This window comes from Pseudomonas sp. VD-NE ins, from assembly GCF_031882575.1.
Classification (GTDB): Bacteria; Pseudomonadota; Gammaproteobacteria; order Pseudomonadales; family Pseudomonadaceae; genus Aquipseudomonas; species Aquipseudomonas fluorescens_BZ.
Map to the genome: position 1 here is coordinate 5,902,592 of NZ_CP134772.1, position 56,065 is coordinate 5,958,656.

General features: G+C 55.3%; 59 protein-coding genes, 6 tRNA genes and 3 rRNA genes (1 of these 68 only partly in view). 9 read left to right on the plus strand and 59 right to left on the minus strand.

The genetic code is table 11. The features are described 5' to 3' along the window. Positions 1-64: 64 nt before the first annotated feature. Complete coding sequence (locus tag RMV17_RS26330) at positions 65-1,066, minus strand: GlxA family transcriptional regulator (RefSeq protein WP_311883704.1); 1,002 nt, start codon at positions 1,064-1,066, stop codon at positions 65-67. A gap of 101 nt (positions 1,067-1,167) precedes the next feature. Between RMV17_RS26330 and RMV17_RS26335 the strand changes: the two genes are divergently transcribed. From RMV17_RS26335 to RMV17_RS26365, 7 genes are all read left to right on the plus strand, one after another. Continuing rightward, positions 1,168-1,722 (plus strand): cysteine hydrolase family protein, encoded by a 555-nt coding sequence (locus RMV17_RS26335; protein WP_311883706.1) that lies wholly within the window; start codon positions 1,168-1,170, stop codon positions 1,720-1,722. Positions 1,723-1,867: 145 nt separating this feature from the next. Then, positions 1,868-2,536 carry a YjfI family protein gene (locus RMV17_RS26340; protein ID WP_034155941.1) on the plus strand — a complete coding sequence of 223 codons (669 nt, stop codon included), beginning with the start codon at positions 1,868-1,870 and terminating at the stop codon, positions 2,534-2,536. Positions 2,537-2,553: 17 nt separating this feature from the next. Then, a complete protein-coding gene (locus RMV17_RS26345) occupies positions 2,554-3,252 on the plus strand; it encodes a PspA/IM30 family protein (protein ID WP_016983574.1) in 699 nt (232 codons plus the stop codon). A gap of 211 nt (positions 3,253-3,463) precedes the next feature. After that, complete coding sequence (locus tag RMV17_RS26350; RefSeq protein ID WP_034155940.1) at positions 3,464-4,114, plus strand: DUF2491 family protein; 651 nt, start codon at positions 3,464-3,466, stop codon at positions 4,112-4,114. A gap of 15 nt (positions 4,115-4,129) precedes the next feature. Continuing rightward, positions 4,130-4,555: a DUF350 domain-containing protein gene (locus tag RMV17_RS26355; RefSeq protein WP_016983572.1), complete on the plus strand. Its 426-nt coding sequence runs from the start codon at positions 4,130-4,132 to the stop codon at positions 4,553-4,555. 17 nt (positions 4,556-4,572) lie between these two features. Beyond that, positions 4,573-5,274, plus strand: coding sequence for a DUF1190 domain-containing protein (locus RMV17_RS26360; protein WP_311883710.1), 702 nt, complete (start codon positions 4,573-4,575; stop codon positions 5,272-5,274). Positions 5,275-5,276: 2 nt separating this feature from the next. Then, positions 5,277-6,434: a glutathionylspermidine synthase family protein gene (locus RMV17_RS26365; RefSeq protein ID WP_311883711.1), complete on the plus strand. Its 1,158-nt coding sequence runs from the start codon at positions 5,277-5,279 to the stop codon at positions 6,432-6,434. Positions 6,435-6,632: 198 nt separating this feature from the next. Here the strand turns inward: RMV17_RS26365 and RMV17_RS26370 are convergent, their stop codons facing one another. Then, positions 6,633-7,160: a single-stranded DNA-binding protein gene (locus RMV17_RS26370; protein ID WP_127929967.1), complete on the minus strand. Its 528-nt coding sequence runs from the start codon at positions 7,158-7,160 to the stop codon at positions 6,633-6,635. Between the two features lie 9 nt (positions 7,161-7,169). Further along, on the minus strand, positions 7,170-8,567 hold the full coding sequence (locus tag RMV17_RS26375) for an MFS transporter (RefSeq protein WP_034155935.1): 1,398 nt from the start codon (positions 8,565-8,567) through the stop codon (positions 7,170-7,172). A gap of 191 nt (positions 8,568-8,758) precedes the next feature. On the opposite strand from RMV17_RS26375, the gene uvrA reads away from it, so the two are divergent. Continuing rightward, on the plus strand, positions 8,759-11,593 hold the full coding sequence (gene uvrA / locus RMV17_RS26380) for an excinuclease ABC subunit UvrA (RefSeq protein WP_093434409.1): 2,835 nt from the start codon (positions 8,759-8,761) through the stop codon (positions 11,591-11,593). Between the two features lie 66 nt (positions 11,594-11,659). On the opposite strand, the gene bfr is transcribed toward uvrA, so the two are convergent. The 56 genes from bfr to tyrS all read right to left on the minus strand — a co-directional run bounded on the left by bfr (position 11,660) and on the right by tyrS (position 55,287). Next, positions 11,660-12,127 (minus strand): bacterioferritin, encoded by a 468-nt coding sequence (bfr, locus tag RMV17_RS26385; RefSeq protein ID WP_007918444.1) that lies wholly within the window; start codon positions 12,125-12,127, stop codon positions 11,660-11,662. A gap of 149 nt (positions 12,128-12,276) precedes the next feature. Beyond that, the gene (locus tag RMV17_RS26390) at positions 12,277-13,731 is read right to left on the minus strand and encodes a catalase (RefSeq protein WP_311883716.1); all 1,455 of its coding nucleotides are present in this window, start codon (positions 13,729-13,731) and stop codon (positions 12,277-12,279) included. A gap of 239 nt (positions 13,732-13,970) precedes the next feature. Continuing rightward, on the minus strand, positions 13,971-14,357 hold the full coding sequence (gene rplQ, locus RMV17_RS26395) for a 50S ribosomal protein L17 (protein WP_003176402.1): 387 nt from the start codon (positions 14,355-14,357) through the stop codon (positions 13,971-13,973). 42 nt (positions 14,358-14,399) lie between these two features. Next, complete coding sequence (locus tag RMV17_RS26400; protein ID WP_003186012.1) at positions 14,400-15,401, minus strand: DNA-directed RNA polymerase subunit alpha; 1,002 nt, start codon at positions 15,399-15,401, stop codon at positions 14,400-14,402. A gap of 22 nt (positions 15,402-15,423) precedes the next feature. Then, positions 15,424-16,044 (minus strand): 30S ribosomal protein S4, encoded by a 621-nt coding sequence (gene rpsD / locus RMV17_RS26405; protein ID WP_003176404.1) that lies wholly within the window; start codon positions 16,042-16,044, stop codon positions 15,424-15,426. Positions 16,045-16,062: 18 nt separating this feature from the next. Then, positions 16,063-16,452 carry a 30S ribosomal protein S11 gene (gene rpsK / locus RMV17_RS26410; RefSeq protein ID WP_002555466.1) on the minus strand — a complete coding sequence of 130 codons (390 nt, stop codon included), beginning with the start codon at positions 16,450-16,452 and terminating at the stop codon, positions 16,063-16,065. A gap of 30 nt (positions 16,453-16,482) precedes the next feature. After that, entirely contained in the window at positions 16,483-16,839 is a 357-nt protein-coding gene (gene rpsM, locus RMV17_RS26415; protein ID WP_009045849.1) for a 30S ribosomal protein S13, read from the minus strand. Positions 16,840-16,969: 130 nt separating this feature from the next. Beyond that, positions 16,970-17,086, minus strand: coding sequence for a 50S ribosomal protein L36 (gene rpmJ / locus RMV17_RS26420; RefSeq protein ID WP_002555468.1), 117 nt, complete (start codon positions 17,084-17,086; stop codon positions 16,970-16,972). Positions 17,087-17,113: 27 nt separating this feature from the next. After that, positions 17,114-18,442, minus strand: a complete 1,329-nt coding sequence (secY, locus tag RMV17_RS26425) for a preprotein translocase subunit SecY (RefSeq protein ID WP_003228718.1) — start codon at positions 18,440-18,442, stop codon at positions 17,114-17,116. After that, entirely contained in the window at positions 18,443-18,880 is a 438-nt protein-coding gene (gene rplO / locus RMV17_RS26430; RefSeq protein WP_003228720.1) for a 50S ribosomal protein L15, read from the minus strand. It lies immediately after the preceding gene. A gap of 3 nt (positions 18,881-18,883) precedes the next feature. Then, positions 18,884-19,060: a 50S ribosomal protein L30 gene (gene rpmD / locus RMV17_RS26435; protein ID WP_003176408.1), complete on the minus strand. Its 177-nt coding sequence runs from the start codon at positions 19,058-19,060 to the stop codon at positions 18,884-18,886. Between the two features lie 2 nt (positions 19,061-19,062). Then, positions 19,063-19,563 (minus strand): 30S ribosomal protein S5, encoded by a 501-nt coding sequence (gene rpsE / locus RMV17_RS26440; RefSeq protein WP_003186035.1) that lies wholly within the window; start codon positions 19,561-19,563, stop codon positions 19,063-19,065. A 3-nt stretch (positions 19,564-19,566) separates the two neighbouring features. Continuing rightward, positions 19,567-19,917, minus strand: coding sequence for a 50S ribosomal protein L18 (gene rplR, locus RMV17_RS26445; RefSeq protein ID WP_003186037.1), 351 nt, complete (start codon positions 19,915-19,917; stop codon positions 19,567-19,569). 10 nt (positions 19,918-19,927) lie between these two features. After that, positions 19,928-20,461 (minus strand): 50S ribosomal protein L6, encoded by a 534-nt coding sequence (gene rplF, locus RMV17_RS26450; protein ID WP_003176412.1) that lies wholly within the window; start codon positions 20,459-20,461, stop codon positions 19,928-19,930. Between the two features lie 12 nt (positions 20,462-20,473). After that, positions 20,474-20,866 (minus strand): 30S ribosomal protein S8, encoded by a 393-nt coding sequence (rpsH, locus tag RMV17_RS26455; RefSeq protein WP_007918458.1) that lies wholly within the window; start codon positions 20,864-20,866, stop codon positions 20,474-20,476. Positions 20,867-21,075: 209 nt separating this feature from the next. Next, positions 21,076-21,381, minus strand: coding sequence for a 30S ribosomal protein S14 (gene rpsN / locus RMV17_RS26460; protein WP_003228726.1), 306 nt, complete (start codon positions 21,379-21,381; stop codon positions 21,076-21,078). Between the two features lie 13 nt (positions 21,382-21,394). Beyond that, positions 21,395-21,934 carry a 50S ribosomal protein L5 gene (gene rplE / locus RMV17_RS26465; protein ID WP_003176415.1) on the minus strand — a complete coding sequence of 180 codons (540 nt, stop codon included), beginning with the start codon at positions 21,932-21,934 and terminating at the stop codon, positions 21,395-21,397. A 20-nt stretch (positions 21,935-21,954) separates the two neighbouring features. Beyond that, the gene (gene rplX / locus RMV17_RS26470; protein WP_008081905.1) at positions 21,955-22,269 is read right to left on the minus strand and encodes a 50S ribosomal protein L24; all 315 of its coding nucleotides are present in this window, start codon (positions 22,267-22,269) and stop codon (positions 21,955-21,957) included. Positions 22,270-22,280: 11 nt separating this feature from the next. After that, positions 22,281-22,649 carry a 50S ribosomal protein L14 gene (gene rplN / locus RMV17_RS26475; RefSeq protein ID WP_002555479.1) on the minus strand — a complete coding sequence of 123 codons (369 nt, stop codon included), beginning with the start codon at positions 22,647-22,649 and terminating at the stop codon, positions 22,281-22,283. Positions 22,650-22,672: 23 nt separating this feature from the next. Beyond that, a complete protein-coding gene (rpsQ, locus tag RMV17_RS26480) occupies positions 22,673-22,939 on the minus strand; it encodes a 30S ribosomal protein S17 (RefSeq protein WP_003194644.1) in 267 nt (88 codons plus the stop codon). A gap of 2 nt (positions 22,940-22,941) precedes the next feature. Continuing rightward, complete coding sequence (gene rpmC, locus RMV17_RS26485; protein WP_002555481.1) at positions 22,942-23,133, minus strand: 50S ribosomal protein L29; 192 nt, start codon at positions 23,131-23,133, stop codon at positions 22,942-22,944. Then, positions 23,133-23,546 carry a 50S ribosomal protein L16 gene (gene rplP / locus RMV17_RS26490; RefSeq protein ID WP_007896757.1) on the minus strand — a complete coding sequence of 138 codons (414 nt, stop codon included), beginning with the start codon at positions 23,544-23,546 and terminating at the stop codon, positions 23,133-23,135. The genes rpmC and rplP overlap by 1 nt, the downstream gene beginning before the upstream one ends. A 12-nt stretch (positions 23,547-23,558) precedes the next feature. Then, complete coding sequence (gene rpsC, locus RMV17_RS26495) at positions 23,559-24,245, minus strand: 30S ribosomal protein S3 (RefSeq protein ID WP_003176422.1); 687 nt, start codon at positions 24,243-24,245, stop codon at positions 23,559-23,561. Between the two features lie 13 nt (positions 24,246-24,258). Beyond that, complete coding sequence (rplV, locus tag RMV17_RS26500) at positions 24,259-24,591, minus strand: 50S ribosomal protein L22 (protein WP_003103908.1); 333 nt, start codon at positions 24,589-24,591, stop codon at positions 24,259-24,261. An 11-nt stretch (positions 24,592-24,602) separates the two neighbouring features. After that, positions 24,603-24,878: a 30S ribosomal protein S19 gene (rpsS, locus tag RMV17_RS26505; protein WP_011336172.1), complete on the minus strand. Its 276-nt coding sequence runs from the start codon at positions 24,876-24,878 to the stop codon at positions 24,603-24,605. Positions 24,879-24,894: 16 nt separating this feature from the next. Next, positions 24,895-25,719, minus strand: a complete 825-nt coding sequence (gene rplB, locus RMV17_RS26510; RefSeq protein WP_003228734.1) for a 50S ribosomal protein L2 — start codon at positions 25,717-25,719, stop codon at positions 24,895-24,897. Positions 25,720-25,733: 14 nt separating this feature from the next. Beyond that, positions 25,734-26,033, minus strand: a complete 300-nt coding sequence (gene rplW / locus RMV17_RS26515; RefSeq protein WP_002555488.1) for a 50S ribosomal protein L23 — start codon at positions 26,031-26,033, stop codon at positions 25,734-25,736. Beyond that, on the minus strand, positions 26,030-26,632 hold the full coding sequence (gene rplD, locus RMV17_RS26520) for a 50S ribosomal protein L4 (RefSeq protein ID WP_007918468.1): 603 nt from the start codon (positions 26,630-26,632) through the stop codon (positions 26,030-26,032). The genes rplW and rplD overlap by 4 nt, the downstream gene beginning before the upstream one ends. Before the next feature lie 12 nt (positions 26,633-26,644). After that, positions 26,645-27,280, minus strand: a complete 636-nt coding sequence (gene rplC / locus RMV17_RS26525) for a 50S ribosomal protein L3 (RefSeq protein WP_003228738.1) — start codon at positions 27,278-27,280, stop codon at positions 26,645-26,647. 80 nt (positions 27,281-27,360) lie between these two features. Then, on the minus strand, positions 27,361-27,672 hold the full coding sequence (rpsJ, locus tag RMV17_RS26530) for a 30S ribosomal protein S10 (protein ID WP_003186070.1): 312 nt from the start codon (positions 27,670-27,672) through the stop codon (positions 27,361-27,363). A gap of 157 nt (positions 27,673-27,829) precedes the next feature. Further along, positions 27,830-29,023, minus strand: coding sequence for an elongation factor Tu (gene tuf / locus RMV17_RS26535; protein ID WP_064361246.1), 1,194 nt, complete (start codon positions 29,021-29,023; stop codon positions 27,830-27,832). Between the two features lie 31 nt (positions 29,024-29,054). Then, complete coding sequence (fusA, locus tag RMV17_RS26540; RefSeq protein ID WP_016984188.1) at positions 29,055-31,160, minus strand: elongation factor G; 2,106 nt, start codon at positions 31,158-31,160, stop codon at positions 29,055-29,057. A 30-nt stretch (positions 31,161-31,190) separates the two neighbouring features. Next, entirely contained in the window at positions 31,191-31,664 is a 474-nt protein-coding gene (gene rpsG, locus RMV17_RS26545; protein ID WP_007916467.1) for a 30S ribosomal protein S7, read from the minus strand. Positions 31,665-31,771: 107 nt separating this feature from the next. Beyond that, positions 31,772-32,143 (minus strand): 30S ribosomal protein S12, encoded by a 372-nt coding sequence (gene rpsL, locus RMV17_RS26550; protein ID WP_003186084.1) that lies wholly within the window; start codon positions 32,141-32,143, stop codon positions 31,772-31,774. Positions 32,144-32,358: 215 nt separating this feature from the next. After that, the gene (rpoC, locus tag RMV17_RS26555) at positions 32,359-36,558 is read right to left on the minus strand and encodes a DNA-directed RNA polymerase subunit beta' (protein ID WP_034156498.1); all 4,200 of its coding nucleotides are present in this window, start codon (positions 36,556-36,558) and stop codon (positions 32,359-32,361) included. 64 nt (positions 36,559-36,622) lie between these two features. Then, the gene (rpoB, locus tag RMV17_RS26560) at positions 36,623-40,696 is read right to left on the minus strand and encodes a DNA-directed RNA polymerase subunit beta (protein WP_016984190.1); all 4,074 of its coding nucleotides are present in this window, start codon (positions 40,694-40,696) and stop codon (positions 36,623-36,625) included. 221 nt (positions 40,697-40,917) lie between these two features. Further along, positions 40,918-41,283 (minus strand): 50S ribosomal protein L7/L12, encoded by a 366-nt coding sequence (gene rplL / locus RMV17_RS26565; RefSeq protein ID WP_034156497.1) that lies wholly within the window; start codon positions 41,281-41,283, stop codon positions 40,918-40,920. A gap of 74 nt (positions 41,284-41,357) precedes the next feature. Beyond that, entirely contained in the window at positions 41,358-41,858 is a 501-nt protein-coding gene (gene rplJ / locus RMV17_RS26570; RefSeq protein ID WP_003228752.1) for a 50S ribosomal protein L10, read from the minus strand. 197 nt (positions 41,859-42,055) lie between these two features. Then, a complete protein-coding gene (gene rplA / locus RMV17_RS26575; protein WP_007916481.1) occupies positions 42,056-42,751 on the minus strand; it encodes a 50S ribosomal protein L1 in 696 nt (231 codons plus the stop codon). Beyond that, positions 42,751-43,182 carry a 50S ribosomal protein L11 gene (rplK, locus tag RMV17_RS26580; RefSeq protein WP_003228756.1) on the minus strand — a complete coding sequence of 144 codons (432 nt, stop codon included), beginning with the start codon at positions 43,180-43,182 and terminating at the stop codon, positions 42,751-42,753. Before rplK ends, rplA begins: the two co-directional genes overlap by 1 nt. A gap of 117 nt (positions 43,183-43,299) precedes the next feature. Beyond that, positions 43,300-43,833: a transcription termination/antitermination protein NusG gene (nusG, locus tag RMV17_RS26585; protein ID WP_007916492.1), complete on the minus strand. Its 534-nt coding sequence runs from the start codon at positions 43,831-43,833 to the stop codon at positions 43,300-43,302. A gap of 9 nt (positions 43,834-43,842) precedes the next feature. Next, positions 43,843-44,211 carry a preprotein translocase subunit SecE gene (secE, locus tag RMV17_RS26590; RefSeq protein WP_007916493.1) on the minus strand — a complete coding sequence of 123 codons (369 nt, stop codon included), beginning with the start codon at positions 44,209-44,211 and terminating at the stop codon, positions 43,843-43,845. Positions 44,212-44,256: 45 nt separating this feature from the next. Beyond that, positions 44,257-44,332: transfer RNA gene (locus RMV17_RS26595), tRNA-Trp, on the minus strand. Between the two features lie 53 nt (positions 44,333-44,385). Then, entirely contained in the window at positions 44,386-45,579 is a 1,194-nt protein-coding gene (gene tuf / locus RMV17_RS26600; RefSeq protein WP_064361246.1) for an elongation factor Tu, read from the minus strand. 85 nt (positions 45,580-45,664) lie between these two features. Then, positions 45,665-45,740, minus strand: a tRNA-Thr gene (locus RMV17_RS26605). A 25-nt stretch (positions 45,741-45,765) separates the two neighbouring features. Beyond that, a tRNA-Gly gene (locus RMV17_RS26610) sits at positions 45,766-45,839 on the minus strand. A gap of 25 nt (positions 45,840-45,864) precedes the next feature. Then, a tRNA-Tyr gene (locus RMV17_RS26615) sits at positions 45,865-45,949 on the minus strand. A 142-nt stretch (positions 45,950-46,091) separates the two neighbouring features. Further along, complete coding sequence (locus RMV17_RS26620; protein WP_311883743.1) at positions 46,092-46,523, minus strand: hypothetical protein; 432 nt, start codon at positions 46,521-46,523, stop codon at positions 46,092-46,094. A gap of 7 nt (positions 46,524-46,530) precedes the next feature. Further along, a complete protein-coding gene (locus RMV17_RS26625; protein WP_311883745.1) occupies positions 46,531-47,283 on the minus strand; it encodes a pantothenate kinase in 753 nt (250 codons plus the stop codon). Next, complete coding sequence (gene birA, locus RMV17_RS26630) at positions 47,273-48,226, minus strand: bifunctional biotin--[acetyl-CoA-carboxylase] ligase/biotin operon repressor BirA (protein ID WP_311883747.1); 954 nt, start codon at positions 48,224-48,226, stop codon at positions 47,273-47,275. Before birA ends, RMV17_RS26625 begins: the two co-directional genes overlap by 11 nt. Before the next feature lie 132 nt (positions 48,227-48,358). Further along, positions 48,359-48,474, minus strand: a 5S ribosomal RNA gene (gene rrf / locus RMV17_RS26635). A gap of 166 nt (positions 48,475-48,640) precedes the next feature. Further along, positions 48,641-51,534 (minus strand): 23S ribosomal RNA (locus tag RMV17_RS26640). A 234-nt stretch (positions 51,535-51,768) separates the two neighbouring features. Continuing rightward, positions 51,769-51,844: transfer RNA gene (locus RMV17_RS26645), tRNA-Ala, on the minus strand. 10 nt (positions 51,845-51,854) lie between these two features. Beyond that, positions 51,855-51,931 (minus strand) — tRNA-Ile (locus RMV17_RS26650). A 123-nt stretch (positions 51,932-52,054) separates the two neighbouring features. Next, a 16S ribosomal RNA gene (locus tag RMV17_RS26655) occupies positions 52,055-53,591 on the minus strand. The 16S, 23S and 5S rRNA genes sit together here with 2 tRNA genes alongside, the layout of an rRNA operon. 496 nt (positions 53,592-54,087) lie before the next feature. Then, entirely contained in the window at positions 54,088-55,287 is a 1,200-nt protein-coding gene (gene tyrS / locus RMV17_RS26660; RefSeq protein WP_311883749.1) for a tyrosine--tRNA ligase, read from the minus strand. A gap of 212 nt (positions 55,288-55,499) precedes the next feature. Between tyrS and RMV17_RS26665 the strand changes: the two genes are divergently transcribed. Further along, positions 55,500-56,065, plus strand: the 5' end (the start) of a protein-coding gene (locus tag RMV17_RS26665) for a peptidoglycan DD-metalloendopeptidase family protein (protein WP_034155114.1). The gene runs 853 nt beyond the window's last position; the window shows 566 of its 1,419 coding nt (coding positions 1-566); the start codon lies at positions 55,500-55,502; its stop codon lies beyond the right edge, outside the window.

Consider the following 56,065-nt stretch of genomic DNA (forward strand, 5'->3'; position numbering starts at 1 on the left):
CGTCGTGTCAGTCGACATCAAACTTACAGCCCCCACCGCTTTCGCGAGCAAGCTCGCTCCCACATTAGGTAATGGATGCTTTCGAGATTGGGATCACACCAAACCGAGCCCGATAATCACTCGGCGCCAGCCCGGTGATCTTCTTGAAGATCCCGCGAAACGCCCCCGGATCCTGATACCCCACCGTCCACGCAATGTGATCGATGGTGCCATTGCTGAACTCGAGCATTTCCCGCGCTTTGCCCACCCGCAAGTGCTGGCAATACTCGGTGGGTTTCAACCCGGTCGCCCCGCGAAACCGGCGCAGAAACGTGCGTTCCTCCAGGCCTGCCCGCTCGGCCATCGCCGTCAGCGAAACATCGGTTGCGCCAGTGCTTTGCAGCCAGTGCTGAACCTTGAGAATCGGCGCGTCGCCATGGCTCAGAATCGGCGCAAAATTACTCCCGCACTCACTCGCGCTGTCACTGTGCTCGATCACCAGGAATCGCGCAGTGGCGGTGGCGATGCTCGGCCCGAGCAGTCGGTTGACCAGGCGCAAACCCAGCTCCGACCACGCCATCAATCCGGCAGTGGTGATCAGGTCGCCGTCATCGACAATCGGGGTATCGGCCTTGAGTCTGATCTTCGGATAACGCTCGGCAAAGGCCTTGGCCGAAGTCCAGTGAGTGGTAGCGCTACGGCCATCGAGCAAACCGCTTTCAGCCAACAACAGCGAGCCTACGCAAACCCCGCCCAACGTAGCACCGCGGGCATGCTGATCGCGTAACCACTGCGTCAGACTGGCAGGCATTTGCGCCGCCGAAAAGCCGCCGATCGAGGGTGGAATCAGCACCGCCAGCAAAGCGCTATCGTCACCTGGATGACTGGTGTAGATCCGCGTTGGCGGCTGCTCACCGTCAACCTGCCAATGACTCACTCGCAGTACCGGCAGTTGCGCGGCCTGATGTTCGGCGGCAATCCGGTTGGCCACCGCAAACAGATCGGTCAGACCATGCACCGCTGCCATCTGCGCACCGGGATAGATCAGCACGCCCAGCTCAGCGATGGCGGCCCTTTCTGCGCCCATTGTCAGTTTTCCCCTGTCTATTGTCGGTGCGGCCAATCCTCGAAGCGCTGATCAGCGCCAATACTGAAGCCACTTCCAGCCAATCCATCGAGGACACACCCATGGCCAAGCAAGCGCTCATCGTAGTCGATATCCAGAACGACTACTTCCCCCAAGGCAAGTGGCCGCTGGCCGGTGCCGACGCGGCTGCCGACAACGCCGCCCGGCTGATCGCCGCGTTCCGCGAGGCCGGCGATTCGGTAATACACATTCGCCACGAATTCACCTCAGCCGACGCGCCGTTTTTCACCCCGGGTTCCGAGGGCGCCAAGTTGCACTCGAAAGTGCTCAACCGCGCCGATGAGCCGGTGGTGCTCAAGCACTTCGTCAACTCGTTCCGCGAAACCGAACTGCAAGCGATCCTCGACGAGCAAGGCATCAAGGAACTGATGGTGGTCGGCAGCATGAGCCACATGTGCGTTGACGGTATTACCCGTGCGGCGGCGGATCTGGGTTACGCCGTCACGGTGATTCACGATGCCTGCGCCAGCCGTGATCTGGAATTCAATGGCATGACGGTGCCGGCCGCTCACGTCCATGCGGCCTTCATGTCGGCGCTGGGGTTCGCCTACGCCAGCGTGGTGTCCACTGACGAATTCCTCGCCGCTCAACGTTGAGTAACATTCTGCAAAAACACCAGGCCCGCCTTGCAGCGGGCCTTTTTACACCTGTCACAAAAATCTCACGCGTGAGCCATTGATGGCACTTTGAATTGGTTGTAGTGTGGCTCACGCGTGAGATGTTCATAACCGAGCCATTGCCATGAAAAGCCGTTCCCCCACCGCGAAATCAGAGAGCCCCAAGGGAGAGCGTGCGAAAGCGTCCACGAAAAAACCATCGAGCTTCTATATGAAGCAGATGCGCGCGGGCCTGGCCGCTGCCGGTTATGTGAAACACGAAACTTGGGTGCTTCCCGAAAACCGAAGCTTGCTCAAGCAAATGGAGCAACAGCTACGCCAACCGATTCTGGCTGGCTCTTTCATGTCGGAGAATTACATGAGCGCAGGCAACAACTGGACCATCGATAGCCTCTTCAATGCCCTCAAGGCCCTGGACGAGGTGGCTTCGCAAGAGATCACGCTGTCGCTGATCCAGAGCTCCGAACCCAGCATCAAGCTGGAAATGAACGAATTCGGCGGTCTGCCGATTCACATCGCCCTGGCTGGCCAGCAGATCATCGTCGACACCGTGCTGGTGGACATCGACTCGATCTCGAACGTAGCGGCCTTCAACGACGCCGTATTGCGCAGCCGGGAAATGTTCCCGCTGTCGTCGATCGGTATCGAGTCGATGCCGAACGGGCAGACCGTTTACAACATGTTTGGCGCCCTCAGCGCCGACTCGAGCCTGACCAACGTGGTGACCGAGGTGAAAACCCTGGTCGACAACGTGCAGCGCGCGAGTGAAGCCTTCGAACACTTCTTCAAGTAATCAACAGGGAATATCCAATGACTCAGTCCATCTGGAGCAAGTTGTTCACCGCGCTGCGCGGCGGCGCCAATGAAGTCGGCGAAGCAATTGCCGACCAACAGGCCCTGCGCATCCTCGACCAGGAAATCCGCGATGCCGACAGCGCGCTGTCGAACGCTCGTCGCGAACTGGTCACTATCATGGCCAAGCACAAACTGGCTGCCGACCGCGTGAGCGAGTACGACGCCAAGATCAAGGATCTGGAAGCCAAAGCCGTCTCGGCGCTGAACGCCGGCCGCGAAGACCTGGCACTGGAAGTGGCCGAAGCGATTTCGACCCTGACCAACGAACTGGATGTTGAGAAAAAGCAGAGCGACGAATTCGGCACCTACGCCGAAAACATGCGCAAAGACATCAGCAAGGCCGAGTCGCGTATCAAGAGCCTGCGCCAGCAAGTGGACATGGCCAAGGCCCGTGAAAGCGTGCAGAAAGCCCAGGTCAGCGCCTCCATCGCCAGCGGTGGCGCCAATGGCAAACTGGAAACCGCCGTCGGCACTTTGAACCGTCTGCAAGCCAAGCAGCAGCAGCGCGCGGCTGAACTCAGCGCTGCGGACGAGCTGGCCGACGCTTCGACCGGCAACGATCTGGAACGCAAACTGCGCGACGCCGGCATCACGCCGAACGAAGGCAGCGCCAATGCGATTCTCGAGCGTCTGAAGCAAAAGTCCTCGCAGTAACGCAGGGCAAAAAACCTGTGGGAGCGAGCCTGCTCGCGAAAGCGTCGTATCAGTCGATATCAATATTGACTGATATGCCCTCTTCGCGAGCAAGCTCGCTCCCACATGGTTTGCGGCGTAAAAATCCTTCTGCTCGTTCACCGGTTCGCCCGGTACACTAGCGACGCTTTTTCGCCGACGAACACTTCCACCCGCTTCAAGGAACGTACCCATGGGATGGTTTAAAGACTTGCTGGGCACCAGCAACTGGCAGACCGCTGCGCCAACACCGACCGTTGCCAGTGGCCCACTCGGCATGGCGCAAGGCAAGGCCGTCCGGTTCGATACAACCCTGGCGCTGCTGCTCGATGGTTCGACCACCGTGCGGGTGCCCTTCGATCAGGCGATCTGGAGCCATGGCTGGGTCGACCTCGGCCAGTCCAACAAACTGCACCGCTATTACATGAATGACGAGGATTTCTGGTTGCAGATCCACGTCACCGGTGAAGACCAGATTGAATCGGTCACCCTGTTCAACTACCTCAGTTACGTGACGGTCAACAGTGACGCCGAACTGCAGCGCCTGGCCGGCCCCAACAGCCAGATCGGCTTACCCGGTTACAACCACGGCGGTGTCGAATACACCCGCGAGTGGGGCACCGAACAAGGCCAGACCGAACTCGTACCGATGACCGAACAAGTGGTCAATCCGGACGAGAGCTACACCATCGAACATCACTCAATGCTTTATGCACGCGAGACCGGCCTGACCGATCGCCGCGAATTGCTGCTGTTCTCCGTCGAACAGGATGAAGAAGGCACCGTCAGCCTGAGCACCTCGCTGGGCATCTCGCTGTACACGACAGATCTGAGCACCATTTAAAAAAGGAAGTTTTTCATGCTGGAAGTGCTGGCCGTTTCCCTGAACAAAACCGCACTGGTCGGTTTCGTCGTCTACCTCATCGGCGCCGTACTGCTGTTCATGCTGTTTCAATTCGTCTACACGCGCATCACCCCGCACAAGGAATTCGAGCTGATTCGCTCCGGCAACGTTGCCGCTGCCATCGCCCTGGCCGGCGCGATCATCGGCTTCGCGATTCCAGCCAGTAACGTAATTGCGTTTTCGGTCAATGTCCTCGACTTCGTGCTCTGGGCCGTGATTGCCGCCGTCGTGCAACTGCTCGCGTTTCTCGCCACGGGCCTGGTGCTCAAAGGTACGTCCCAGCGCATCGCCAACGGTGAAATAGCCTCCGGCATCTACGTTGCTGCGGTCGCAATCAGCGTCGGCATGCTCAATGCCGCGTGCATGACACCGTCCAACTGACCGGCAGGAAGCCTTAGATGAAACGCAGCAAATACGTTCAGTTGTCTCTCGCCGCCTCGGTGGCCATGGCCATCTCCGGCCAGGCGACAGCCGCGGATCAACCACGCAATTTCCAGAATGTGGAACAGTGTGTCGACGCCGAAGTGGCCGCCGATGTCTGCTCCAACGCCTACGTCGCCGCCCTGACCGAACACCGGCGCATCGCCCCGGCGTATGACGACAAGGCCAAGTGCGACGCGGATTTTGCCGCTGACTGGTGCCAGAAGAACTCCGACGGCCGCTTCGTGCCGAAACTCGGCGGTTTCAAAGTGCCGCAGGAAGGTGCGCCGGCGCAAAGCCTTGATGCCATCGCCAATGCCCAAATGCCCGCCGGTAATGCTACGGCGCAGAATGTGCAAAGCACTTCGCACGTCTCCAGCGGTGGTGGCGGCGGCGGTGGCGGAAATGGCTGGCTGACCGGCTGGCTGATCGGCAATGCGATGAGCAACAACGCCGAACGCACGGTTTACCGCGATCGCGAAACGCGCCAGCCATACAACACCTCGACGCAGTACCGCAGAGCCGACACCACGACGCGCAGCCAAACGGATTACGAAAGCAGCAAAAGCAAACCGGTCAACGTGGCTTCTTCGACGTCACGCGGCGGCTTCGGCAGCCAATCCAGCGCCCGTAGCGGTTGGGGTGGCTGGGGCAGCAGTTCCGGTCGTTCGAGCAGCTGACAATGAAGAAGATCCTATGCGTCGAGCGGCCTGACTGGAAACAGACTGCCGAGAGCCTCGGCTTCATGTTCCACACCATCGACGACGAGCCGTACTGGGACGAAAGCGCGTACTACCAGTTCACGCTCGCGCAGATCGAAAACGATCTTGAGGACCCGACCACCGAACTGCACGAGATGTGCATGGACCTGGTCGACCGCGTGGTCAACAGCGAAGAACTGCTGGATCGCCTGAGCATCCCGCCGGCGTACTACGACATGATCCGCACCTCCTGGCGGGAAGGTCATCCGCATCTGTACGGGCGCATGGACTTTTCCTACAGCGGTAACGGCCCGGCGAAACTGCTGGAGCTCAACTACGACACGCCGACCAGCCTTTACGAAGCAGCGGCGTTTCAATGGGGCTGGCTGGAACAATGCATCGAGCGTGGCACGCTGCCGCGCCATGCCGACCAGTTCAACAGCATCGACACCCAGTTGCACCAGGCCTTCGCCGAATTGCAGCTGAAGCGGCCGTTCTACTTTGCCTCGATGAAAGACTCGGTCGAGGACAAGGGCACCACGGATTACCTGCGACTGATCGCGGAAAAAGTCGGCATCGAATCGCGGCATATCGATATCGAAGACATCGGTTTGACCGCTGAGGGGCGTTTCGTCGACCTGGAAGATCGCTGGATCCCCCACCTGTTCAAACTGCATGCCTGGGAATTCATCTTCCACGAACCATTCGGCGCTGCGATTGCCGAGAGCGATACGCAGTTTTTCGAACCGGCGTGGAAGGCGATCCTGTCGAACAAGGGTGCGCTGCCGTTGCTGTGGGAACTGCATAAGGGCCACCCGAATCTGCTCGCGGCGCATCTTGATCCGAATCCGGCCAGCGCGGTGCCCAAGGGCTGGGTACGCAAGCCGTACTTTTCCCGCGAAGGCGCCAACATTGAGCTGCAAACGGCTGACGGTCTGATCGTCAAAGAGGACGGGCCCTACACCGATGCGCCATTTATCCTGCAGGAATTTGCGCCACTGCCGAAGTTTGGTGAGAGTTACACGCTGATTGGTTCGTGGGTGATTGGCGATCAGGCAGCGGGGATTGGTGTACGGGAAGACAACAGCCTGATCACCAAAGATTCCAGCCGCTTTCTGCCGCACCTGATCCTTGACTGAAACACAAATTTCCATGTGGGAGCTGGCTTGCCAGCGATGACGGATTGTCAGTCGACTCATTTGTTGACTGATCCGCCGTGATCGCTGGCAAGCCAGCTTCCACAGGGATTTGGGAAACCGCAGACGAAAAAAATCCCACAAAAAAGGCCCGTCGTTTGAGCGACGGGCCTTTTTATTTAGAGCGGGTGCAGCAACAAATCAGAACGGGATATCGTCATCAAAGCTATCGAAATCCGGAGCCGGTTGCGGTGCGGCCTGCTGTGGAGCCGGGGCCGAACGCTGTTGCGGAGCCGACTGCTGCGGGCGCGGAGCCTGCTGGCGTGGCGCAGATGGAGCCGACTGCTGGTAGTTGTTGCCACCGCCTTGTTGGTCGCCCTGTTGTGGACGGCCGCCGAGCAGTTGCATGGTGCCTTGCATGTCGACCACGATTTCAGTGGTGTAACGCTTGATACCGTCTTTTTCCCACTCGCGGGTCTGCAACTTGCCTTCGATGTAGACCTGCGAACCCTTGCGCAGGTATTCGCCGGCGATTTCGGCAACCTTGCCGAACATCGAAACACGGTGCCATTCGGTCTTCTCGACCTTCTGACCGGTTTGCTTGTCGGTCCACTGTTCGCTGGTTGCCAGACTCAGGTTGGTCACGGCGTTACCGTTAGGCAGGTAGCGAACTTCGGGATCCTGGCCGCAAGTGCCGACCAATATGACTTTGTTAACCCCACGGGCCATAACGTTCTCCTAGGCTTCGCAAGCAGCCCCGGCCGGGTTGTTCACCAGGCGTTCGAGGGTGTCGCGATCCACTAATTCTTTGTCCAGTTTGATGTAAACAGCCGCTTCGTCAGCAACTATCACTGCATCGGTTACCCCTACGAGGGCCTTGAGGCGCTCGACCAGACCCGCTTCGCGGATCGCCTCGGGCGACAACGGCAAGCGCAGGCTCGTCACGTAGGGTGGTTCGCGCATGGTAACAGCAAAGGCCAGCCAGATGGCAGCCAGACCCGCACATCCAAGGAACACAACCGACAGACCGCCATGCTGAAACAGCCAGCCACCGAGTATGCCGCCGAGTGCCGATCCGAGGAACTGGCTGGTGGAATACACGCCCATGGCCGTGCCCTTCCCGCCCGCCGGTGAAACCTTGCTGATCAGCGACGGCAATGAAGCCTCCAGCAGATTGAATGCGGTGAAGAACACCACCGTACCGATCACCAGAGCCCGCAGGCTGTCACCGAACTGCCAGAAGAATAGCTCAGTCAGCATCAGCGTCAGGACGGCGCCGAGCAAAATTCGTTTCATTTTGCGTTTCTTCTCGCCATAGATAATGAACGGGATCATGGCGAAGAACGAAATCAGCAACGCGGTGAGATAGACCCACCAGTGCTGCTCCTTGGGCAAACCGGCTTTTTCCACCAGCGCCAAGGGCAATGCAACGAAGCTCGACATCAACATGGCATGTAACACAAAGATGCCCAGATCGAGGCGCAGCAGGTCTGGATGCTTGAGCGTCGGCATCAAGGCCTGACGCGCGACACCGGATTCACGATGCTGCAGCGGGCCCGTGGAGCGCGGCACCATGAACATGATGATCAGGATCCCGACCAGCGCCATGCCGCCGGTGGCGAGGAACAGCCCGGACAAGCCGAAAGCACGGGTCAGCAGCGGCCCGACCACCATGGCCACGGCGAACGACAGGCCAATCGTCATGCCAATCATGGCCATGGCTTTGGTGCGGTGCTGTTCGCGGGTCAGATCGGAGAGCAACGCCATGACTGCGGCGGAAATAGCCCCGGCGCCTTGCAGGATCCGTCCGGCGATCACGCCCCAGATCGAATCAGCCTGTGAAGCCAGAACACTGCCGAGAGCGAAAACGATCAGCCCGAGGTAAATCACCGGACGACGGCCTATGCGGTCGGAAATGATCCCGAAGGGAATCTGGAAGATTGCCTGGGTGAGGCCGTAAGCGCCGATAGCCAGCCCGATCAGGGCCGGGGTCGCTCCAGCCAGATCCATGCCGTAGGTCGCCAGTACCGGCAACACCATGAACATGCCAAGCATACGGAAGGCGAACACCAGGGCCAGACCGCTCGCCGCGCGGGTCTCGCTGCCACTCATGCGTTCGCTGTGGGGATCGTGCATGGAAAAACCTCGTGTGAACCGGCGGCGATTCTACCAGTCCCATCGGAAGACGGGGTAGATCGCGACGCTTTGACGCGTATAGATGAAACTCTCTTCATCCAGGGCAAAAAACCCTTCGTTTGATAGTGTGCATCCATCCAGTATTTGCCCGTATACTCCTACGTTTTCGACGCCCGCCGAGCGAGGCCACTTTGGACAAGATCCTGATACGTGGGGCCCGTACCCACAACCTGAAGAACATCGACCTGACCCTGCCACGGGACAAGCTGATCGTCATCACCGGCCTGTCCGGATCCGGCAAGTCGTCCCTGGCCTTCGACACCCTGTACGCCGAAGGTCAGCGCCGCTATGTCGAATCGCTGTCGGCCTACGCCCGCCAGTTCCTGTCGATGATGGAAAAACCCGACGTCGACACCATCGAAGGCCTGTCGCCGGCGATCTCCATCGAACAGAAGTCGACTTCGCACAACCCGCGCTCCACGGTCGGCACCATCACCGAAATCTACGACTACCTGCGCCTGCTTTATGCACGCGTCGGCACGCCGCGTTGCCCGGATCACGATATTCCACTGGAGGCGCAGACCGTCAGCCAGATGGTTGACCTGGTGCTGGCGCAACCGGAAGGCAGCAAACTCATGCTGCTGGCGCCGGTGATCCGCGAGCGTAAAGGTGAACACCTGTCGGTCTTCGAAGAGCTGCGCGCACAAGGTTTCGTTCGCGCCCGGGTCAACGGCCGCATCTGTGAGCTCGACGAACTGCCGAAACTGGATAAACAGAAGAAGCACTCGATCGATGTAATCGTCGACCGTTTCAAGGTACGCGCCGATCTGCAGCAACGTCTGGCCGAGTCTTTCGAGACCGCATTGAAACTGGCAGATGGCATTGCACTGGTCGCGCCGATGGACGACGAGCCGGGTGAGGAGATGATCTTCTCCGCGCGCTTCGCCTGCCCGATCTGCGGCCACGCGATCAGTGAGCTGGAACCCAAGCTGTTCTCCTTCAACAACCCCGCCGGCGCTTGCCCGACCTGTGATGGCCTGGGCGTGAAGCAGTTTTTCGACATCAAGCGGCTGGTCAACGGCGACCTGACCTTGGCCGAAGGTGCGATTCGCGGCTGGGACCGGCGTAACGTCTACTACTTCCAGATGCTCGGCTCACTGGCCTCGCACTACGGTTTCAGTCTCGAAGTACCGTTCAACGAACTGCCGGCCGATCAGCAGAAATTCATCCTGCATGGCAGCGGCTCGCAGAACGTCGACTTCAAATACCTGAACGACCGTGGCGACATCGTCAAACGCTCGCACCCGTTCGAAGGCATCGTGCCGAACCTGGAGCGTCGCTACCGCGAGACCGAGTCGGCGAGCGTTCGCGAAGAGCTGGCCAAGTTTCTCAGCACTCAGTCCTGCCCGGATTGCCGTGGTACCCGTTTGCGTCGTGAAGCGCGCCACGTCTGGGTTGGCGAGAAGACTCTGCCTGCGGTGACCAACCTGCCGATCGGCGATGCTTGCGAGTACTTCGGCGAGCTGAAGATGACCGGCCGCCGTGGCGAGATCGCGGACAAGATTCTCAAGGAAATCCGTGAGCGTCTGCAGTTCCTCGTCAACGTCGGTCTCGATTATCTGTCGCTGGATCGCAGCGCTGACACCCTTTCCGGTGGTGAAGCACAACGTATTCGTCTGGCCAGCCAGATCGGTGCGGGCCTCGTTGGCGTCTTGTACATCCTCGACGAACCGTCCATTGGTTTGCACCAGCGTGACAATGATCGACTGCTCGGCACGCTCAAGCACCTGCGCGACATCGGTAATACGGTGATCGTGGTCGAGCACGACGAAGATGCGATTCGCTTGGCTGACTATGTCGTCGATATCGGCCCCGGCGCCGGGGTGCACGGTGGGCAGATCGTTGCCGAAGGTACGCCGGCCGAAGTCATGGCGCATCCTGATTCCCTGACCGGTAAATACCTGTCAGGCCGAGTGAAGATCGAAGTGCCGGCCAAACGTACCCCGCGCAACAAGAAGCTCAATCTGTCGCTCAAAGGGGCGCGTGGCAACAACCTGCGTAATGTCGATCTGGACATTCCGATCGGTCTGCTGACTTGCGTAACTGGCGTTTCAGGTTCGGGCAAGTCGACGCTGATCAACAACACGCTGTTTCCGCTCAGCGCCACGGCGCTCAACGGCGCGACCACGCTGGAAGCCGCAGCGCACGACAGCATCAAAGGCCTGGAGCATCTCGACAAAGTCGTCGACATCGACCAGAGCCCGATCGGTCGTACGCCGCGTTCCAACCCGGCCACTTACACCGGGCTGTTCACGCCGATCCGTGAATTGTTCGCCGGCGTACCTGAGTCACGTTCCCGTGGTTACGGTCCGGGGCGTTTCTCCTTCAACGTCAAGGGCGGTCGTTGCGAAGCGTGCCAGGGCGATGGCCTGATCAAGGTGGAAATGCACTTCCTCCCGGACATCTACGTGCCGTGCGACGTGTGCAAGAGCAAGCGCTACAACCGCGAAACCCTTGAGATCAAATACAAGGGCAAGAGCATCCACGAAACCCTCGAGATGACTATCGAGGAAGCCCGGGAGTTCTTCGATGCGGTGCCGGCGCTGGCGCGCAAGCTGCAGACGCTGATGGATGTCGGTCTGTCGTACATCAAGCTCGGACAGTCGGCGACCACGTTGTCCGGCGGTGAAGCGCAGAGGGTGAAGCTGTCCCGCGAACTGTCCAAGCGTGACACCGGCAAGACCCTGTACATCCTCGATGAGCCGACCACCGGTCTGCACTTCGCGGATATTCAGCAGTTGCTCGATGTGTTGCATCGACTGCGCGACCACGGCAACACAGTGGTGGTGATCGAACACAACCTCGACGTGATCAAGACGGCCGACTGGCTGGTCGATCTGGGGCCGGAGGGCGGCTCCAAAGGTGGGCAGATCATTGCCACCGGCACGCCTGAGGATGTGGCCGAGATGAAGCAATCTCACACCGGCCATTACCTCAAGCCATTGCTGATCCGTGATCGGGCTTAAACGCCGGGCATGAAAAAGCCCCTGTCACTTCATCAGTGACAGGGGCTTTTTTGTATCGTTTTGCAATCAGGAAGTGTGAGATTGCAGGTAATTCTCGAGACCGATCAGCTTGATCAAGCCCAACTGCTTTTCCAGCCAGTAGGTGTGATCTTCTTCGGTGTCGTTCAACTGCACGCGCAGGATCTCGCGGCTGACATAGTCTTTGTGCTGCTCGCACAGCTCGATGCCTTTGCACAGCGCAGCGCGGACTTTGTACTCAAGACGCAGATCGGCTTCGAGCATCTCCGGCACAGTGGTGCCGACATCCAGATCATCCGGACGCATGCGCGGCGTGCCTTCGAGCATCAGAATCCGGCGCATCAATGCATCAGCGTGACCCGCCTCTTCTTCCATCTCGTGGTTGATTCGCTCGTAGAGCTTGGTGAACCCCCAGTCCTCATACATCCGCGAATGAACGAAATATTGATCACGCGCGGCCAGTTCGCCGGTCAGCAACGTGTTGAGGTAATCGATTACGTCTGGGTGGCCTTGCATCGCCCTACATCTCCCTACTTGAAAGTCTGTAGTTTGAACCAACCTGACTGGAAGGTCACCCGCCTAGCGCAATAAAAGCGAAGATATTCTGAGAAAAGCAGGCTAAATATCGCAAAAACCGCCCAAATGAGGGCGGTTCTGCTTCTCGTTTAGACTTCGTTAAGCTGTACGTTGAGCAGCTTTGCGATTGCTTCTCCATACGCGGGGTCGGCTTTGTAGAAATGCTGCAACTGACGGTCGACGACATCAGTCGAAACCCCACCCATCGCTCCAGCGATGTTACTTACCAACAGGGCTTTCTGCTCATCACTCATCAGTCGGAACAGCGCACCGGCGTGGCTGTAGTAATCGGTATCCTCGCGGTGATCGTAGCGATCTGCAGCACCGCTCAAGGCCAGTGCCGGCTCAGCGTAACGCGGAGCTTGTTTCGGCGCTTCGGTATAGCTGTTCGGTTCGTAGTTAGGCGCGGCACCACCGTTGCTGCCGAACGCCATCGAGCCATCACGCTGGTAAGTGTTCACCCGGCTACGTGGCGCGTTCACCGGCAACTGCTGGTGATTGGTGCCCACACGGTAGCGGTGTGCGTCGGCATAGGCGAATACGCGACCTTGCAGCATGCGGTCTGGCGAGAGACCAACGCCTGGCACCATGTTGCTCGGGCCGAACGCGGCTTGCTCGACTTCAGCGAAATAGTTCAGCGGGTTGCGGTTCAGTTCCAGTTCACCGACTTCGATCAGCGGGAACTCCTTCTGCGACCACGTCTTGGTCACGTCGAACGGGTTCTCGTAATGCGCTGCAGCCTGGGCTTCAGTCATGATCTGGATGCATACGCGCCATTTCGGGAAGTCACCGCGTTCGATCGCTTCGAACAGATCACGCTGGGCGTAATCCGGATCGGTGCCAGCCAACCGCGCAGCATCGGCCGGAGCCAGATTCTTGATACCTTGCTTGGTTTTGTAATGCCACTTCACCCAGTGACGCTCACCTTTCGCGCTGATCAGGCTGTAGGTGTGGCTGCCGAAGCCGTGCATGTGACGGTAACCGTCCGGGATCCCTCGATCGGAGAACAGAATGGTGACCTGGTGCAGCGCTTCAGGCGAATGCGACCAGAAGTCCCACATCATCTGCGCGCTTTTCAGGTTGCTTTGCGGCAGGCGTTTTTGCGTGTGGATAAAGTCAGGGAATTTCAGCGGATCGCGAATGAAGAACACTGGCGTGTTGTTGCCAACGATGTCCCAATTGCCTTCTTCGGTGTAGAACTTCAACGCGAAACCGCGTGGATCGCGCTCGGTGTCGGCAGAACCGCGTTCGCCGCCTACCGTGGAGAATCGCAAAAACGTCGGGGTTTGTTTACCGACAGATTCAAACAACTTGGCGCTGGTGTATTCGGTGATGTCGCGGGTCACGGTAAACGTGCCGTAAGCACCTGAGCCTTTGGCGTGTACGCGACGTTCAGGGATGTTTTCACGATTGAAGTGAGCGAGCTTTTCGAGCAAGTGGAAATCGTCGAGCAGCAACGGGCCACGAGGACCGGCGGAGCGAGAATTCTGGTTATCAGCGACAGGTGCGCCACTGGCGGTCGTAAGCGTTTTGATCTGGCTCATACGGTCATCTTCCTCTGTCAGTCTTGAAACTGCCGGCTAATCGGCTTGTTGGGAAGTATCGATCATCCATGTGACAGCTACAAATTCATTAACTTGTGCACATCGATAGATAATTACTAATCATGTTCCCAGCGCATAGTGACAACAGAGACATGTCAAAAGCTTGTATGAACAGCGCATTTTCTTGCGCGCACAAAAAACCGGGCACTAGGCCCGGTTTTTTGTTTCAGACTGACGTCTTACTCGGCGGATACAGCTTCGCCGGCAGTAGCACGATCAACCAACTCGACGTACGCCATAGGCGCGTTGTCGCCAGCGCGGAAACCGCACTTGAGGATGCGCAGGTAGCCACCCTCACGGGTAGCGTAACGCTTGCCCAGGTCGTTGAAGAGCTTACCAACGATAGCTTTCGAACGAGTACGGTCGAAAGCCAGACGGCGGTTAGCCAGGCTATCTGTCTTGGCCAGAGTGATCAGCGGCTCAGCAACGCGACGCAGTTCTTTGGCTTTTGGCAGAGTAGTTTTGATCAGCTCGTGCTCGAACAGCGACACCGCCATGTTTTGGAACATGGCCTTGCGGTGCGAGCTGGTGCGGCTCAGGTGACGACCACTTTTACGATGACGCATGGTTCATTCCTTACCAAACACTACGTTCGGTGATTACGACGATCAGGCAGTCGCCTTGTCGTCCTTCTTAAGACTTGCAGGCGGCCAGTTGTCGAGGCGCATGCCGAGGGACAGACCGCGGGAGGCCAGAACGTCCTTGATTTCAGTCAAGGATTTCTTGCCAAGGTTCGGAGTCTTCAACAGCTCTACTTCGGTACGCTGAATCAGGTCACCGATGTAGTAGATGTTTTCCGCCTTAAGGCAGTTAGCCGAACGTACAGTCAGTTCCAGATCGTCAACCGGGCGAAGCAGGATCGGATCGATCTCGTCTTCCTGCTCGACAACCACTGGCTCACTGTCACCTTTGAGGTCGACGAACGCAGCCAACTGCTGTTGCAGGATGGTTGCAGCGCGGCGGATAGCCTCTTCAGGATCCAGAGTACCGTTGGTTTCCAGATCAATAACCAGCTTGTCCAGGTTGGTACGCTGCTCGACACGGGCGTTTTCCACCACGTATGCGATACGGCGAACCGGGCTGAACGAAGAGTCAAGCTGCAAGCGACCGATGCTGCGGCTTTCGTCTTCATCGCTCTGACGCGAGTCGGCTGGTTCATAACCACGACCACGAGCTACGGTGAGCTTCATGTTCAGGGCGCCGTTAGACGCCAGGTTAGCGATTACGTGATCGGGATTAACGATCTCGACATCATGATCCAGCTGAATATCGGCAGCGGTAACCACCCCCGAACCCTTCTTCGACAAGGTCAGCGTAACTTCGTCACGACCGTGCAGCTTGATGGCCAGACCTTTAAGGTTCAACAGGATTTCAATTACGTCTTCCTGTACACCTTCGATGGCGCTGTACTCGTGGAGCACACCGTCAATCTCGGCCTCGACTACTGCGCAGCCGGGCATTGAGGACAACAGGATGCGTCGCAGCGCGTTGCCCAGGGTGTGGCCAAAACCACGCTCGAGAGGCTCGAGAGTGATCTTGGCGCGGGTTGGACTGACAACCTGCACATCAATGTGGCGGGGTGTCAGGAACTCATTTACCGAAATCTGCATGGATGCACCTATTTTCTAGCCCTTACTTGGAGTAGAGCTCGACAATCAGGCTTTCGTTGATGTCGGCGGACAGATCACTGCGAGCAGGAACGTTCTTGAAAACGCCCGACTTCTTCTCAGTGTCTACTTCTACCCATTCTACGCGGCCACGTTGGGCACACAGATCGAGAGCTTGGACAATGCGAAGTTGGTTTTTTGCTTTCTCGCGTACTGCAACCACGTCACCAGCACGAACCTGATACGACGGAACGTTTACGGTCTGACCGTTAACGCTGATCGACTTGTGCGATACCAGCTGACGGGATTCGGCACGAGTCGAACCAAAGCCCATACGGTATACAACGTTGTCCAGACGGCATTCGAGCAGTTGCAGCAGGTTTTCACCGGTTGCACCTTTCTTGCCAGCAGCTTCTTTGTAGTAGCCGCTGAACTGACGCTCGAGAACGCCGTAAATACGACGGACCTTCTGCTTTTCACGCAGTTGGGTGCCGTAATCGGACTGGCGACCGCGGCGTTGGCCGTGGATACCAGGTGCTGCTTCAATGTTGCACTTCGATTCGATCGCGCGCACGCCGCTCTTCAGGAAGAGATCGGTGCCTTCGCGACGAGCGAGTTTGCATTTTGGACCAATGTAACGAGCCATTCTTTACAATCTCCTGGATTACACGCGGCGCTTCTTCGGCGGACGGCACCCGTTGTGCGGGATTGGCGTCACGTCGGTGATGCTGGCGATCTTATAGCCACAGCCGTTCAATGCACGGACAGCAGACTCACGACCTGGACCTGGACCTTTGACGTTAACGTCGAGGTTTTTCAGGCCATATTCCAGCGCAGCTTGACCAGCACGTTCAGCAGCTACTTGAGCAGCAAACGGGGTGGACTTGCGGGAACCGCGGAAACCCGAACCACCGGAGGTAGCCCAAGAAAGCGCGTTACCTTGACGGTCGGTGATGGTCACGATGGTGTTGTTAAAAGAAGCATGGATGTGGGCGATGCCATCAACCACTGTCTTTTTAACTTTTTTACGAGGACGAGCAGCAGGTTTTGCCATGATTAATTTCCTGTCGATTCGCGTGGGCGATTACTTGCGGATCGGCTTACGCGGACCTTTACGGGTACGCGCGTTAGTCTTGGTACGCTGACCGCGCACTGGAAGACCACGACGATGACGCAGACCACGGTAGCAACCGAGGTCCATCAAACGCTTGATTTTCATGTTGATTTCGCGACGCAGGTCACCTTCAGTGGTGAACTTCGCCACTTCGCCACGCAACTGCTCAATCTGCTCGTCGCTCAGATCTTTGATCTTTGCGGCTGGGTTTACCCCAGTCTCTGCGCAAATTTTCTGCGCAGTAGTGCGACCAACACCATAGATGTAGGTCAGCGAGATAACAGTATGCTTGTTATCTGGAATGTTAACGCCTGCAATACGGGCCATTCAGTGGGACTCCAATTGACAGCTACCTACGCCCCGGAAGCCAAGAAATAGGGCGCGAGATAATATCGCTGTAATAACAAATAATCAACCCGGTAGCGCACTAGCTACCGGGCTTGAAGCACAATCACACTCAGCCTTGGCGCTGTTTGTGACGCGGTTCCGCGCTGCAAATTACTCGAACAACACCTTCGCGGCGAATAATCTTGCAGTTACGGCACAGCTTTTTCACCGATGCACGAACTTTCATCACCAACTCCTCGAACCTTATGGGTACTCAGCGCAACATGCCGCTGCCGTAACCCTTCAGGTTGGCTTTCTTCATCAGGGATTCGTACTGGTGCGAAACGAGGTGCGATTGTACTTGGGACATGAAGTCCATCACAACCACGACCACGATCAGCAACGAGGTCCCGCCAAGGTAGAACGGAACGTTTGCTGCAACCACCAGGAACTGGGGCAACAGGCACACGGCCGTCATGTAAAGAGCACCGAACATGGTCAAGCGAGTCAGAACGCCATCAATATAGCGTGCGGACTGCTCACCTGGACGGATGCCCGGAATAAAGGCACCGGACTTCTTCAGGTTTTCCGCTACGTCTTTCGGATTGAACATCAACGCCGTATAGAAGAAGCAGAAGAAAATAATCCCTGCACTAAACAGCAGAATATTCAACGGCTGACCAGGAGCGATCGACTGCGAGATGTCCTGCAACCAGCCCATACCTTCAGACTGACCGAACCAGGCACCCAACGAAGCCGGGAACAGCAAAATGCTGCTCGCGAAAATAGCCGGAATAACACCGGCCATGTTCACCTTCAACGGCAGGTGGCTAGTCTGCGCAGCAAAAACCTTGCGGCCCTGCTGACGCTTGGCGTAGTGAACAGCGATACGACGCTGACCACGCTCAATGAACACCACGAAACCGATAATCGCTACTGCCAGCAAACCGATGGCAACCAAGGCGAAGATGTTGATATCACCCTGACGCGCAGACTCGAAAGACTGCCCGATTGCTCTCGGAAGACCGGCGACGATACCCGAAAAAATCAACATCGAGATACCGTTGCCTACACCACGCTCAGTAATCTGCTCACCCAGCCACATCATGAACATCGCACCAGCCACAAAAGTGGATACCGCGACGAAATGGAAGCCAAAGTCACCAGTGAACGCAACGCCCTGCCCCGCCAGACCAATGGACATGCCAATAGCCTGAACGAGAGCGAGGACGACGGTGCCGTAGCGGGTGTACTGGCTGATCTTGCGACGGCCAGCTTCACCTTCCTTCTTCAACTGCTCCAGCTGCGGGCTGACGGCTGTCATCAGTTGCATGATGATCGATGCCGAAATGTACGGCATGATCCCCAGTGCAAAGATGCTCATCCGTTCCAGCGCACCGCCGGAGAACATATTGAACAAGCTAAGAATGGTCCCCTCATTCTGTCGAAACAGGTCTGCGAGTCGGTCCGGGTTGATACCTGGAACCGGGATGTGTGCGCCTATTCGGTAGACGATAATCGCCAGGAACAGAAAACGCAGACGAGCCCAGAGTTCAGACATACCGCCTTTGCCGAGCGCAGAGAGAGCACCTTGCTTAGCCATTTATTCCTCGAACTTGCCGCCAGCTGCTTCGATAGCCGCACGCGCACCTTTGGTGGCGCCGATTCCCTTGCCGATAGTGACAGCGCGAGTCACTTCACCGGACAGCATGATTTTCACACGCTGTACGTTGACGTTGATCACATTGGCATCTTTCAGGGACTGCACGGTGACGATGTCGCCTTCCACTTTAGCCAGCTCGGACAGACGCACTTCTGCGCGGTCCATGGCTTTCAGGGAAACGAAACCGAACTTCGGCAGGCGACGATGCAGCGGCTGTTGACCGCCTTCAAAGCCTGGAGCAATGGTGCCACCGGAGCGGGAGGTCTGACCTTTGTGACCACGGCCACCAGTCTTACCCAAACCGCTACCGATACCACGGCCCGGACGATGCTTTTCGCGACGGGAACCCGGCGCTGGACTCAGATCATTGAGTTTCATCGATTAACCCTCGACACGCAGCATGTAGTAAGCCTTGTTGATCATCCCGCGATTCTCGGGAGTATCCTGGACTTCTACAGTGTGACCGATGCGACGCAGACCCAGACCCTTAACGCACAGTTTGTGGTTAGGGATGCGGCCGGTCATGCTTTTGATCAGCGTTACTTTAACGGTAGCCATGATCAGAAGATCTCCTTGACGCTTTTGCCACGCTTGGCAGCAATGGATTCAGGAGACTGCATAGCTTTCAAACCTTTGAAAGTGGCGTGAACCACGTTTACCGGGTTAGTCGAGCCGTAGCATTTGGCCAGAACGTTCTGAACGCCAGCAACCTCGAGGACAGCACGCATAGCGCCGCCAGCGATGATACCAGTACCTTCAGAAGCAGGCTGCATGTACACCTTCGAAGCGCCGTGAGCGGACTTCATAGCGTACTGCAGAGTGGTGCCGTTCAGATCAACTTGGATCATGTTGCGGCGAGCAGCTTCCATTGCCTTCTGGATCGCAGCAGGCACTTCACGCGACTTGCCACGGCCGAAGCCAACACGCCCTTTACCATCACCAACCACGGTCAACGCGGTGAAAGTGAAGATACGGCCGCCTTTAACGGTTTTGGCTACGCGGTTAACTTGAACCAGCTTCTCAATGTAGCCTTCGTCGCGCTTTTGGTCGTTATTTGACATAACTTAGAACTCCAGCCCAGCTTCACGAGCAGCATCAGCCAGCGCTTTAACGCGGCCGTGGTACTTGAAGCCAGAGCGGTCGAAAGCCACTTGCGAGACGCCAGCGGCCTTAGCACGCGTAGCGACCAGCTGGCCAACCTTTGTGGCCGCGTCGATGTTGCCAGTGGCGCCATCACGCAGTTCTTTATCCAAAGTCGAGGCGCTTGCCAGGACTTTGTTGCCGTCGGCCGAGATGACCTGGGCGTAGATGTGCTGCGACGAGCGGAACACGCAGAGACGCACGACTTCTAGTTCGTGCATTTTCAGGCGTGCTTTGCGAGCGCGACGCAGTCGAGTAACTTTTTTGTCGGTCATTTGCTATGCCCTACTTCTTCTTGGCTTCTTTACGACGGACGACTTCGTCCGCGTAGCGCACACCTTTGCCTTTGTACGGCTCTGGTGGACGGAAGTCGCGGATCTCAGCGGCCACTTGACCTACCAGCTGCTTGTCGATGCCCTTGATCAGGATATCGGTCTGGCTAGGAGTCTCAGCGGTGATGCCTTCCGGCAGTTCGTAATCCACTGGGTGCGAGAAGCCAAGGGCCAGGTTCAGAACCGTGCCTTTTGCTTGCGCCTTGTAACCAACACCGACCAGCTGGAGCTTACGCTCGAAGCCTTGGCTTACGCCTTGGACCATGTTGTTTACCAACGCACGCGTGGTACCGGCCATTGCGCGAGTTTGTTGATCGCCATTGCGAGCAGCGAAACGCAGCTCACCAGCTTCTTCAACGATCTCAACGGACGAATGGATGTTCAGTTCAAGAGTACCCTTGGCACCCTTCACCGAAAGCTGTTGGCCTGCGAATTTTACTTCGACACCGGCTGGCAGCTTAACGGGGTTCTTAGCGACGCGAGACATGCTTATCCCCCCTTAGAACACAGTGCAAAGAACTTCGCCGCCGACACCGGCAGCGCGCGCAGCACGATCCGTCATCACACCTTTGTTGGTGGAGACGATAGACACGCCAAGACCGCCACGAACTTTCGGCAGATCTTCAACGGACTTGTACTGACGCAGGCCTGGACGACTAACGCGCTTCACTTCTTCGATAACCGGACGGCCTTCGAAGTACTTCAGCTCGATGGACAACGACGGCTTAGCGTCGGTGGTGATCTGAAAATCCGCGATGTAACCTTCGTCCTTCAGGACTTTTGCTACAGCCACCTTCAGCGTGGAAGACGGCATGCTTACGACAGACTTTTCAGCCATCTGGGCATTACGGATTCGAGTTAGCATGTCCGCTAACGGGTCCTGCATACTCATGGGCTAGACGCTCCTAATACAGAAAAATTAGCCTTGCGGCTACTACTTGTCGCCGAGAACTTCCGGGCATGAAAAACACGGGCTCAGGCGAGCCGGTCATTCTAGACACACCCCAGAAATGAATCAAGCCCCAAAAGGGGCTTGATTCAGATTCAAGGCCACCGATGGTCAGGTTCTTGCGAACCCGAACATCGAGACTTTGACAGCAATTACCAGCTGGCTTTAACCAGACCTGGTACGTCACCACGCATTGCAGCTTCACGCAGCTTGTTACGGCCAAGGCCGAACTTGCGGTAAACGCCGTGCGGACGACCAGTCAGGCGGCAACGGTTACGCATGCGCGAAGCGCTTGCGTCACGTGGTTGCTTCTGCAGAGCTACGGTAGCTTCCCAACGCGCTTCTGGACTTGCGTTCAGATCAACGATGATAGCTTTCAGCGCTGCACGCTTGGTGGCGTACTTGGCAACGGTGAGCTGACGCTTCAGCTCACGGTTTTTCATGCTCTTCTTGGCCATTTTCCTACTCCAATCAGTTGCGGAACGGGAATTTGAAAGCACGCAGCAGAGCGCGGCCTTCATCATCGTTCTTGGCAGTGGTGGTCAGGGTAATGTCCAGACCGCGGAGAGCATCGATCTTGTCGTAGTCGATTTCCGGGAAAATGATCTGCTCTTTCACGCCCATGCTGTAGTTGCCACGACCATCGAAGGACTTGGCATTCAGGCCGCGGAAGTCGCGAACCCGAGGCAGGGAGATCGACAGCAGACGATCCAGGAATTCATACATACGCTCACGGCGCAGAGTCACTTTGACGCCGATCGGCCATCCTTCACGGACTTTAAAGCCAGCGATAGATTTACGAGCGTAGGTCACAACGACTTTTTGGCCGGTGATCTTTTCCAGGTCAGCAACAGCATGCTCGATGACTTTCTTGTCACCAACAGCTTCGCCCAGACCCATGTTCAGGGTGATCTTTGTAACGCGTGGAACTTCCATCACGTTCGAAAGCTTAAGTTCTTCCTTAAGCTTCGGTGCGATTTCCTTCCAGTAAATCTCTTTTAGTCGTGCCATGGTCTTCTACCTAGCAGTGTTCAAGCATCAACCGCTTTTTGGGTCGACTTGAAGACACGAATTTTCTTGCCGTCTTCTACTTTGAAACCAACGCGGTCAGCCTTGTTGGTTTCGCCGTTGAAAATGGCGACGTTAGAAGCGTCCAGTGGAGCTTCTTTTTCGACGATACCGCCTTGCACGCCCGACATCGGGTTAGGCTTGGTATGACGCTTTACCAGGTTCAGACCGCTGATAACCAAACGGTTATTAGCAAGAACCTTGAGCACCTTACCGCGCTTACCTTTGTCTTTGCCGGCGATCACGATGATCTCGTCGTCACGACGAATCTTTTGCATGTCGGATCTCCTTACAGCACTTCTGGGGCGAGCGAGACGATCTTCATGAACTTCTCAGTACGAAGTTCACGGGTCACTGGCCCAAAGATACGGGTGCCGATCGGCTCTTGCTTGTTGTTCAGAAGAACAGCAGCGTTGCCATCAAAGCGGATAATGGAGCCATCAGCACGGCGTACGCCGTGACGAGTGCGGACTACAACAGCAGTCATCACTTGGCCTTTTTTCACCTTACCGCGAGGAATTGCTTCCTTCACGGTAACTTTGATGATGTCACCGATACCAGCGTAACGACGATGGGAGCCACCCAGCACCTTGATGCACATAACACGGCGAGCGCCGCTGTTATCGGCCACATCGAGCATGGATTGAGTCTGAATCATATAATTTCTCCGACCCCTAGTCCTTAGACTTCCACAGCGCGTTCGAGAACATCAACCAGCGCCCAAGACTTAGTCTTGGCCATAGGACGAGTTTCACGAATAGTGACTTTGTCGCCGATGTGGCACTGGTTGGTTTCGTCGTGCGCGTGCAGCTTAGTCGAACGCTTAACGTATTTACCGTAGATCGGGTGCTTTACGCGACGCTCGATCAGTACGGTGATGGTTTTGTCCATCTTGTCGCTGACAACACGGCCAGTCAGCGTACGGACAGTTTTTTCGGCTTCAGCCATGATCACTTACCTGCCTGCTGGTTGAGCACAGTCTTCACGCGAGCGATGTCACGTTTAACTTGCGAGAGCAGATGAGACTGCCCCAACTGGCCAGTTGCTTTCTGCATACGCAGATTGAACTGGTCGCGCAGCAAGCCGAGCAGTTGCTCGTTCAGCTGCTGTGCGGATTTTTCACGAAGTTCATTCGCTTTCATCACATCACCGTCCGTTTAACAAAGGCGGTGGCGAGCGGCAGCTTTGCAGCAGCCAGGGCAAAAGCCTCACGCGCCAGCTCTTCAGAAACACCCTCGATTTCATACAGGACTTTGCCTGGCTGAATCTGGGCAACCCAGTACTCCACACTACCCTTACCTTTACCCATACGAACTTCGAGGGGCTTTTTGGAAATAGGCTTGTCCGGGAATACACGGATCCAGATCTTGCCGCCACGTTTAACGTGACGGGTCAGAGCACGACGCGCTGACTCGATCTGACGAGCGGTGAGACGACCACGAGCTACAGACTTCAGCGCGAACTCGCCGAAGCTGACTTTGCTACCGCGCTGAGCCAGACCACGGTTGTGGCCTGTCATCTGCTTGCGGAACTTCGTACGCTTAGGTTGCAACATTTGGCGTACCCCTTACTTAGCAGCTTTTTTACGAGGCGCTGGTGCTTGTGGTTTCAGCTCTTCTTGGCGACCACCAATTACTTCGCCTTTGAAGATCCAAACCTTTACACCGATCACACCGTAAGTGGTGTGAGCTTCGTAGTTGGCATAGTCGATGTCGGCACGCAGGGTGTGCAATGGCACACGACCTTCGCGATACCATTCAGTACGTGCGATTTCAGCACCGCCGAGACGACCGCTCACTTGGATTTTGATGCCTTTGGCACCAATGCGCATGGCGTTCTGAACTGCGCGCTTCATAGCGCGACGGAACATTACACGACGCTCCAGCTGCTGAGCTACGCTCTGCGCAACCAGCATACCGTCGAGCTCCGGCTTGCGGATCTCTTCGATATTGATGTGCACAGGCACACCCATTTGCTTGGTCAGGTCCTGACGCAGTTTCTCAACATCTTCACCTTTCTTCCCGATAACGATACCTGGACGAGCGGTGTGGATGGTGATACGTGCAGTTTGGGCCGGACGATGGATATCGATACGGCTTACGGACGCGCTTTTTAGTTTGTCTTGGAGATACTCACGCACTTTCAGATCTGCGAACAAGTAGTCCGCATAAGTCCGACCGTCTGCGTACCAGACGGAGGTGTGCTCCTTGACGATTCCCAGGCGAATGCCAATGGGATGTACTTTCTGACCCATCTCTTCGACTCCGTTACTTGTCAGCAACCTTGACAGTGATATGGCAAGACCGCTTGACGATGCGATCAGCACGGCCTTTGGCACGTGGCATGATGCGCTTCAGCGAACGCCCTTCGTTGACGAAAACGGTGCTGACCTTCAGGTCATCAACGTCTGCGCCTTCGTTATGCTCGGCGTTGGCTACGGCCGACTCCAGCACTTTCTTCATGATCTCGGCGGCTTTCTTACTGCTGAAAGCCAACAAGTTGAGCGCTTCGCCCACCTTCTTCCCGCGGATCTGGTCGGCGACCAAGCGGGCTTTCTGGGCGGAGATTCGAGCGCCCGACAACTTAGCGGCTACTTCCATTTCCTAACCCCTTAACGCTTGGCTTTCTTGTCAGCCACGTGCCCGCGATAGTTGCGGGTACCGGCGAACTCGCCCAGTTTGTGGCCGACCATGTCTTCGTTAACGAGAACTGGGACGTGCTGACGACCGTTGTGTACTGCGATGGTCAGACCGACCATTTGTGGCAGGATCATCGAACGACGCGACCAAGTCTTAATTGGTTTGCGATCGTTCTTTTCCGCCGCCACTTCGATCTTCTTCAGTAGGTGAAGATCAATAAAAGGACCTTTTTTCAGAGAACGTGGCACTGTCGTATCCCTCTATTTACTTGCGACGACGGACGATCATTTTGTCGGTACGCTTATTACCACGAGTCTTCGCGCCCTTAGTCGGGAAGCCCCATGGCGATACCGGATGACGACCACCAGAGGTACGACCTTCACCACCACCATGTGGGTGGTCAACCGGGTTCATGGCAACACCACGAACGGTTGGGCGAACGCCACGCCAGCGCTTGGCACCAGCTTTACCCAGCGAACGCAGGCTGTGCTCGGAGTTCGAGACTTCGCCCAGGGTCGCACGGCATTCAGCCAGTACTTTACGCATTTCACCGGAACGCAGACGCAGGGTAACGTAAACGCCTTCACGAGCGATCAGCTGAGCCGAAGCACCAGCGGAACGAGCGATCTGTGCGCCTTTACCTGGCTTCAGTTCGATGCCGTGTACGGTAGAACCCACTGGAATGTTGCGCAGTTGCAGAGCGTTGCCTGGCTTGATTGGAGCCAGAGCGCCTGCGATCAGCTGGTCGCCAGCACTCACGCCTTTAGGGGCGATGATGTAGCGGCGCTCGCCGTCTGCGTAGCAGAGCAGTGCGATGTGAGCAGTACGGTTTGGATCATATTCGATACGCTCGACAGTGGCGACGATGCCATCTTTGTCGTTGCGACGGAAATCGACCATACGATAATGCTGCTTATGACCACCACCGATGTGACGCGTGGTAATACGGCCATTGTTGTTACGACCACCAGTCTTCGATTTTTTCTCGAGCAGCGGTGCGTGAGGAGCGCCTTTATGCAGCTCCTGGTTGACCACCTTGACCACAAAACGGCGGCCAGGGGAAGTCGGTTTGCATTTAACGATTGCCATGATGCACCCCTTCCTTACTCAGCACTGCTGCTGAAATCGAGATCTTGGCCTGGCTGAAGGGAGATAACTGCCTTCTTCCAGTCATTACGCTTGCCCAGACCGCGAGCAGTGCGCTTGCTCTTACCCAGAACATTCAGGGTAGTGACGCGCTCTACTTTCACGCTGAACAGGCTTTCGACGGCCTTCTTGATTTCCAGCTTGGTTGCGTCAGTAGCAACCTTGAAAACGAACTGGCCTTTCTTGTCTGCCAGAACCGTAGCCTTCTCGGAAACGTGCGGGCCAAGCAGAACTTTAAATACGCGTTCCTGGTTCATCCCAGCAGCTCCTCGAATTTCTTCACGGCCGACACGGTGATCAACACCTTGTCGTATGCGATCAGACTAACTGGATCGGAACCTTGAACGTCACGTACATCTACGTGCGGCAGGTTGCGAGCAGCCAGGTACAGGTTCTGATCAACAGCGTCCGACACGATCAAAACGTCGGTCAGGCTCATGTTGTTCAGCTTGCCCAGCAGATCTTTGGTTTTCGGAGTTTCAACAGCGAAATCCTGAACCACGACCAGACGATCAGTACGCACCAGCTCAGCAAGGATGGAACGCATTGCTGCGCGGTACATCTTCTTGTTCAGCTTCTGGGAGTGATCCTGTGGACGTGCTGCAAAAGTGGTACCGCCGCCACGCCAGATTGGGCTACGGATAGTACCGGCACGAGCACGGCCAGTACCTTTCTGACGCCATGGGCGCTTACCGCCACCACGAACGTCGGAACGGGTCTTCTGCTGCTTGGTACCTTGACGGCCGCCAGCCATGTAGGCCACGACTGCTTGGTGAACCAGCGTCTCGTTGAATTCGCCGCCAAATGTCAGTTCGGAAACTTCGATCGCTTGAGCGTCATTTACATTTAATTGCATGTCAGCTTCCCCTTAACCGCGAGCCTTGGCTGCTGGACGTACAACCAGGTTGCCGCCAGTAGCGCCAGGAACAGCACCCTTGACCAACAACAGATTGCGTTCAGCGTCCACGCGCACTACTTCCAGGGACTGCACGGTCACGCGCTCAGCGCCCATATGACCGGACATTTTCTTGCCCTTGAATACACGACCAGGAGTCTGGCACTGGCCGATAGAGCCTGGGACGCGGTGGGATACGGAGTTACCGTGGGTGTTATCTTGCCCGCGGAAATTCCAACGCTTGATCGTACCCTGGAAGCCTTTACCCTTGGACTGACCGGTTACATCAACCAGTTGACCAGCGGCGAAGATTTCAGCGTTGATCAGATCGCCAGCCTGGTACTCGCCTTCTTCAAGACGGAATTCCATGGTAGTGCGACCAGCGGCAACGTTCGCTTTAGCGAAGTGGCCAGCCTGAGCTGCTGTTACACGCGAAGCACGACGCTCGCCGACAGTGACTTGCACTGCACGATAGCCATCGGTCTCTTCAGTTTTGAACTGGGTGACGCGATTCGGCTCGATCTCAATGACCGTGACCGGAATGGAGACACCTTCTTCGGTGAAAATACGGGTCATACCGCATTTACGACCGACTACACCAATAGTCATGTTGTAAACCTCATGAGTGTACGGGGCTTTCACCCGCTATGGCCGCCCATTTCAGAGCGTTACACGACTAAGACCGAGTCTTAGCCGAGGCTGATCTGCACTTCCACACCGGCCGCAAGATCAAGCTTCATAAGAGCATCAACGGTTTTATCCGTTGGCTGGACGATGTCCAGAACGCGCTTATGAGTGCGGATTTCGTACTGGTCGCGCGCGTCTTTGTTGACGTGCGGAGAAACCAGAACGGTGAACCGCTCTTTACGGGTAGGCAGTGGAATTGGACCACGCACTTGAGCACCAGTACGTTTCGCGGTTTCCACGATTTCCTGGGTTGATTGGTCGATCAGGCGATGGTCGAAAGCCTTCAACCTGATACGGATTTGCTGATTTTGCATTGGATTTCAGACTCCGGCTGCTATTCCCACCGAGCGCAATACGCCCGTTAAAAGGAGGCGCAATTCTATAGACGCCCCAGATAGGTGTCAACCCAATAAAAAAGCCCCCGCTGAGCGGGGGCTTTTTCAAGTCAACAAGCAAACTCTATAAAAGAGATTACTCGATGATTTTGGCTACGACGCCAGCGCCGACGGTACGACCGCCTTCACGGATAGCGAAACGCAGACCGTCTTCCATCGCGATGGTTTTGATCAGGGTAACAGTCATCTGAATGTTGTCACCTGGCATTACCATTTCAACGCCTTCTGGCAGCTCGCAGTTACCAGTCACGTCAGTAGTACGGAAGTAGAACTGTGGACGGTAGCCTTTGAAGAACGGAGTGTGACGACCGCCTTCTTCCTTGCTCAGAACGTAAACTTCTGCGGTGAACTTGGTGTGCGGCTTAACCGAACCCGGCTTAACCAGAACCTGACCACGCTCAACGTCGTCACGCTTGGTACCACGCAGCAGAACGCCGCAGTTCTCGCCAGCACGACCTTCGTCGAGCAGCTTGCGGAACATTTCAACACCGGTGCAAGTAGTAACGGTGGTGTCACGCAGACCAACGATTTCCAGCGGATCCTGAACGCGAACGATACCGCGCTCGATACGACCAGTCACAACAGTACCGCGACCCGAGATCGAGAATACGTCTTCGATTGGCATCAGGAACGGCTTGTCGATCATACGAACTGGTTCTGGGATGTAGGCATCCAGAGTCTCTACCAGCTTCTTGACAGCGGTAGTGCCCATTTCGTTGTCGTCTTTGCCTTCCAGCGCCATACGAGCCGAACCGATGATGATTGGAGTGTCATCGCCCGGGAAGTCGTAGGTGGACAGCAGGTCGCGAACTTCCATCTCAACCAGTTCCAGCAGCTCTGCGTCGTCTACCAGGTCAGCCTTGTTCAGGAAAACCACGATGTACGGAACGCCTACCTGACGGGACAGCAGGATGTGCTCACGGGTTTGTGGCATCGGACCATCAGCGGCCGAGCAAACCAGAATAGCGCCGTCCATTTGAGCAGCACCGGTGATCATGTTCTTCACATAGTCAGCGTGACCTGGGCAGTCAACGTGAGCGTAGTGACGGATCTTCGAGTTGTACTCAACGTGTGCGGTGTTGATGGTGATACCGCGAGCTTTTTCTTCTGGTGCGCTGTCGATCTTGTCGAAGTCGACGATTGCAGAACCGAAAACTTCGGAGCAAACGCGAGTCAGAGCAGCAGTCAGAGTGGTTTTACCGTGGTCAACGTGACCGATGGTGCCAACGTTGACGTGCGGTAGGGAACGATCAAATTTTTCTTTAGCCACGACAATTAACTCCTAGCCTAAAGGGGCTGAATCAGCCTTGTTTTTTGGTTACGGATTCGACGATGTGCGACGGAGCCGTATCGTATTTTTTGAATTCCATAGAGTAGCTTGCGCGACCCTGGGACATGGAGCGAACGTCGGTCGCATAACCGAACATCTCACCCAGTGGAACCTCGGCACGGATAACCTTGCCGGACACTGTGTCTTCCATACCCTGGATCATGCCGCGACGACGGTTAAGGTCGCCCATCACATCACCCATATAGTCTTCAGGCGTAACAACCTCTACAGCCATGATCGGCTCAAGCAACTCACCACCGCCCTTCTGGGCCAGTTGCTTGGTCGCCATGGAGGCAGCCACTTTAAACGCCATCTCGTTGGAGTCGACGTCGTGGTAAGAACCATCGAACACGGTAGCCTTCAGGCCGATCAGCGGATAGCCGGCAACAACGCCGTTCTTCATCTGCTCTTCGATACCCTTCTGGATAGCCGGGATGTATTCCTTAGGAACCACACCACCTACAACTTCGTTCACGAATTGCAGACCTTCCTGACCTTCGTCAGCAGGAGCAAAACGGATCCAGCAGTGGCCGAACTGACCACGACCGCCGGACTGACGAACGAACTTGCCTTCGATTTCACAGTTCTTCGTGATGCGCTCACGATACGAAACCTGAGGCTTGCCGATGTTGGCTTCGACGTTGAACTCACGGCGCATCCGGTCAACCAGGATGTCCAGGTGCAACTCGCCCATGCCGGAGATGATCGTTTGACCAGTCTCTTCATCAGTTTTAACGCGGAAAGACGGGTCTTCCTGAGCAAGTTTGCCCAGAGCGATACCCATTTTTTCCTGGTCATCCTTGGTCTTAGGCTCTACGGCAACCGAAATAACCGGCTCCGGGAAGTCCATGCGAACCAGGATGATTGGCTTGTCAGCGTTGCAGAGGGTTTCACCAGTGGTGACGTCCTTCATGCCGATCAGGGCCGCGATGTCACCAGCGCGTACTTCCTTGATCTCTTCACGGGCGTTTGCGTGCATTTGCACCATACGACCCACGCGCTCTTTCTTGCCTTTAACCGAGTTGATCACGCCGTCGCCGGAGTTCAACACGCCCGAGTAAACGCGGACGAAGGTCAAAGTACCCACGAATGGGTCGGTAGCGATCTTGAACGCCAGAGCCGAGAACGGCTCCGCATCGTCTGCATGACGCTCCAGCTCGATTTCCTCGTTATCCGGGTCAGTACCCTTGATAGCAGGAATGTCGGTCGGTGCAGGCAGGAAGTCGATAACGGCGTCGAGAACCAGGGGAACACCCTTGTTCTTGAACGAAGAACCGCAAACAGCCAGAACGATTTCGCCGGCGATAGTACGCTGACGCAAAGCAGCTTTGATCTCTTCGATCGACAGCTCTTCGCCTTCCAGGTACTTGTTCATCAGCTCTTCGTTGGCTTCAGCAGCAGCTTCAACCATGTTGTTGCGCCACTCTTCAGCCAGCTCCTGGAGCTCAGCAGGAATGTCCTTGCGAACAGGGACCATACCTTTGTCAGAGTCGTTCCAGTAGACAGCTTGCATGTTGATCAGATCGATCTGACCCTGGAAGTTGTCTTCGGAACCGATGGCCAACTGGATCGGCACCGGAGTGTGACCCAGACGCTGCTTGATCTGACCGATCACGCGCAGGAAGTTGGCGCCAGCACGGTCCATCTTGTTTACGTAAACAAGACGTGGAACACCGTATTTGTTGGCTTGACGCCATACGGTTTCCGACTGAGGCTCAACACCCGAAGTACCGCAGAACACAACGACAGCGCCGTCGAGTACACGCAGGGAACGTTCAACTTCAATAGTGAAGTCAACGTGGCCCGGGGTATCGATTACGTTGAAGCGGTGCTCGTCCTTGTACTGCTTCTCGGAACCTTTCCAGAAAGCGGTGATGGCAGCAGAAGTAATGGTAATACCACGCTCCTGCTCCTGCACCATCCAGTCTGTGGTCGCGGCGCCATCATGCACCTCGCCCATTTTGTGACTTTTGCCGGTGTAAAAAAGGACGCGCTCGGTGGTGGTGGTTTTACCAGCATCCACGTGAGCGACGATACCGATGTTACGGTAGCGGCTAATCGGAGTAGTACGAGCCATAAAGCCCTCGCAAAATTAGTGAAGCTAAAATTAGAAGCGGTAGTGCGAGAAAGCTTTGTTGGCTTCAGCCATACGGTGCACGTCTTCACGCTTCTTAACAGCAGCACCTTTACCTTCAGCAGCATCCAGCAGTTCGCCAGCCAAACGCAGAGCCATAGACTTCTCGCCACGCTTACGGGCGAAGTCTACCAACCAGCGCATTGCCAGAGCGTTACGACGGGAAGGACGAACCTCGACCGGAACCTGGTAAGTAGCACCACCAACGCGGCGCGACTTCACTTCGACCAGCGGAGCGATGGCGTCGAGTGCTTTTTCGAAGAGTTCCAGGGGGTCGGTGCCAGCCTTACGGGTCGCAACGGTTTCCAGGGCACCATAAACGATACGCTCGGCAACGGCTTTCTTGCCGCTTTCCATAACGTGGTTCATGAATTTGGCGAGGATCTGGCTTCCGTATTTCGGATCGTCCAGAATCTCACGCTTTGCTGCTACGCGACGTCTTGGCATGATAAGCCCTCAAGCGGTCTTCAGGTTAGCTCGGGACAGATCCAATGGATGCGTGCCCGACCTTACTCTTATCGACTCAATAAAATGAAAATCTGCAAAACGGCCGATTACTTCGGACGCTTGGTACCGTACTTCGAACGACCCTGGTTACGGCCTTTAACGCCGGAAGTATCCAAGGAGCCGCGAACGGTGTGGTAACGAACACCTGGCAAGTCTTTTACACGACCGCCGCGGATCAGTACCACGCTGTGCTCTTGCAGGTTGTGACCTTCACCACCGATGTACGAGGAAACCTCGAAACCGTTGGTCAGGCGCACACGGCATACTTTACGCAGTGCCGAGTTAGGTTTTTTCGGCGTAGTGGTGTACACACGGGTGCACACGCCACGACGTTGCGGGCAGTTCTGCAGCGCAGGTACGTCGGATTTCTCGACGATACGCTTACGCGGCTGACGTACCAGCTGGTTGATAGTTGCCATCTACTAGCTCCACTGTTGTCTTGCGACGCTATTGTCTTGCAAGAAAAGCAAAATGGCAGGAACGAATTCCCGCCAAATTTAGGGGATCAAGAGTCTAAAGAGGATCTTGTCCCCAGTCAAGGCAAGGCCCCGACCTCCCCGCCCGTCCAACCTTGACAATATGTCTCGATTCGACGAACGGAGCGATCAGGGCCTCAGCTCATTTACCGCAGAACTCAGTTACCGCTCGAGTTCAGCGCTTCGGTCAGTGCAGCTTCCACTTCACTGGCGCTTACGCGCAACGGTTTGTCAGCATCACGACGACGCTTGCGCTCGCTGTGATAAGCCAGACCGGTACCAGCCGGGATCAGACGACCCACGACTACGTTTTCTTTCAGGCCGCGCAGGTAATCGCGCTTGCCGGTGACTGCCGCTTCGGTCAGTACGCGGGTGGTTTCCTGGAAGGAAGCCGCCGAGATGAACGATTCGGTCGACAACGACGCCTTGGTGATACCCAGCAGAACGCGAGTGTACTTGGAGACGAACTTGTCTTCGCCGCCCAGACGCTCGTTCTCTACCAGTACGTGAGTCAGTTCCATCTGGTCGCCCTTGATGAAACTCGAATCGCCGGATTCAGCGATTTCAACTTTACGCAGCATCTGACGCAGGATGGTCTCGATGTGCTTATCGTTGATCTTCACGCCTTGCAGACGGTAAACGTCCTGGATCTCGTTAACGATGTACTTGGCCAGCGCGCTTACACCCAGCAGACGCAGGATGTCGTGCGGATCGCTTGGACCGTCGGAGATAACTTCGCCGCGGTTTACCTGTTCGCCTTCGAACACGTTCAGGTGACGCCACTTCGGAATCAGCTCTTCGTACGGATCGCTACCGTCGTTCGGGGTAATAACCAGACGGCGCTTGCCTTTGGTCTCTTTACCGAACGCGATGGTGCCGCTGACTTCAGCCAGAATCGAGGCTTCTTTCGGACGACGGGCTTCGAACAAGTCGGCAACACGCGGCAGACCACCGGTGATGTCGCGAGTCTTCGAAGTTTCTTGTGGGATACGCGCGATAACATCACCGATCGCGATCTTCGCACCGTCAGCCACACCGACCAGGGCGTTGGCTGGCAGGAAGTACTGAGCGATAACGTCAGTGCCTGGCAGCAACAGATCCTTGCCGTTGTCGTCAACCATCTTCACTGCTGGGCGAATTTCTTTGCCCGCAGCTGGACGATCTTTCGCGTCGAGTACTTCAATGTTGGTCATACCGGTCAATTCGTCAGTCTGACGCTTGATCGTGATGCCTTCTTCCATGCCCACGTAGGTCACGGTACCTTTCATTTCGGTAACGATTGGGTGAGTGTGCGGATCCCACTTGGCCACGATTGCGCCAGCGTCGACCTTGTCACCTTCTTTAACCGAAATCACAGCACCGTACGGCAGCTTGTAACGCTCGCGCTCACGACCGAAGTCGTCAGCGATAGCCAGCTCACCGGAACGGGACACAGCAACCAAGTGACCATCCACTCGCTCAACATGCTTCAGGTTGTGCAGACGGACGGTACCGCCATTCTTCACCTGAACGCTGTCGGCTGCGGAAGTACGGCTTGCCGCACCACCGATGTGGAACGTACGCATCGTCAGCTGGGTACCCGGCTCACCGATGGACTGGGCAGCGATAACGCCGACCGCTTCACCGATGTTCACCTGGTGACCACGAGCCAGATCGCGGCCGTAGCACTTGGCGCAAATGCCATAGCGGGTTTCGCAGCTGATCGGCGAACGCACGATCACTTCGTCGATGCTGTTCAGCTCGATGAATTCAACCCACTTCTCGTCTACCAGAGTACCGGCCGGAACGATAACGTCCTCGGTGCCTGGCTTGAATACGTCACGGGCAATAACACGACCCAATACGCGTTCACCCAACGGCTCTACAACGTCACCGCCTTCAATGTGCGGAGTCATCAGCAGACCGTGTTCGGTGCCGCAATCGATCTCGGTTACAACCAGATCCTGCGCCACGTCTACCAGACGACGAGTCAGGTAACCGGAGTTCGCAGTTTTCAACGCGGTATCCGCCAGACCTTTACGAGCACCGTGAGTCGAGATGAAGTACTGAAGTACGCTCAAACCTTCACGGAAGTTCGCAGTAATCGGCGTTTCAATGATGGAACCGTCCGGCTTGGCCATCAGACCACGCATACCGGCCAGTTGACGAATCTGTGCTGCGGAACCCCGCGCACCCGAGTCGGCCATCATGTACATCGAGTTGAAAGACTCTTGATCGACTTCAACGCCATGACGGTCGATAACCTTCTCTTTCGAGAGGTTGGCCATCATCGCCTTGGAAACTTCGTCGTTCGCCTTCGACCAAAGGTCGATCACTTTGTTGTACTTCTCGCCCTGGGTTACCAGGCCGGAGGCGTACTGGCTCTCGATCTCTTTCACTTCGTCGGTGGCAGCACCGATGATGCGGGCTTTTTCATCCGGGATAACGAAGTCGTTAACACCGATGGAAACGCCGGAGATGGTCGAGTAAGCGAAACCGGTGTACATCAACTGGTCAGCGAAGATTACGGTCTCTTTCAAACCAACCACGCGGTAGCACTGGTTGATCAGCTTGGAGATCGCCTTTTTCTTCATCGGCAGGTTGACGACGTCGTACGACAGACCTTTTGGCACAACCTGGAACAGCAGCGCACGGCCGACAGTGGTGTCGACGATACGGGTACCGCTCACGCTGTTGCCGTCACGGTCGTTGACGGTTTCGTTGATACGAACTTTAACCTTGGCGTGCAGTGCGGCTTCGCCGGCACGGAACACACGGTCAACTTCCTGCAGATCCGCGAACACACGACCTTCGCCTTTGGCGTTGATCGCTTCACGAGTCATGTAGTACAGACCCAATACAACGTCCTGCGACGGAACGATGATTGGCTCACCGTTGGCTGGCGACAGAATGTTGTTGGTCGACATCATCAACGCGCGCGCTTCCAACTGGGCTTCCAGTGTCAGCGGTACGTGCACGGCCATTTGGTCGCCGTCGAAGTCGGCGTTGTACGCGGCGCAGACCAGCGGGTGCAGCTGGATAGCCTTACCTTCGATCAGTACCGGTTCAAACGCCTGGATACCCAGACGGTGAAGGGTCGGTGCACGGTTGAGAAGAACCGGGTGTTCGCGAATCACTTCAGCGAGAACGTCCCAAACCTCTGGCAGTTCGCGCTCGACCATTTTCTTGGCCGCTTTGATGGTGGTCGCGAGACCACGCATTTCGAGCTTGCCGAAAATGAACGGTTTGAACAGCTCGAGAGCCATCTTCTTCGGCAGACCGCACTGGTGCAGACGCAGGGTCGGACCTACGGTAATTACCGAACGACCGGAGTAGTCAACACGCTTACCGAGCAAGTTCTGACGGAAACGACCCTGCTTACCCTTGATCATGTCAGCCAGGGATTTCAGAGGACGCTTGTTCGAACCTGTGATAGCGCGGCCACGACGACCGTTGTCGAGCAGAGCATCGACAGCTTCCTGCAACATACGCTTTTCGTTGCGCACGATGATGTCCGGAGCGGACAGATCCAGCAGGCGCTTCAAACGGTTGTTACGGTTGATCACTCGACGATACAGATCGTTGAGGTCGGAAGTCGCGAAACGACCGCCGTCCAGCGGGACCAGTGGACGCAGATCTGGCGGCAGAACCGGCAGAACGGTCAGCACCATCCATTCTGGCAGGTTGCCGGAACCCTGGAAGGCTTCCATCAACTTCAGACGCTTGGACAGCTTCTTGATCTTGGTTTCGGAGTTGGTTTGCGGAATTTCTTCACGCAGACGGCCAATCTCGTGTTCCAGGTCGATAGCGTGCAGCAGTTCACGGACAGCTTCAGCACCCATACGGGCATCAAAGTCGTCACCGAACTCTTCCAGCGCTTCGAAGTACTGCTCGTCGTTCAGCAGCTGACCTTTTTCAAGGGTGGTCATGCCTGGATCGATAACGACATAGCTCTCGAAGTAGAGAACGCGTTCGATATCACGCAGGGTCATGTCCATCAGCAAGCCGATACGGGACGGCAGCGATTTCAGGAACCAGATGTGGGCAACCGGCGAAGCCAGTTCGATGTGCGCCATGCGCTCACGACGAACCTTGGCCAGTGCAACTTCAACGCCGCACTTCTCGCAGATCACACCACGGTGCTTCAAGCGCTTGTACTTACCGCACAGGCACTCGTAATCCTTTACCGGGCCAAAGATCTTGGCGCAGAACAGACCGTCACGCTCAGGTTTGAACGTACGGTAGTTGATGGTTTCCGGCTTTTTAACTTCACCGAACGACCATGAGCGGATCATCTCAGGCGAGGCCAATCCGATACGGATGGCGTCGAACTCTTCGACTTGACCCTGGTTTTTCAGCAAATTCAGTAGGTCTTTCAAGGCCTTTCCTCCTGGCGGAGCAGAGAGCGGGCAATCCTGCCCCGCTCTCGATTCGCGTCACGTGTTATTCGGTTTCCAGATCGATATCGATGCCGAGGGAACGAATTTCCTTGATCAACACGTTGAAGGACTCGGGCATGCCCGGCTCCATACGGTGATCGCCATCCACGATGTTTTTGTACATCTTGGTACGGCCGTTCACATCGTCCGACTTCACTGTGAGCATTTCTTGCAGAGTGTAAGCAGCACCGTATGCTTCCAGTGCCCAGACCTCCATCTCCCCGAAACGCTGACCACCGAACTGCGCCTTACCACCCAGCGGCTGCTGGGTAACCAGGCTGTACGAACCGGTAGAACGCGCGTGCATCTTGTCGTCTACCAAGTGGTTCAGCTTCAGCATGTACATGTAGCCAACGGTAACTGGACGCTCGAACTTGTTGCCGGTACGGCCGTCAGTCAGCTGCATCTGGCCGCTTTCCGGCAGGTCTGCCAGTTTCAGCATGGCCTTGATTTCGCTTTCCTTGGCGCCGTCGAACACTGGAGTGGCCATTGGAACACCACCACGCAGGTTCTTCGCCAGATCCAGGATTTCCTGATCGGAGAAGCTGTCCAGATCTTCGTTACGACCGCCGATCTGGTTGTAGATCTCGTCCAGGAAGGTGCGCAGTTCAGCGACTTTACGCTGCTCTTCGACCATCCGGTTGATCTTCTCGCCCAGACCTTTGGCCGCGAGGCCCAGGTGGGTTTCAAGGATCTGACCAACGTTCATACGCGAAGGTACGCCCAGTGGGTTGAGGACGACGTCGACCGGGGTGCCATTGGCATCGTGCGGCATGTCTTCAACCGGCATGATCACGGAGACCACACCTTTGTTACCGTGACGACCGGCCATCTTGTCGCCCGGCTGGATGCGACGACGGATTGCCAGGTAAACCTTGACGATTTTCAGCACGCCTGGAGCCAGGTCATCGCCCTGCTGCAGTTTGCGCTTCTTGTCTTCGAACTTGTCGTCCAGCAGACGGCGGCGATCAACGATGTAGGCCTGAGCCTTCTCGAGCTGCTCATTCAGAGCATCTTCAGCCATGCGCAGTTTGAACCACTGACCATGCTCAAGACCGTCGAGTACTTCGTCGGTGATGTCCTGACCTTTCTTCAGACCAGCACCGCCTTCAGCCTTGTGGCCTACCAGAGCGGAGCGCAGACGTTCGAAAGTAGCGCCTTCAACGATACGGAACTCTTCGTTCAGATCCTTGCGAATCTCGTCGAGCTGAGTCTTCTCGATCGACAGTGCACGAGCATCACGCTCAACGCCGTCACGCGTGAAGACCTGTACGTCGATGACAGTACCTTTGGTACCGGTAGGTACGCGCAGGGAGGTGTCTTTAACGTCGCTGGCTTTTTCACCGAAGATCGCACGCAGCAGTTTTTCTTCCGGAGTCAGCTGGGTCTCGCCTTTCGGAGTGACCTTGCCCACCAGGATGTCGCCTGCGCCAACTTCAGCACCTACATAAACGATACCGGCTTCGTCCAGCTTGTTCAGTGCAGCTTCACCCACGTTAGGGATGTCCGCAGTGATTTCCTCTGGGCCAAGCTTGGTGTCACGGGCCACACAGGTCAGTTCCTGAATGTGGATCGTGGTGAAACGGTCTTCCTGAACTACACGCTCGGACAGGCAGATGGAGTCTTCGAAGTTGAAGCCGTTCCATGCCATGAACGCGATGCGCATGTTCTGACCCAGCGCCAGTTCACCCATGTCGGTGGACGGGCCGTCGGCCATGATGTCGCTACGCTGAACGCGATCACCCTTGCTCACCAGCGGACGCTGGTTGATGCAGGTGTTCTGGTTCGAGCGGGTGTATTTGGTCAGGTTGTAGATGTCGACACCAGCTTCGCCGGTTTCAACTTCGTCATCAGCAACACGAACCACGATACGGCTGGCGTCGACGGAGTCGATCACGCCGCCACGACGAGCCACGACGCAAACGCCGGAGTCACGGGCTACGTTACGCTCCATGCCGGTACCTACCAGCGGCTTGTCAGCGCGCAGGGTTGGTACAGCTTGACGCTGCATGTTCGAACCCATCAACGCACGGTTGGCGTCGTCGTGCTCGAGGAACGGAATCAGCGACGCTGCAACCGAAACTACCTGCTTCGGCGAAACGTCCATCAAGGTGACTTCTTCAGGCGCCTTAACGGTGAATTCGTTCAGGTGACGTACGGCTACCAGTTCGTCGATCAGGACTTTCTGGTCGTTCATGGTCGCCGAAGCCTGCGCGATCACGTGATCGGCCTCTTCAATAGCAGACAGGAACACGATCTCGTCGGTGACCACACCCTCTTTCACTACACGGTACGGGCTTTCCAGGAAGCCGTACTGGTTAGTGCGAGCGTAAGCAGCCAGGGAGTTGATCAGACCGATGTTCGGACCTTCCGGCGTTTCAATCGGGCAAACACGACCGTAGTGAGTCGGGTGTACGTCACGGACTTCAAAGCCTGCGCGCTCACGAGTCAGACCGCCAGGGCCGAGTGCAGAGACACGACGCTTGTGGGTGATCTCGGACAGCGGGTTGTTCTGGTCCATGAACTGCGAGAGCTGGCTGGAACCGAAGAACTCTTTCACCGCCGCAGCCACTGGCTTGGCGTTGATCAGGTCTTGCGGCATCAGGCCTTCGCTTTCAGCCATCGACAGACGCTCTTTGACCGCACGCTCAACACGTACCAGGCCAACGCGGAACTGGTTCTCGGCCATTTCGCCTACGCAGCGAACACGACGGTTACCCAGGTGGTCGATGTCATCGACGATGCCTTTACCGTTACGGATGTCGACCAGGGTCTTCAGTACCGCGACGATGTCTTCCTTGCACAGCACGCCCGAACCTTCGATCTCGGTACGACCGATACGACGGTTGAACTTCATCCGGCCGACCGCAGACAGGTCATAGCGCTCAGGGCTGAAGAACAGGTTGTTGAACAGGGTTTCGGCAGCGTCTTTGGTTGGCGGCTCGCCAGGACGCATCATGCGATAGATCTCGACCAGCGCTTCCAATTGGTTGCTGGTGGAGTCGATCTTCAGCGTGTCGGAGACGAACGGACCGCAGTCGATATCGTTGGTATACAGAGTTTCGATGCGAACAACGCCGGCCTTGGCAATTTTTGCCAGGACTTCAGTGTTCAGCTCGGTGTTGCACTCTGCCAGGATTTCGCCGGTAGCCGGGTGCACGATGACCTTGGCGGTAGTGCGACCGAGGACGTAGTCCAGAGGCACTTCCAGCGTCTTGATGCCGGCTTTTTCGATCTGGTTGATGTGGCGCGCGGTAATACGGCGGCCCGCTTCAACAATGACCTTGCCCTTCTCGTCCTGAATGTCCAGAACTGCAATCTCACCACGCAGACGCGAAGCAATCAGTTCCAGGCTGAGGGTTTCGCCGCTCAGCTTGAAGACGTTGGTGGTGTAGAACGCGTCCAGCACTTCCTCAGTGGTGTAACCGAGCGCGCGCAGCAGTACCGATGCCGGCAGCTTGCGACGACGGTCGATACGCACGAACACGCAGTCTTTCGGGTCGAACTCGAAGTCCAGCCACGAACCGCGGTAAGGAATGATGCGCGCGGAGTACAGCAGTTTGCCGGAGCTATGCGTCTTGCCGCGGTCGTGGTCGAAGAACACGCCCGGGGAACGGTGCAGCTGGGAAACGATTACACGCTCGGTACCGTTGATTACGAAGGTACCGTTCTCAGTCATCAGGGGGATTTCACCCATGTAGACTTCTTGCTCTTTGATGTCCTTGATCGCTTTGTTCGACGATTCTTTGTCGAAAATGATCAGGCGCACTTTTACCCGCAAAGGTACGGCGAAAGTTACACCGCGCAATACGCATTCTTTGACATCAAATGCCGGTTCGCCCAGGCGATAACCGACGTACTCCAGCGCAGCATTGCCGGAGTAGCTGATGATCGGGAAAACGGATTTGAAGGCCGCATGCAGGCCCACGTCGCGGAACTGATCTTTAGTCGCTCCCGCTTGCAAGAATTCACGATACGAATCCAGCTGGATGGCCAGGAGGTAAGGCACATCCATGACGTCCGGCAACTTGCTAAAGTCCTTGCGGATACGTTTTTTCTCAGTATATGAGTAAGCCATCAGCGTTCCCCAGCTTGGTCACCTGCTTGTTTGGCCCCTCCCGACGGGAGCAGCCAGAAAATCGTGCAAACCCCATGGTTTGCTCCACCGCATCGGGTGGTTACAGCGCCTTTATCAGCACCGACCCAGTCGGCTGCCAATAACGGAAAAAGGCCGGTGGCAAGAGCCACCAGCCATCAGCCTGTCGCTTGACGCTCGGGCTGGAGGAGCAAAGTCGATACTTATTTCAGCTCGACTTTAGCGCCTGCTTCTTCCAGCTTCTTCTTGGCGTCTTCAGCCGCTTCTTTCGAAACGCCTTCAGCTACAACCTGAGGAGCGCCGTCTACTTTCTCTTTGGCTTCTTTCAGGCCCAGACCGGTCAGTTCACGAACTGCCTTGATCACGTTAACCTTCTTCTCGCCAGCTTCCAGCAGAACAACGTTGAACTCGGTTTGCTCTTCAACAACAGCGGCAGCAGCAGCTGGACCAGCCGAAGCAGCAGCAGCAGTTACGCCGAACTTCTCTTCCATGGCCTTGATCAGCTCAACGATTTCCATTACGGATTTTTCGCCGATTGCGTCGATGATTTGTTCGTTAGTCAGAGACATGACTTATTTCCTGAATTGGGGGACGGCCTACGCGACCATCGAAATAAACAAAAAACGCGAGAAGTTGAAGAGCCTTAGGCTGCAGCAGCTTCTTTCTGGTCGCGAATTGCCGCCAGAGTACGAGCCAATTTGCTGGTAGCGCCTTGAATCACGCTCATCAGCTGAGAAATTGCTTCGTCACGGGTCGGCAAGGTTGCCAGTACGTCGATCTGATTAGCTGCGAGGAACTTGCCCTCGAACGCAGCTGCCTTGATCTCGAACTTGTCCTGACCCTTGGCAAACTCTTTGAAGATACGAGCAGCAGCGCCCGGATGTTCGTTCGAGAATGCAATCAGGGTCGGGCCGGTGAACACGTCGTTGAGGACACTGTATTCAGTGTCAGCAACAGCGCGCTTGAGCAGGGTGTTACGTACAACGCGTACGTAAACGCCAGCTTCACGAGCCTCTTTACGGAGTCCGGTCATTGCGCCTACTGTTACGCCACGTGCATCAACCACGACAGCGGACAGAGCGACTTTGGCAGCCTCGTTGACTTCAGCGACGATGGCCTTCTTGTCTTCGAGATTAATTGCCACGGGTTTAACTCCTGCTTGTTACCGTTTCATTCGATCGAAACCGAATGTCGTTTTGGTGTCTGATTCGGTAAGGAACCGGGAGCACCATCTGCGTAGGCTTATGGTTTAAGACTTGCGTCGCCTACGGTCTTGGATAGCCCCCGCCAGGCAGGGACCCCAATCTTTCAATTGGCGCGTTAACCGCGCCAACCTTTGTCTTACGCGTCCAGCGAGCTCTGGTCGATAACCAGACCTGGGCCCATGGTGGTGCTCAGGGTAACGCGCTTGACGTAGATACCTTTCGAAGAAGCTGGCTTGATACGCTTCAGATCAGCGATCAGGGCTTCAACGTTTTCCTTCAGCTTGACGGCGTCGAAGCCCATCTTGCCAACGGAGGTGTGAATGATGCCGTTTTTGTCGGTGCGATAACGAACCTGACCAGCTTTAGCGTTTTTAACCGCGGTAGCTACGTCTGGAGTTACGGTACCAACTTTCGGGTTAGGCATCAGACCACGTGGACCGAGGATCTGGCCCAACTGACCTACAACGCGCATTGCATCCGGGGATGCGATCACTACGTCATAGTTCAGGTCGCCGCCTTTCATTTCGGCAGCCAGATCGTCCATACCTACACGGTCAGCGCCGGCAGCCAAAGCGGCCTCAGCAGCTGGGCCCTGGGTGAACACAGCAACGCGAACAGTCTTGCCAGTGCCGTGTGGCAGCACAGTAGCGCTACGAACAACCTGGTCGGATTTACGCGGGTCTACACCCAGGTTTACAGCAACGTCGAACGACTCGCTGAACTTGACAGTCGACAGCTCAGCCAGCAAAGCTGCGGCATCTACAATGTTGTAGGCCTTGCCTGCTTCGATTTTGCCGGCGATAGCCTTTTGACGCTTGGTCAGCTTAGCCATTACACACCCTCCACGTTAAGGCCCATGCTACGAGCAGAACCGGCGATAGTACGCACGGCTGCATCCATATCAGCTGCAGTCAGATCCGCGTTTTTGGTTTTCGCGATTTCTTCCAGCTGAGCACGGGTAACGGTGCCAACCTTAACGGTGTTCGGACGAGCGGAACCGCTGGTCAGACCGGCCGCTTTCTTCAGCAGAACCGAAGCAGGGGTGGATTTGGTTTCGAAAGTGAAGCTACGGTCGCTGTAAACAGTGATGATCACTGGAGTCGGCAGACCTGCTTCAAGACCCTGAGTACGGGCGTTGAAGGCCTTGCAGAATTCCATGATGTTCACGCCGTGCTGACCCAGAGCAGGACCAACAGGTGGGCTTGGGTTAGCCTGAGCGGCCTTCACTTGCAGCTTGATGTAAGCGGTAATTTTCTTGGCCATGAGGCACTCCAATTACGGGTTCGAACGCCTCGAAAGGCTCCCCGGTTACTTGCGCGTTTATCCCAGTGACGACAAAACCCCACAGCCTAGGGCTGCGGGGTTGGGATGCTTGTCCAGTTAGACCTTTTCGACCTGACTGAACTCCAACTCTACCGGAGTAGAGCGACCGAAAATGAGCACTGCCACTTGGATCCGGCTCTTTTCGTAATTAACTTCTTCAACAACGCCATTGAAATCAGCGAATGGACCGTCATTGACTCGCACCGTCTCACCTGGCTCGAAGAGAGTCTTCGGCTTCGGCTTATCGCTACCATCAGCAACACGACGCAGAATTGCTTCCGCCTCTTTATCGGTGATTGGCGCAGGCTTATCAGCGGTACCGCCAATGAAACCCATCACCCGAGGAGTGTCCTTGACCAAGTGCCAAGTACCCTCATTCATATCCATCTGAACCAGCACATAGCCTGGAAAGAATTTGCGCTCGCTTTTGCGCTTCTGGCCATTACGCATTTCGACCACTTCTTCAGTGGGAACCAGAATCTCGCCGAAGCCATCTTCCATGCCAGCCAGCTTTACGCGCTCGACCAGCGAGCGCATCACATGCTTCTCGTAACCCGAGTAAGCATGCACAACATACCAACGCTTAGCCACGGGACACCCTTAGCCGACAATCAAGGAAACAAGCCAGCCGAGCAGGGAATCAAGACCCCACAACAGCAACGCCATTACCAGAACAACAGCCACCACAATGAGGGTGGTCTGCGTGGTTTCTTGGCGAGTTGGCCACACGACTTTACGAATCTCGGTGCGAGCTTCCTTAACCAGTACAAAGAAAGACTTGCCCTTCGCAGTCTGCAGGCCTACAAAGGCAGCTACAGCAGCAATGACAAGCAAAGCGAGTACACGGTACAGGATCGGCGAAGCAGAGTAATACTGATTGCCAACAACGCCAACAACCACCAAAGCGACAACTACAAGCCACTTGAGCAGATCGAAGCGAGAGCCTTGAGCTTCAGCTTTAGGAGTCATCTATGAAGATCCTGTGAAAAGAAAGCCAGACACACCGAGTGAATCTGGCAGGTCAGGAGGGAATCGAACCCCCAACCTACGGTTTTGGAGACCGTCGCTCTGCCAATTGAGCTACTGACCTAAAACAAAATCAGGCCGACCATTATGCCGGCCCGAAAAATACATTACAACCACTTACTCGATGATTTTAGCTACGACGCCAGCGCCGACGGTACGACCGCCTTCACGGATAGCGAAACGCAGACCGTCTTCCATCGCGATGGTTTTGATCAGGGTAACAGTCATCTGAATGTTGTCACCTGGCATTACCATTTCAACGCCTTCTGGCAGCTCGCAGTTACCAGTCACGTCAGTAGTACGGAAGTAGAACTGTGGACGGTAGCCTTTGAAGAACGGAGTGTGACGGCCGCCTTCTTCCTTGCTCAGAACGTAAACTTCTGCGGTGAACTTGGTGTGCGGCTTAACCGAACCCGGCTTAACCAGAACCTGACCACGCTCAACGTCGTCACGCTTGGTACCACGCAGCAGAACGCCGCAGTTCTCGCCAGCACGACCTTCGTCGAGCAGCTTGCGGAACATTTCAACACCGGTGCAAGTAGTAACGGTGGTATCACGCAGACCAACGATTTCCAGCGGATCCTGAACGCGAACGATACCGCGCTCGATACGACCAGTCACAACAGTACCGCGACCCGAGATCGAGAATACGTCTTCGATTGGCATCAGGAACGGCTTGTCGATCATACGAACCGGTTCTGGGATGTAGGCATCCAGAGTTTCTACCAGCTTCTTGACAGCGGTAGTGCCCATTTCGTTGTCGTCTTTGCCTTCCAGCGCCATACGAGCCGAACCGATGATGATTGGAGTGTCATCGCCCGGGAAGTCGTAGGTGGACAGCAGGTCGCGAACTTCCATCTCAACCAGTTCCAGCAGCTCAGCATCGTCTACCAGGTCAGCCTTATTCAGGAAAACCACGATGTACGGAACGCCTACCTGACGGGACAGCAGGATGTGCTCACGGGTTTGTGGCATCGGACCATCAGCGGCCGAGCAAACCAGAATAGCGCCGTCCATTTGAGCAGCACCGGTGATCATGTTCTTCACATAGTCAGCGTGACCTGGGCAGTCAACGTGAGCGTAGTGACGGATCTTCGAGTTATACTCAACGTGCGCGGTGTTGATGGTGATACCGCGAGCTTTTTCTTCTGGTGCGCTGTCGATCTTGTCGAAATCAACGATTGCGGAACCGAAAACTTCGGAGCAAACGCGAGTCAGAGCAGCAGTCAGAGTGGTTTTACCGTGGTCAACGTGACCAATGGTCCCAACGTTGACGTGGGGCAGGGAACGATCAAATTTTTCCTTAGCCATCGATATCACCCTCAACAGAAGAAATTAGACAAACAATATCAGCCATTAAAACAAAGGCAGATATTTTCATATCTGCCTTGTTATATGGAGCTCTTGAGCGGATTTGAACCGCTGACCTCACCCTTACCAAGGGTGTGCTCTACCAACTGAGCTACAAGAGCGAAACACTTGCACAACCTGCAAACTTGGAGCGGGTAGCGGGAATCGAACCCGCATCATCAGCTTGGAAGGCTGAGGTTCTACCACTAAACTATACCCGCGGAGCCTGCAGCTCACGCTTAAATCTGGTGGAGGGAGAAGGATTCGAACCTTCGAAGTCGTAGACGTCAGATTTACAGTCTGATCCCTTTGGCCGCTCGGGAACCCCTCCTAATCAGGCCGGCATTCTATACTATGCCAAACCCCTGTCAAGCATTTTCTCATTTAAAAACCTGAGGTTAGCTGCGTTGACACACTTCACTTTGATCACCTGTTCTGGTCTTCGCTGTGGAGCGGGCGCCATTCTATGCAAACTATTCAGCAGGTGCAACCCCCTCACACAGCATTATTTTATGTTTTAACTCATTGAATTCCTTGGAAAGGTTTTGCAACGGCGCATCCCCTAGCAAACGCTGGCTCTGTGGTGCGACAGACAACCAATAACCAGCCCCAGAAGCCGCTCTTGACGAAGATCGCACATCGATCCCCATTTCAGCCAAACGCTGCTGAAGCGCTGAAATCGACTCCTGCCGGGAAAACCCCCCAAGGAAGAGACACTCTTGCTGCCGCCCCCCCTGCCCCTCCCGAACATCACTCGCTGCTTCACTGAGCAAGCGGATGTCTTGCTGGGAACCTCGGTACAGACTGAGAGGCGTCACATCTTTCGCCCGCAAAGGTGCCTCCTGCTGATGCCAGACATAGTAGAAAGCATTAAGAACAAGAAGCAGGAGGAACAACCAACGCATACAAACCTCAGGAAAAAGGACACGCCATAGCCAACCCGACAAATACCAGGTCGGGAACGACTCTGGCTTCAGGAGCGACATCCGCAACCAATTCAGCATCACCGCCAGTTATAAAGACTGCGAAGTTTTCCCCCCAGTAGGAACGCGCCAGCTCCAACTGCGTAAATACGAAACCTCGTAACATCAACGAACACCCGCGCTCCACCGCCTCAACAGTGGTCCGCCCGGGCGCACTGCAGGACAGCGCACGCTCTGCCGCCAAATCTCCATATCGAATCTTACGAGTATGTGTACGTAGCTGATTGCGCATCAACGGCATGCCGGGGCAGATAAAACCACCCAGATGCTCACCGCCCGCAGCAATAAAATCAGCAGTTACCGCTGTACCAAAATCAAGCACCAGGCAAGCGCCGCCCAATGCGAGATGAAACCCTCCAATCATGGCCAGCCATCGATCCAACCCTAGACGCTCGTAGTCTTCATAGCCATTCTTGACACCGGACATCTCACGAGCGGGCTTCGCACACACCACCGAAATACCGAACTCCCGCTCGATGACACCGATTAAGGCATCAGTTTCCTCCGTTGTCCTGACACTGACCACGCGACAATTGCGAAGCACAAGCCCATCAAGGGCTCTCAAACTGTCAAGCAACGCCAGATCAGAGTCGACAACTCCTTCAGAGAAGAGAGGGCCGGGCGCAGCCTTCAGTACTCGCCATTTAATAAAGCTGTTCCCGCAGTCGAGCTCAAGAATCATCACGCAACCTCAGACTGAGCTCACCACCACTAAAGACTTTTTCCACGCCACCCACCTTCAGGCGCAGCGCACCCTGACTATCTATTCCGAGCACCACGCCATCTACCTGACTCGAACCCGCAATCAACGATACAGGCCGATCTTGCCACAGGTGATTAGCCTCCCATTCTGCCTGGAGAACCGAGAAGCCATTCGCCTGATGACGCTGAATGTAAGCATGTAACTGCTCACTCAGCTCAACCACCAAGGCATTACGATCACTGCTTTTGCCTGACTCAAGCCGGATAGAGGTCCATTGCTGGTCGACCTCATCAGCTAACTGCATATTCACATTGATGCCAATACCTAGCACCACATGGCAAACGTCTGCCGGATCCCCGACGAGCTCAAGGAGAATACCGGCGATTTTCTTGTTACCTACCAAGACATCGTTGGGCCACTTCAATCCGGCACTTGGCACACCGAAATTTCGCAGAGCCTGCAAGACAGCCAACCCCACGACAAGACTCAAGCCCTCGAGTTGGCGCATTCCGCCATCAATACGCAGAACAAGGCTGTAATAAAGATTTTCAGCAAACGGGCTCACCCATTTGCGACCTCTTCGCCCGCGCCCGGAGACTTGCCGCTCCGCGAGCACCAAAAAGGGCGCCAAACTACCTTGGCCGATCGCGCGCAGAGCCTCAGCGTTTGTCGAATCGACCGAATCCAGAACGGTTACCGGCCAGCTTGGCGCCATTGCAGATATAGTCAGAGGGTCGAGCAGCATCAATGGCGCAGCCAGTTGATAGCCCCGACCCCGAACTTTATGAATGGATAAACCAAGATCAGCCTCCAGATGCTGAAGCTGCTTCCATACCGCACTTCGACTTATTCCCAGGGCGGCGCCCAGATCCTGACCAGAATGGAATCGACCATCCTTCAGAAGGTTCAACAACGTCAGCATGCAGGTCTCGCCTCACAATGAGGCCCGAATAATAGCCATGCCCCGGGCCGTTGCATAGAAATCAAGCAGATACATTTCCTGCGGGCAAAACAAAACCCCAACTGCTTTCGCAATTGGGGTTTCGGAATTTAATCTTGACGATGACCTACTCTCACATGGGGAAACCCCACACTACCATCGGCGATGCATCGTTTCACTGCTGAGTTCGGGATGGGATCAGGTGGTTCCAACGCTCTATGGTCGTCAAGAAATTCGGGTACTGAGTCGTGGCCAGTTGGCCTCGCTTCAGCAAATTGGGTATGTGACAGCTTTCGGTGTTTTGTGCTGCTTTTTCAAGTGCAGTCGAACTTTCGGTTCGTTTCGTCTTCACACACCGCAATCTGGTCTCTTCGACGCAAATTGCTTGGGTGTTATATGGTCAAGCCTCACGGGCAATTAGTATTGGTTAGCTCAACGCCTCACAGCGCTTACACACCCAACCTATCAACGTCGTAGTCTTCGACGGCCCTTCAGGGAACTCAAGGTTCCAGTGAGATCTCATCTTGAGGCAAGTTTCCCGCTTAGATGCTTTCAGCGGTTATCTTTCCCGAACATAGCTACCCGGCAATGCCACTGGCGTGACAACCGGAACACCAGAGGTTCGTCCACTCCGGTCCTCTCGTACTAGGAGCAGCCCCTCTCAAATCTCAAACGTCCACGGCAGATAGGGACCGAACTGTCTCACGACGTTCTAAACCCAGCTCGCGTACCACTTTAAATGGCGAACAGCCATACCCTTGGGACCGGCTTCAGCCCCAGGATGTGATGAGCCGACATCGAGGTGCCAAACACCGCCGTCGATATGAACTCTTGGGCGGTATCAGCCTGTTATCCCCGGAGTACCTTTTATCCGTTGAGCGATGGCCCTTCCATACAGAACCACCGGATCACTAAGACCTACTTTCGTACCTGCTCGACGTGTCTGTCTCGCAGTCAAGCGCGCTTTTGCCTTTATACTCTACGACCGATTTCCGACCGGTCTGAGCGCACCTTCGTACTCCTCCGTTACTCTTTAGGAGGAGACCGCCCCAGTCAAACTACCCACCATACACTGTCCTCGATCCGGATAACGGACCTGAGTTAGAACCTCAAAGTTGCCAGGGTGGTATTTCAAGGATGGCTCCACGCGAACTGGCGTCCACGCTTCAAAGCCTCCCACCTATCCTACACAAGCAAATTCAAAGTCCAGTGCAAAGCTATAGTAAAGGTTCACGGGGTCTTTCCGTCTAGCCGCGGATACACTGCATCTTCACAGCGATTTCAATTTCACTGAGTCTCGGGTGGAGACAGCGCCGCCATCGTTACGCCATTCGTGCAGGTCGGAACTTACCCGACAAGGAATTTCGCTACCTTAGGACCGTTATAGTTACGGCCGCCGTTTACCGGGGCTTCGATCAAGAGCTTCGCGTTAGCTAACCCCATCAATTAACCTTCCGGCACCGGGCAGGCGTCACACCCTATACGTCCACTTTCGTGTTTGCAGAGTGCTGTGTTTTTAATAAACAGTCGCAGCGGCCTGGTATCTTCGACCGGCATGAGCTTACGGAGCAAGTCCTTCACCCTCACCGGCGCACCTTCTCCCGAAGTTACGGTGCCATTTTGCCTAGTTCCTTCACCCGAGTTCTCTCAAGCGCCTTGGTATTCTCTACCCAACCACCTGTGTCGGTTTGGGGTACGGTTCCTGGTTACCTGAAGCTTAGAAGCTTTTCTTGGAAGCATGGCATCAACCACTTCGTCACCCAAAGGGTAACTCGTCATCAGCTCTCGGCCTTAAGATCCCGGATTTACCTAAGATCTCAGCCTACCACCTTAAACTTGGACAACCAACGCCAAGCTGGCCTAGCCTTCTCCGTCCCTCCATCGCAATAACCAGAAGTACAGGAATATTAACCTGTTTTCCATCGACTACGCTTTTCAGCCTCGCCTTAGGGACCGACTAACCCTGCGTCGATTAACGTTGCGCAGGAAACCTTGGTCTTTCGGCGTGGGTGTTTTTCACACCCATTGTCGTTACTCATGTCAGCATTCGCACTTCTGATACCTCCAGCAAGCTTCTCAACTCACCTTCACAGGCTTACAGAACGCTCCTCTACCGCATCATCCGAAGATGATACCCGTAGCTTCGGTGTATGGTTTGAGCCCCGTTACATCTTCCGCGCAGGCCGACTCGACTAGTGAGCTATTACGCTTTCTTTAAAGGGTGGCTGCTTCTAAGCCAACCTCCTAGCTGTCTAAGCCTTCCCACATCGTTTCCCACTTAACCATAACTTTGGGACCTTAGCTGACGGTCTGGGTTGTTTCCCTTTTCACGACGGACGTTAGCACCCGCCGTGTGTCTCCCATGCTCGGCACTTGTAGGTATTCGGAGTTTGCATCGGTTTGGTAAGTCGGGATGACCCCCTAGCCGAAACAGTGCTCTACCCCCTACAGTGATACATGAGGCGCTACCTAAATAGCTTTCGAGGAGAACCAGCTATCTCCGAGCTTGATTAGCCTTTCACTCCGATCCACAGGTCATCCGCTAACTTTTCAACGGTAGTCGGTTCGGTCCTCCAGTTAGTGTTACCCAACCTTCAACCTGCCCATGGATAGATCGCCCGGTTTCGGGTCTATTCCCAGCGACTAGACGCCCTATTAAGACTCGCTTTCGCTACGCCTCCCCTATTCGGTTAAGCTCGCCACTGAAAATAAGTCGCTGACCCATTATACAAAAGGTACGCAGTCACAGAACAAAGTCTGCTCCCACTGCTTGTACGCATACGGTTTCAGGATCTATTTCACTCCCCTCTCCGGGGTTCTTTTCGCCTTTCCCTCACGGTACTAGTTCACTATCGGTCAGTCAGTAGTATTTAGCCTTGGAGGATGGTCCCCCCATATTCAGACAAAGTTTCTCGTGCTCCGTCCTACTCGATTTCATGACTAAGAGATTTTCGCGTACAGGGCTATCACCCACTATGGCCGCACTTTCCAGAGCGTTCCGCTAATCTCAAAGCCACTTAAGGGCTAGTCCCCGTTCGCTCGCCACTACTAAGGGAATCTCGGTTGATTTCTTTTCCTCAGGGTACTTAGATGTTTCAGTTCCCCTGGTTCGCCTCTTGCACCTATGTATTCAGTACAAGATAACCATCTTATGATGGCTGGGTTCCCCCATTCAGACATCTCCGGATCAAAGTCTGTTTGCCGACTCCCCGAAGCTTTTCGCAGGCTACCACGTCTTTCATCGCCTCTGACTGCCAAGGCATCCACCGTATGCGCTTCTTCACTTGACCATATAACCCCAAGCAATCTGGTTATACTGTGAAGACGACATTCGCCGAAAATTCGAATTTCTCAATTAAGAGAACTCACAAATTTTACCTTAGCCTGATCCGTTACCAGTGAAAGTAACGTTCAGTCTATCTTTCTATCACATACCCAAATTTTTAAAGAACGATCTAATCAAAAGACTAGAAATCAATATTCTCAATGGAATACTCATTTCTAAGCTTTCAGAAGCAGTTATATGGTGGAGCCAAACGGGATCGAACCGTTGACCTCCTGCGTGCAAGGCAGGCGCTCTCCCAGCTGAGCTATGGCCCCATAACAAAATTGGTGGGTCTGGGCAGATTCGAACTGCCGACCTCACCCTTATCAGGGGTGCGCTCTAACCAACTGAGCTACAGACCCAATTTCGAGCGCGTAACTGTTAGCTTGGAGCTATCAGCTTGGAGCTTAAAGCTGCTTCTATCGTCTTCTTCAATGAATCAAGCAATTCGTGTGGGAACTTATGGAGCAGCTGATGTCGTCGATTAAGGAGGTGATCCAGCCGCAGGTTCCCCTACGGCTACCTTGTTACGACTTCACCCCAGTCATGAATCACACCGTGGTAACCGTCCTCCCGAAGGTTAGACTAGCTACTTCTGGTGCAACCCACTCCCATGGTGTGACGGGCGGTGTGTACAAGGCCCGGGAACGTATTCACCGTGACATTCTGATTCACGATTACTAGCGATTCCGACTTCACGCAGTCGAGTTGCAGACTGCGATCCGGACTACGATCGGTTTTATGGGATTAGCTCCACCTCGCGGCTTGGCAACCCTTTGTACCGACCATTGTAGCACGTGTGTAGCCCAGGCCGTAAGGGCCATGATGACTTGACGTCATCCCCACCTTCCTCCGGTTTGTCACCGGCAGTCTCCTTAGAGTGCCCACCATTACGTGCTGGTAACTAAGGACAAGGGTTGCGCTCGTTACGGGACTTAACCCAACATCTCACGACACGAGCTGACGACAGCCATGCAGCACCTGTCTCAATGTTCCCGAAGGCACCAATCCATCTCTGGAAAGTTCATTGGATGTCAAGGCCTGGTAAGGTTCTTCGCGTTGCTTCGAATTAAACCACATGCTCCACCGCTTGTGCGGGCCCCCGTCAATTCATTTGAGTTTTAACCTTGCGGCCGTACTCCCCAGGCGGTCAACTTAATGCGTTAGCTGCGCCACTAAGAGCTCAAGGCTCCCAACGGCTAGTTGACATCGTTTACGGCGTGGACTACCAGGGTATCTAATCCTGTTTGCTCCCCACGCTTTCGCACCTCAGTGTCAGTATCAGTCCAGGTGGTCGCCTTCGCCACTGGTGTTCCTTCCTATATCTACGCATTTCACCGCTACACAGGAAATTCCACCACCCTCTACCATACTCTAGCTCGACAGTTTTGAATGCAGTTCCCAGGTTGAGCCCGGGGATTTCACATCCAACTTAACGAACCACCTACGCGCGCTTTACGCCCAGTAATTCCGATTAACGCTTGCACCCTCTGTATTACCGCGGCTGCTGGCACAGAGTTAGCCGGTGCTTATTCTGTCGGTAACGTCAAAACAGCAACGTATTAAGTTACTGCCCTTCCTCCCAACTTAAAGTGCTTTACAATCCGAAGACCTTCTTCACACACGCGGCATGGCTGGATCAGGCTTTCGCCCATTGTCCAATATTCCCCACTGCTGCCTCCCGTAGGAGTCTGGACCGTGTCTCAGTTCCAGTGTGACTGATCATCCTCTCAGACCAGTTACGGATCGTCGCCTTGGTGAGCCATTACCTCACCAACTAGCTAATCCGACCTAGGCTCATCTGATAGCGCAAGGCCCGAAGGTCCCCTGCTTTCTCCCGTAGGACGTATGCGGTATTAGCGTTCCTTTCGAAACGTTGTCCCCCACTACCAGGCAGATTCCTAGGCATTACTCACCCGTCCGCCGCTGAATCCAGGAGCAAGCTCCTCTCATCCGCTCGACTTGCATGTGTTAGGCCTGCCGCCAGCGTTCAATCTGAGCCATGATCAAACTCTTCAGTTCAAACATCTTTGGGTTTTTAAGAAACCCTAAACTTGGCTCAGCAATCGTTGGTTACATCTTTGATTTCTCGCGGAGTAACTTGTGATGCTGATAATCTTGTTGACTATCAGTCTGACTCCACAAGCACCCACACGAATTGCTTGATTCAGTTGTTAAAGAGCGGTTGGTTAAGATCTTTCGTCTCAACCGAGGCGCGCATTCTACAGCAGCCTCATTTGCTGTCAAGTGATTATTTTCAGAAGTTTTCGAAGAATTCTTCAACAACTTCAACCACTTGCGCCTCAGATCTCTCCGAAGCGGGAGGCGAATTCTACAGCGTTACACGCTGCTGTCAACACCTCTTTTTCAACTTCCTTTTGGCTTCGATGAACTGAAGCAACCTGCTGTCGAAACCTACATAACTCTTTGAATCTCAAGGAGTTTTCCGTTTCGACTGCGCCGGAAGTGGGGCGAATTATAGACATCTGAAATTCGCCGTCAACACTTATTTTCAGTATCACTCAGATTTCAGCGTGATACGTGCAAATGCCTTCTTGCCTGCCTGGCAAACGTGGGTCGCGCCCAGTACATATATAAAGGAGCGATCAACCACCTGACCATCAACGCGCACACCGCCGGACGCCAAGAGGTCGCGTGCCGCTGCCGAGTTTTTCACCAGGCCTGCTTTATTAAGGACTGCCGCGATCGGCATGTCCTCAGCGGAAGCCAGTTCGACTTCCGGCAGATCATCCGGCAACTCACCATCCTTCATACGGTTACCCGCTGCACGATGAGCATTGGCCGCAGCCTCTTCACCATGGAAGCGCGCAACGATCTCTTCAGCCAGTTTGATTTTGACGTCGCGCGGATTGGCGCCTGCCTCAACATCGGCACGCAACGCATTGATCTCGTCCATCGAGCGGAAGCTGAGCAGCTCGAAGTAACGCCACATCAATGCATCCGGAATCGAAACCAGCTTGCTGTACATGACGCCCGGCGCTTCCTGAATACCGACGTAGTTGCCCAAGGACTTGGACATCTTCTTCACACCATCCAGACCTTCGAGCAGCGGCATGGTCAGAATGCACTGAGCCTCTTGACCATAACCACGCTGCAACTCACGCCCCATCAGCAAGTTGAACTTCTGATCGGTACCACCCAACTCGACATCCGCACGCAGAGCCACCGAGTCGTAACCCTGCACCAGCGGGTAAAGGAACTCGTGAATAGCGATTGGCTGATTGGTGGTGTAGCGCTTATCGAAGTCGTCACGCTCGAGCATGCGAGCGACGGTGTACTGCGAGGTCAGACGAATGAAGTCGGCCGGCCCCATCTGATCCATCCAGGTGGAGTTGAACGCGACTTCGGTTTTCGCCGGATCGAGAATCTTGAAAACCTGAGTTTTGTAAGTCTCGGCGTTTTCCAGAACCTGTTCGCGAGTCAGCGGAGGACGAGTAGCACTCTTGCCACTCGGATCACCGATCATCCCGGTGAAGTCACCTATAAGGAAGATCACCTGATGCCCCAGTTCCTGAAACTGACGCAGCTTATTAATAAGCACGGTATGACCCAAGTGCAGATCCGGAGCGGTTGGATCAAAGCCTGCCTTAATACGCAGCGGCTGGCCGCGCTTGAGCTTCTCGATCAGCTCGGACTCGACCAACAGTTCTTCCGCACCACGTTTAATCAGCGCTAGCTGCTCTTCAACCGACTTCATAACAGACCCGCAAGGCTCAGATTCAAAGGGAACCAACCATACAAGATCGCGCACCAATTACAAGTTTTGCCCGGCGCACGGACACCAATCCACAGACACGATGTCTGTAGACTTGCTTCAGAGATGATTTGGTTATATTTTATACAGTTATTTCATCTTCATCATGTCATTCATCTTTTCCAATTCATCATTTTTCAAAGTCAAAATTACCTATGACCACAGAACCGTCTAAAGCGCCGCCGCTTTACCCGAAGACCCACCTGCTTGCCGCAAGTGGAATCGCCGCCCTTCTCAGCCTGGCACTCCTGGTATTTCCTTCCAGTGATGTTGAAGCCAAAAAGACGACCCTGAGCCTTGAACTGGAAAGTCCTGCTGAACAACTGACACAAGATCAAGACGCAGCTGATGCGGTTCAAGCCACAAATGAGTCAGTAGCCTCGCCATTTGCTCAAATCGAAAACAGTGACGAGAACACCGCGCAAACCGCAGAAGCGGCACCAGCGCCGGCCGCCGAAAAGCCAAAAGCACCAGGTCATCGTGAAGTCATCGTTGCCAAGGGCGATACGCTGTCGACCTTGTTCGAAAAAGTCGGCCTGCCGGCTGCGTCCGTACATGAAGTTCTGGCCAGCGACAAACAAGCCAAACAGTTCAGCCAGCTCAAGCACGGCCAAAAACTCGAATTCGAATTGAATCCTGAAGGCCAACTGACCAGTTTGCACAGCAAGGTCAGTGACGTCGAAACCATTACCCTGACCAAGAATGACAAGGGTTATGCCTT

Excerpts from the sequence above, each read along its gene's own strand:
- RMV17_RS26625 (WP_311883745.1), bottom strand. The coding sequence starts at position 47,283 with ATGATTCTTGAGCTCGACTGCGGGAACAGCTTTATTAAATGGCGAGTA.
- RMV17_RS26340 (WP_034155941.1), top strand. The coding sequence starts at position 1,868 with ATGAAAAGCCGTTCCCCCACCGCGAAATCAGAGAGCCCCAAGGGAGAG.
- RMV17_RS26370 (WP_127929967.1), bottom strand. The coding sequence starts at position 7,160 with ATGGCCCGTGGGGTTAACAAAGTCATATTGGTCGGCACTTGCGGCCAG.
- rplA (WP_007916481.1), bottom strand. The coding sequence starts at position 42,751 with ATGGCTAAGCTGACCAAGCGTCAAAAGGCTATCGCCGGCAAAATCGAA.
- rplO (WP_003228720.1), bottom strand. The coding sequence starts at position 18,880 with ATGAAACTCAATGATCTGAGTCCAGCGCCGGGTTCCCGTCGCGAAAAG.
- RMV17_RS26375 (WP_034155935.1), bottom strand. The coding sequence starts at position 8,567 with ATGCACGATCCCCACAGCGAACGCATGAGTGGCAGCGAGACCCGCGCG.
- RMV17_RS26345 (WP_016983574.1), top strand. The coding sequence starts at position 2,554 with ATGACTCAGTCCATCTGGAGCAAGTTGTTCACCGCGCTGCGCGGCGGC.
- RMV17_RS26390 (WP_311883716.1), bottom strand. The coding sequence starts at position 13,731 with ATGAGCCAGATCAAAACGCTTACGACCGCCAGTGGCGCACCTGTCGCT.
- RMV17_RS26360 (WP_311883710.1), top strand. The coding sequence starts at position 4,573 with ATGAAACGCAGCAAATACGTTCAGTTGTCTCTCGCCGCCTCGGTGGCC.
- rpsK (WP_002555466.1), bottom strand. The coding sequence starts at position 16,452 with ATGGCAAAACCTGCTGCTCGTCCTCGTAAAAAAGTTAAAAAGACAGTG.
- tuf (WP_064361246.1), bottom strand. The coding sequence starts at position 45,579 with ATGGCTAAGGAAAAATTTGATCGTTCCCTGCCCCACGTCAACGTTGGG.
- rpsD (WP_003176404.1), bottom strand. The coding sequence starts at position 16,044 with ATGGCTCGTTACATTGGTCCAAAATGCAAACTCGCTCGTCGCGAAGGC.
- rpsH (WP_007918458.1), bottom strand. The coding sequence starts at position 20,866 with ATGAGTATGCAGGACCCGTTAGCGGACATGCTAACTCGAATCCGTAAT.
- rplW (WP_002555488.1), bottom strand. The coding sequence starts at position 26,033 with ATGAACCAGGAACGCGTATTTAAAGTTCTGCTTGGCCCGCACGTTTCC.
- RMV17_RS26350 (WP_034155940.1), top strand. The coding sequence starts at position 3,464 with ATGGGATGGTTTAAAGACTTGCTGGGCACCAGCAACTGGCAGACCGCT.
- rpsJ (WP_003186070.1), bottom strand. The coding sequence starts at position 27,672 with ATGCAAAATCAGCAAATCCGTATCAGGTTGAAGGCTTTCGACCATCGC.
- RMV17_RS26335 (WP_311883706.1), top strand. The coding sequence starts at position 1,168 with ATGGCCAAGCAAGCGCTCATCGTAGTCGATATCCAGAACGACTACTTC.
- rplX (WP_008081905.1), bottom strand. The coding sequence starts at position 22,269 with ATGCAAAAGATTCGTCGTGACGACGAGATCATCGTGATCGCCGGCAAA.
- rpsC (WP_003176422.1), bottom strand. The coding sequence starts at position 24,245 with ATGGGTCAGAAAGTACATCCCATTGGCATTCGCCTGGGAATCGTCAAG.
- rpsE (WP_003186035.1), bottom strand. The coding sequence starts at position 19,563 with ATGTCAAATAACGACCAAAAGCGCGACGAAGGCTACATTGAGAAGCTG.
- RMV17_RS26355 (WP_016983572.1), top strand. The coding sequence starts at position 4,130 with ATGCTGGAAGTGCTGGCCGTTTCCCTGAACAAAACCGCACTGGTCGGT.
- rplV (WP_003103908.1), bottom strand. The coding sequence starts at position 24,591 with ATGGAAGTAGCCGCTAAGTTGTCGGGCGCTCGAATCTCCGCCCAGAAA.
- rpsM (WP_009045849.1), bottom strand. The coding sequence starts at position 16,839 with ATGGCCCGTATTGCAGGCGTTAACATTCCAGATAACAAGCATACTGTT.
- rplC (WP_003228738.1), bottom strand. The coding sequence starts at position 27,280 with ATGACTATTGGTGTAGTCGGTCGTAAATGCGGTATGACCCGTATTTTC.
- rplQ (WP_003176402.1), bottom strand. The coding sequence starts at position 14,357 with ATGCGTCATCGTAAAAGTGGTCGTCACCTGAGCCGCACCAGCTCGCAC.
- secY (WP_003228718.1), bottom strand. The coding sequence starts at position 18,442 with ATGGCTAAGCAAGGTGCTCTCTCTGCGCTCGGCAAAGGCGGTATGTCT.
- fusA (WP_016984188.1), bottom strand. The coding sequence starts at position 31,160 with ATGGCTCGTACTACTCCGATTAGCCGCTACCGTAACATCGGTATCGTC.
- rplE (WP_003176415.1), bottom strand. The coding sequence starts at position 21,934 with ATGGCACGACTAAAAGAGATTTACTGGAAGGAAATCGCACCGAAGCTT.
- RMV17_RS26400 (WP_003186012.1), bottom strand. The coding sequence starts at position 15,401 with ATGCAGATTTCGGTAAATGAGTTCCTGACACCCCGCCACATTGATGTG.
- rpmJ (WP_002555468.1), bottom strand. The coding sequence starts at position 17,086 with ATGAAAGTTCGTGCATCGGTGAAAAAGCTGTGCCGTAACTGCAAGATT.
- rplP (WP_007896757.1), bottom strand. The coding sequence starts at position 23,546 with ATGTTGCAACCTAAGCGTACGAAGTTCCGCAAGCAGATGACAGGCCAC.
- birA (WP_311883747.1), bottom strand. The coding sequence starts at position 48,226 with ATGCTGACGTTGTTGAACCTTCTGAAGGATGGTCGATTCCATTCTGGT.
- rplN (WP_002555479.1), bottom strand. The coding sequence starts at position 22,649 with ATGATTCAGACTCAATCCATGCTCGATGTGGCCGATAACAGCGGCGCT.
- rpoB (WP_016984190.1), bottom strand. The coding sequence starts at position 40,696 with ATGGCTTACTCATATACTGAGAAAAAACGTATCCGCAAGGACTTTAGC.
- RMV17_RS26620 (WP_311883743.1), bottom strand. The coding sequence starts at position 46,523 with ATGCGTTGGTTGTTCCTCCTGCTTCTTGTTCTTAATGCTTTCTACTAT.
- RMV17_RS26365 (WP_311883711.1), top strand. The coding sequence starts at position 5,277 with ATGAAGAAGATCCTATGCGTCGAGCGGCCTGACTGGAAACAGACTGCC.
- rplL (WP_034156497.1), bottom strand. The coding sequence starts at position 41,283 with ATGTCTCTGACTAACGAACAAATCATCGACGCAATCGGCGAAAAATCC.
- rplK (WP_003228756.1), bottom strand. The coding sequence starts at position 43,182 with ATGGCCAAGAAAATTACCGCTTACATCAAGCTGCAAGTGAAGGCCGCT.
- tyrS (WP_311883749.1), bottom strand. The coding sequence starts at position 55,287 with ATGAAGTCGGTTGAAGAGCAGCTAGCGCTGATTAAACGTGGTGCGGAA.
- rpsN (WP_003228726.1), bottom strand. The coding sequence starts at position 21,381 with ATGGCCAAGAAGAGCATGAAAAACCGTGAGCTGAAGCGTCAGCTCACC.
- rpsQ (WP_003194644.1), bottom strand. The coding sequence starts at position 22,939 with ATGGCTGAAGCCGAAAAAACTGTCCGTACGCTGACTGGCCGTGTTGTC.
- RMV17_RS26330 (WP_311883704.1), bottom strand. The coding sequence starts at position 1,066 with ATGGGCGCAGAAAGGGCCGCCATCGCTGAGCTGGGCGTGCTGATCTAT.
- bfr (WP_007918444.1), bottom strand. The coding sequence starts at position 12,127 with ATGCAAGGCCACCCAGACGTAATCGATTACCTCAACACGTTGCTGACC.
- rpsG (WP_007916467.1), bottom strand. The coding sequence starts at position 31,664 with ATGCCAAGACGTCGCGTAGCAGCAAAGCGTGAGATTCTGGACGATCCG.
- rpsL (WP_003186084.1), bottom strand. The coding sequence starts at position 32,143 with ATGGCAACTATCAACCAGCTGGTACGTCAGCCGCGTAAGCGTATCGTC.
- rplB (WP_003228734.1), bottom strand. The coding sequence starts at position 25,719 with ATGGCAATCGTTAAATGCAAACCGACTTCCCCTGGCCGCCGTTTTGTG.
- rplD (WP_007918468.1), bottom strand. The coding sequence starts at position 26,632 with ATGCAATTAAATGTAAATGACGCTCAAGCGATCGAAGTTTCCGAACTG.
- rplF (WP_003176412.1), bottom strand. The coding sequence starts at position 20,461 with ATGTCTCGCGTCGCTAAGAACCCCGTTAAGCTGCCAGCCGGTGTCGAA.
- rpmD (WP_003176408.1), bottom strand. The coding sequence starts at position 19,060 with ATGGCTACCGTTAAAGTAACGCTGATCAAAAGCATGACCGGCCGCATC.
- rplR (WP_003186037.1), bottom strand. The coding sequence starts at position 19,917 with ATGACCGACAAAAAAGTTACTCGACTGCGTCGCGCTCGCAAAGCACGC.
- rpmC (WP_002555481.1), bottom strand. The coding sequence starts at position 23,133 with ATGAAAGCGAATGAACTTCGTGAAAAATCCGCACAGCAGCTGAACGAG.
- secE (WP_007916493.1), bottom strand. The coding sequence starts at position 44,211 with ATGACTCCTAAAGCTGAAGCTCAAGGCTCTCGCTTCGATCTGCTCAAG.